Raw genomic sequence first — 55,688 nt, 5'->3', positions numbered from 1 at the left:
CGCTCCCTCCCCGGCGGAACGCCCGGCCTGTACGGCGGCACCGAGCGGACCGGCAGCTGTGACATCGGCCGGCAGGTCGGCCACCTCGTCCGCGACCCCGCCAGGGGCCGCGCCTTCGCCGAGGTCGTGGGCATCTCCCCGGCGGCGCTCCCCGACCACGTGCGCGCGCTGACCCCGGTCGTGCTGCGCGCCGACACCCGCGTCACCGGCCACGGCTTCCGGGCCGGGCGGATCACCCGCTACCAGTCCGTCCTCCAGGCCGGCACCGCCGTCCTCGTCGACGACCGGGGCCTGCCGCGCGTCCGGTGCGCCTGCGGCAACCCGCTCGGGCCGCCGGCCGCGTCGCACGGCACCCCGGTCACCAGAGGCGCTCCCTGGCCCGGCTACCGGCCCGGCGGGGTGATCGCCGTGACACCGGCCTCGCAGGCCGTCGCCGGCTTCACGATCGTCGACGTCACCGCCCGGACCTGGATCGAGCGCCGTACCGGCCACGACGTACGCCACGACCGGGCCCTGCCGCCCCCCGCCCGGGTGACGGATCCCCCGGACCCGTCCCGGCCGGCACCGTCGCCGCCGCAGATCCACGTCCCGCCGGAAACGGAGCCGTCCCCGGAGCCGGATCCCGACGCGGGCGGCGCATCTCCCGGGGACACCCCGGCCGGGGTGAGTCTCCCGGACGCGGAAACGCCTCTTCCGACGTCCGGCGAAACCGTCCCGCTTCCCGACCCGCCGGCCGAGCCGGAGTACCCCGCAGGACCCGACGAGGTCGGCCCCGACGCCGTCCCGGACAACCCCGATCCGCCCGACGGAGCCGGGCTCATCCCCGACGACTAGGCCCGCCGAACGCATCCCCGGCGGCCCCACAGTCGTCTTCATCAACAGAGGTCCGATCCGGCGGCGCGGCTCGTAGACTCAGCACATCCAGTCGAAGAATCGGACGAATCCTGGCAAGGTGGGCCCATGGCTGATCGGGGAGCGAGCGCCCTGTCCCTTCCGGACGACTGGCCCGCCCACCCGGACCCGATCCTCGTACTCAACCGGATGGGCAGCTTCGACTGGGATCTGGACACCGGCCTGATGCAGATGGACGCCCAGGCCCACGAGGTCTTCGACGTGCGCCCCGACGAGTACGACGACCACCCCGAGACCCTCGCCAAGCGCGTCCCGCCCGACGAGTCCCGCCGCCTGGACACCGCGGTCTCCCGGGCCCTGAAGGACGGCAGCGAGAACTACGGCGCCTACTTCCGCATCCGCCGCCGCGACGGCTCCCTGCGCTGGACCCACACCCAGGGCTACATCCGGCGCGACGACACGGGACGGCCCCGTCGCATCATCGGCATCATCCGGGACGCCACCCGGGAACTCGGCGAGAGCGACGCCCGTCTCGACCAGGCCGCCCGGGACGAGGCCCGCCGCGAGCAGACCAGCGTCGTCGAACTGACCACGGCCGCCCTCGCCCACGCCCGCACCGTCCAGGACGTCATCGACGTCCTCAAGGACACCCACGGCCTCGTCCATCTGGGCGCCACCAGCCTCGTCATGGGCCTGGTCGAGGCCGGCCGCATCCGCCTGGTCGCCGAGGGCCCCGCGGGCAGCTTCGTGCCCGGTACCCGCGTCACCCGGATCGACGAGCCCTACCCGATGAGCGAGGCCGTACGGACTCTCGGCCCGTGCTTCATCGAGTCACCGCAGGAGTTCGCCGAGCGCTACCCGATCCTGTGGCCGCACATCACCGACCTCGACATCACCTCGGCCGCCTACCTGCCGCTCATCGTCCAGGCCCGGCCGATCGGCGTGATGGGCCTGCTCTACAGCGACCGGTACGGCTTCACGTCCGAGGAGCGCAACATCCTCGTCGCCCTCGGCAGCAGCATCGCGCAGAGCCTGCAGCGGGCCATGTTCTACGAGCAGGAGATGGACCTCGCGCAGGGCCTCCAGCAGGCCATGCTGCCCCGGACCATCCCGAGCGTGCCCGGCGCCGACGTCGCTGTCCGCTACCGCGCCGCCACCATCGGCGGCTCCGTCGGCCGGGACATCGGCGGCGACTGGTACGACCTGATCCCGCTGCCCGGCGGACGGGTCGGCGCGGTCATCGGCGACGTTCAGGGCCACGACACCCACGCGGCCGCCGTCATGGGCCAGTTGCGCATCGTGCTGCGCGCCTACGCCGCAGAGGGGCACCCCCCGGCCACCGTCATGGCCCGCGCCTCCGTCTTCCTGCACGAACTCGACACCGACCGCTCCGCGACCTGCCTCTACGCGGAGGCCGACCTGTCCACGGGCGTGCTCCAGATGGTCCGGGCCGGCCACATCGATCCGCTGGTGCGCCACACCGACGGCTCCTGCCGCCGCGTCACCGTCCCCGGCGGGCTGCCGCTCGGCCTGTCCGCCGAGTTCGGCCGCCTCGAATACCCCGTGGGCACCATAGAGCTCGACCCCGGCGACACCCTGCTGCTGTGCACCGACGGTCTGGTGGAGCAGCCCGGCGCCGACCTCGACGACGGCATGCGCACCCTGGGCGCGCTCGTCGCCACCGGCCCCGACGACGTGCGGGACCTCGCCGAGCGGCTGATCGACGTGGCCGCCGAGCGCGGCGGGGACGACGACGTGGCGCTGCTCCTGCTGCGCCGGCGCGGCCCCGAGCACCCCCAGTCCGGCCGTCGGCTCCAGCGGCACGTGGCCCCCGGCGACCCCGGGGCCCTCGCCGACGCCCGGCACATGATCCGCACCGCGGTCGCCGGCTGGGGAGCGGGTGAGCGCGCCGACGAGATCGAACTGGTCGCCGACGAGCTGATCACCAACGCCCTGATGCACACCGAAGGCTCCGCCGTCGTCACCCTACGGGCCTTCACCGGCTCCGAGCGCCGCCTGCGCGTCGAGGTGGAGGACTCCTCCAGCGCACTGCCGCGCCGCCGCGAGGCGGGCGAGTCGGGCGTCTCCGGGCGGGGCCTGCTCCTGGTCGAGCTGCTCACCGACGTGTGGGGCGTGGAGGCCCGGGGCGGCGGCAAGGCCGTGTGGTGCGAGTTCGTGGTGCCCGACTCCGGCTGACCCGGCGTGGCACTCTGGACTCATGCCGGAACTCCCCGAGGTCGAGGCGCTCAAGGACTTCCTGACCGAGCACCTCGTCGGCCACGAGATCGTACGGGTGCTGCCCGTCGCGATCAGCGTCCTGAAGACGTACGAACCGCCCCTGTCCGCGCTGGAGGGCCAGGAGGTCACCGCCGTACGCAGGTACGGCAAGTTCCTCGACCTGCGGACCGCGGACGGCCCGCACCTCGTGACGCACCTGGCGCGCGCCGGCTGGCTGCACTGGAAGGACCGCCTGCCCGACGGGCCGCCCCGCCCCGGCAAGGGCCCCCTCGCGCTGCGCGTGGCCCTGGAGACGGGTGCCGGGTTCGACCTCACCGAGGCCGGCACCCAGAAGCGCCTCGCGGTGTACGTCGTGGCCGACCCGCAGGAGGTCCCGGGCGTGGCCCGGCTCGGTCCGGACCCGCTCGCCGGCGACTTCGACGAGCGGCGCCTGGCGGAGCTCCTGGCCGGTGAACGGCGGCAGCTCAAGGGCGCGTTGCGGGACCAGAGCCTCATCGCGGGTGTGGGCAACGCCTACAGCGACGAGATCCTGCACGCGGCGAAGATGTCGCCCTTCAAACTGGCCGCGTCGCTGAGCGAGGAGGAGACCGGGCGGCTGTACGCGGCCCTGCGCGACACGCTCACCGGCGCGGTCGAACGCTCCCGGGGCGTGGCGGCCGGGCGGCTGAAGGCCGAGAAGAAGAGCGGACTGCGTGTCCACGGCCGCACCGGCGAGCCCTGCCCGGTGTGCGGCGACACCGTCCGCGAGGTGTCCTTCGCCGACTCCTCGCTCCAGTACTGCCCGACCTGCCAGACGGGCGGCAAGCCGCTCGCGGACCGCAGGATGTCCCGCCTGCTGAAGTGACCCGGGCCCGGGTCATCGGGCCGGCGGTGTCCACTCGAACATCAGGATGGTCGCGTCGTCCCGCAGCCGGCTGGTGGGCGAGTCGAGGATGGCGTGGATGAGCCGACGCAGCGTCTCGGGTGCCAGCTCGCCCGCGGCCGTCGCCCCGATGATGTAGTCGGCGAACTGTTCGAGCCCGAACTCCGCGCCGTCGACGGCCCGGGCCTCGGTGACCCCGTCGGTGTACATCAGGACCCGGTCGCCGGGCTTCAGCGCGATCTCGTGTGTCTCCCGCCTGCCCCCGGTCAGCAGGGACGGCATCCCCATCGGCGGGTCCGCCTCGCGCCGCATGGCGTCGACGAGCGGCCGCCGGTCACGGATCAGCAGCGGGGTGGGGTGCCCGCAGTTGACCCACCGCAGCATCCCCGACGCCAGGTCCAGTTGGGCGAGGACACCCGTGCAGAACTGGTCCGGGAGCCACTGCGACAGCGCGTCGTCGACGCTCTCCACCAGCTCGGGCAGGTCCGCCCCGGTCCGCCGGGCGTTGCGGCACGCGGCCAGCGACACCGCCGTGGTCAGCCCGGACGCCAGGTTGTGCCCCATGGCGTCGAGGACCGCGACGTGCAGCGTCGTCTCCGTCAGGGAGTGGTCGAAGGCGTCGCCGCCGAGCTCGTAGGCGGGCTCCAGCACGGCCGTCGACACGACGTGCGAGGTGCCGATGGTGCGGGGCGGCAGGAAGGCCCGCAGCATCTCGGCGGGCAGCCGCATCGGCCGGGCGCGCAGACGCCGTACGAAGGAGTCCTGGTACGCCCGCGCGGACGTGATCATCATGGCGAGCAGCTTGGCCAGGGCCCGGCCGCGCAGCAGCACGGACGGGGTCAGCGAGGGGCAGTTCACCGCGAGGACGCCGAGGCGTTCGGCGCCGTCCACGAGCGGGATCCAGGCCGTCATACCGCCGGCCTCGGATTCCTCCACGCGCAGCGACTGGGTGCGGTAGGTCCAGCCCGCCAGCGAGCCGTCGACGAGCAGGGAGGAGGTCACGTCGGTGAGCGGTACCAGCCGGCGCTGCTGGATGTCGGCGAGGTACACCACGGAGTTCTGGATCCCGAGGGCCCTGGTGCAGCGGGCCGCCGCCGTGGGCAGGTCCAGTGCGGCGTTCTCCGGATCGGCGAGGAACTCCTCCAGGTGACCGTCCCCGGTCTCTGCCGTCGTCACCTCGTCTCCCCTCAGCGGGACCGCGGGCACCCGGCGCTCTCCCGGGTGCGTCGTCCAGCAGTCTCACACCGGGGCGCGGGCGGCGCCCGGTGACAGGGGCGGACGGATGGTCAGCTCGGCTGGAGTCTCCACAGGACCTCGCCGGCCGCCGAGCGGATCTCGTAGCGGGCGATGTCCTCCGGATGCATGGAGGAGCTGGCCATCATCGTGTTGGGGTGGTCGTGGCCGGGCCCGTGCCAGCTGGTCGCGGTCTCCTCGGTGCCGTCGTGTCCGACGATCACCAGGTGGCAGGGGCGCGGACCCGAGGCGTCCTTCACCTTCAGCTCGACCTGGCTGCCCGAGGCCTCGTCCTCGGTGGTGACCTGTGCCCACACGCCCGTGCGCGCATCGGTCGCCGCCACCGTCCGGGACTCCTCGGCGCTGCCCTCGGCCATCATCGCGATGCCGGGGACCGACGCCGCGAAAACGACCGAGGCGGCCAAGGCGAAGAGCAGACGCCTGCGTCCGGTCCGGCGCCGGGTCGCCACCTCGGCCAGCAGCCCGTCCAGCATGCGCGGGCCGGGCTGCGCCATCGGGTGCACGAACCGTGGCGTCGCCCGCCGGTACAGCATCAACTGCCGTGTGGTCGCGCCGAATTCCGTCACCTCTGCAGCGCACCGAGGGCACTCCATGAGGTGGTCCTCGAAGCGGAATGCCTCCGCCTCGTCCAGCACGCCGAGCGCGTAGGCCGCGACGTCGTGATGCCTTTCCAGGGACCTCATGCCGAATCCTCGTGCCGTTGGGTGCGGGTGGGGTTACTCCTTGCTCCCACCGGTACGGACCAGGCAGCGGAATCACTCAAGCCGGTGACACAATCGCAACCAAAGGATTCGGAGCCCTCCGGCCCCCGGATTGGTCCGGGGCCGCAGAAATCTAAAAAAGATGGATCGCGAGGTGTCCCAGCGGCAGTCCGAGCTGCCAGGCGGGCGTCCAGACCTTCGGCCCGTCGTCCTCCCCGACCACCGGAGCGCCCCCCGGCACCGCGTTCAGATCGGGCGCGAGCAGCTCCGTCTCCTGCAGCCAGCGCCAGGCCTCCTCGGCGAGAGCCAGGTCCGGCGCGGGCCGCCCCGACCGCGCCGCGCCCACGGCGAGCTCGACCAGCCGTTCACGCACCCACTCCTGCCACGGCTGGTCGTACGCGGTCAGCGACAGCCACGTCTCCAGCTGGGTGACGACCCGGATGCCGGACAGCTCCCCGTCGGTGTCGGACAGGAAGATGGTCAGCGCCAGGGCATCGCGCCCGGCGCGGAACTCGAAGGACGTCGGCGGCATCAGATCGCCGGTCCGCAGCAGCTCGTCGGCGATGTACTCGGCGTACAACCACGCCATGGGGACGGTCAGTTCGCCGTCGGCGCCGTCCGTACTCCCCTGCTCTCTGTCCAGCATCCCTTCCTGCCTTCCTCCGGTCCGTGCGCGTCACCCGACACCGGGCCCCGGGGACGCTGACCGCCCCCTCCGGAACACGGATGAGAACAGCCGATTACTCAACCGGGGTCATCGGCAAGGCGCTTTACGGAGGCTTGACCCACCCATTGGTTTCATCGCAGGTCGGCGGCGTATCCCGGTAGCACCCTGCGCAGGGCGCGCAGCGCGTAGTACGCGCGGGACTTCACGGTACCGGGCGGGATGCCGAGGGTCGCCGCGGCTTCCGCCACACTCGCCCCCTGGAAGTACACGAGCACCAGGACTTCACGGTGCTGCGGAGTGAGTGTCTTCACAGCCTCGCGGACGTCGAGCGTCGCCGCGGCCCGCTCGGCGTGGTCGGAGATGACCCGCGCGTTCTCCAGCGCCGCGTCGCCGACCTCGGGCGGACGGGCCTGGCGGGCCCGCCGGGCGTCGATCGCGAGGCGCCGTGCGACGGTCATCAGCCAGGGCCGCACGGAGTCGAAGTCGTCGGCGCGCAGGGCCTCGGGATGCTGCCAGGCGCGCACCAGCGTCTCCTGGGCCAGGTCCTCCGCGCGCTGCCGGTCGCCGTCGCAGAGCCGCAGCAGCAGCGCGAAGAGGGGCCGGCCGTGCTCCCGCTGCAGTGCGGCGAGCTCGTGCTCGGCGGTCGTTCCGTTCGTGAGAGTGGATCCGGCCGTCATGGCCGTATGCCACCGCAGGGCGCGGCCCGGGCACAGGGCACGTACCCGGCTGTGCGGCGGACGGTCGATCGCGTCGACGAACGGTTCGACGAACGGTCAGGGCGCCCGGCCATGTGGGTGCCGGAGGGGCTGATGGGCGTGTCGGAGCCGCGTGGGGCGCCACGTGCCTTCTTTCCTGATTGTGCGTAAATACGACCACAACGCCCACAGTGGGGTGAATGCATGCTCGCACGCAGTCGACAGATCGCCCTGGCCCTGACCGTCGTCCTCGCCACAGGCGCCGCCTGCCAGGCCCGCGGACACGACAAGCCCGGCCCCGGACGGCCGGCACCCGCCGCCGGGCCCCGCGGCTTCACACTGGTCGCCTCCGGTGACGTCCTCCCGCACAGCACGATCATCGACCGGGCCCGCTTCGACGCCGGCGGCACCGGCTACGACTTCCGGCCGATGCTCGCCGGGATCCGCCCCGTCGTCTCCCACGCCGACATCGCCCTGTGCCACATGGAGACCGTCTACGGCGCGGACGGCGCCTACACCGGCTACCCCACCTTCAAATCCCCACCCGAGGTGGCCCCGGCCCTCGCCGCCACCGGCTACGACGGCTGCTCCACCGCCTCCAACCACACCCTGGACGACGGCGCCGACGGCATCCGCCGCACCCTCGACGCCCTCGACCGCGCGGGCGTCCGGCACGCCGGCTCGGCACGCACCGAGGAGGAGGCGCGCACCGCGACCGTCCTCGAGCCGGGACCGGCCAAGGTCGCCCACCTCGCCTACACCTACGACACCAACGGCCTCCCCTTCCCCGAGGGGCAGCCCTGGGCCGTCAACCTCATCGACGAGGCCAGGATCGTCGAGGACGCCCGCGCCGCGCGCCGGGCGGGCGCCGACGTGGTCGTGGTCTCCCTGCACTGGGGCACCGAGTGGCAGGACGCCCCCGACGACCGGCAGCTGACCCTGGCCCGGAACCTCACCGCCGCGCGCACCGGGAACCGCCCCGACATCGACCTGATCCTCGGCACCCACGCGCACGTCCCGCAGGCCTACGAGAAGGTCAACGGCACCTGGGTCATCTACGGCATGGGCGACCAGATCGCCGGCGAGATGACCAACCACGAGGGCGCCAAGGACCCGCGCGGCAACCAGTCCACCCTCGGCCGCTTCACCTTCGCCCCGCCCGCACGGCCGGGCGAGCGCTGGAAGGTGACCAAGGCGGAGTTCGTCCCGCAGCTGTTCGACGTCGACGCCGGCCGGGTCGTGAACCTCAACCGGGCGCTCGCCCAGGGCGCCGACGTCCGGGCCGTCCGCGACCGCATCCGCGACATCGTGCTCAGCCGCGGCGCGGCCGGGGACGGACTGGTGATGGGGGAGTAGCACCTGCTTCGGCCGCCTCGCCGATCGGCGGGAACCCGGTGATGGCGGCCGAACACCGAGAGGTCCCCTACGGCACCACCGTCACCGGCCAGCGCCCCGCCTTCACCAGACGGACCGCCACCGAGCCGACGATGCGGTGGCCCGACTGCTCCGAGGCGCCCACGACGACCGCGTCGGCCTTCAGTTCGTCGGCCGCCGTCACCAGGCCGTTGTACGGGTCACCCCGGAACGTGTGGAACTCCCAGCGGACCTCGAATATCCCCTTGAGCCGCTCGGCCGACTCCCGGATCTGCGCCACCAGGTCCTCGGCGATCTCGTCCGTGGTCCCGGCCACCGGCACCCCCAGCGCGGCGCCCGCCGCCAGCACCGGCTGCACGTACACCACGGCGAGCAGCGCGTGCTGCCGCCGGGCCAGGCCGGCGGCGTAGGCCGCGGCGCGCAGGGAGGAATCGGAGCCGTCCACCCCGACCACGATCACCTTCGGACCGTCCGTGCCCCGCTCGAACCGATGGGAGTGCTGTTCCGTCACGCCGCGAGGCTATCGGAACCCCCCGGTCCGCCCGCCGGGCGGGAGGCCCGGGTCCGCGCACCCGGTTGCGGCCGGGATCCCCGGGCCTCCTGGGCCCCGCGGGGCGGGAGCGCTCGACGGGCGAGGAGGCGCGGGTGTTCCTAGAGTCGAAAGCATGAGCGTCATCGCGGACACCGGGACGGCCGACGACACCTCAGGCCTGATACGGCCGCCCCACCGGGCGCACGGCTTCCTGAGCCGGGTACCGCAGGGCTTCGCCATCTTCTTCGGGGCCCTCGGTCTGCTCTGCGCCCTGCTCGCGCTGATCCCCCCGCTGCGCACCGGGCTGCGCCCCCTCGTCCGCTTCCTGGACCTGCTGCTCGTCCCGGTCAGCGCCAACCTCGCCTACGCGGTCTTCCTGTTCCTGCTCGCCGCAGCGACCGGTGCCCGCAAGAAGATCGCCTGGTGGCTGGTCGTCGTCTATCTGGGGCTGCTGGTCCTCACCGACATCCTCGGCATGGCCGTCGGCGAGTTCGCCGAGTCCGTCCCCTCCCTCGTGGTGTGCGGCCTCGCCCTGATCCTGCTGATCTACGCCCGCAAGGAGTTCTACGCCGCCTCCCGCCGCGCCGCCGTACGCCGGGCCCTGGCCGTCCTGGTGGGGGGCCTGGTCGTGGCGATCCTGGTCGGCTGGGCCCTGGTCGAGGCGTTCCCGGGCACTCTGCCGCGCGGCGAGCGCCTGGCCTGGGCCGCGAACCGGGTCTGCGGCGGACTGGTGCCCGCGGGCTCCTTCGACGGCCGCCCGCCGCACGCCCTGTACTTCCTGCTCGGCCTGTTCGGCGCGCTCGCCCTGCTGAACGCCGCCACCACCCTGTTCCGCTCCCAGCGCCTGGAAGCCGCCCTGCACGACGACGAGGAGGCCCGCATCCGCGCCCTCCTCGGCCGCTACGGCGACCAGGACTCCCTCGGCTACTTCGCCACCCGCCGCGACAAGGCCGCCGTCTTCTCACCCAGCGGCAAGGCCGCCGTCACCTACCGCGTCGAGGCCGGGGTGTGCCTGGCCAGCGGCGACCCGGTGGGCGACCGGGAGGCCTGGCCGCACGCGATCGCCGCCTGGCAGGCCGTGGCCCGCCGCTACGCCTGGGTCCCGGCCGTGATGGGCGCCTCCGAGGAGGGCGCCCGGGCCTTCGTCCGCGCCGGGCTCGGCGCGCTCCAGCTCGGCGACGAGGCGATCCTTCACGTCCTCGACTTCGACCTCGACGGCCGCGACATGCGCGTCACCCGCCAGGCCGTCAACCGGGTCCGCCGCACCGGCGTCACCTGCCGCGTCCGCCGCCACTCCACCCTCGGCGAGGACGAGATGGGCCAGCTCGTCGAACGCGCCGACGCCTGGCGCGACACCGAGACCGAACGCGGCTTCTCCATGGCCCTGGACCGCCTCGGCGACCCGGCCGACGGCGACTGCCTCCTCGCCGAGGCCCTCGACCAGGACGGCCGGCTCCTCGCCATTCAGTCCTTCGTGCCCTGGGGCAAGGACGGCGTCTCCCTGGACCTGATGCGCCGTGACCGCACCGCCCCCAACGGCGTCATGGAGTTCATGGTCGCCGAACTGTGCGCCGTGGCCCCGAAGCTGGGCGTGCGCAAGGTCTCGCTGAACTTCGCCGTGTTCCGCTCCGTGTTCGAGGAGGGCGCCCGCATCGGCGCGGGACCGGTGCTCCGCCTCTGGCGCCGCCTGCTTCTGTTCTTCTCCAAGTGGTGGCAACTGGAGGCCCTGTACCGCTCCAACGCCAAGTACCACCCCGAGTGGTACCCCCGCTTCCTCTGCTACGCGGAGGCCGCCTCCCTCGCCCGGGTCGGTCTCGCCTCCGGCATCGCCGAGGGCTTCGTCTCCGTACCGTCGATGCGCACGTTGTGGGGAAAGGGAAAGGGGCACCCGAAGGGCGGACAGCGGCCCGCCACCACGGAGGGGCTGCCGTCGTTGGCGGCGCTCGGCCTCGCCGGAGGGGACGGGACCGAGCCCGCCGACCCCCTCTCCCGCCTGTCCGACCAGGTCCGCGTCCGGCATCACAAGCTCGCCCGGCTGCGCGCCGACGGCATCGACCCCTACCCGGTGGGCATCCCGGCCCGCACCCACACCCTCGCCGAGGTCCGGCCGGGCGAGCAGGTCACCGTCGCCGGCCGGATCATGCTGGTCCGCGACTTCGGCGGCATCGTCTTCACCGTCCTGCGCGACTGGTCCGGCGACCACCAACTCGCCTTCACCCGCGACCGCTCCGGCCCCGCCCTGGACCGCTTCACCGCCGACACCGACATCGGCGACCACATCACCGTCACCGGCGAGGCGGGCGTCAGCGACAAGGGCGAGCCGACCGTGTTCGTCACCTCCTGGCAGCTCACCGGCAAGTGCCTGCGCCCGCTGCCGGACAAGCGACGGGGCCTGGCCGACCCGGAGGCCAAGGTCCGCATGCGCTACCTCGACCTCGCCGCCAGCCCCGCCGCCCGCGACGTGGTCCGCGCCCGCTCCACCGCCGTCCAGGCCGTACGCCAGGGCCTGCTGGCACGCGGCTACCTGGAGGTCGAGACGCCGGTGCTCCAGCAGATCCACGGCGGCGCCAACGCCCGGCCCTTCACCACCCACATCAACGCCTACGACCTCGACCTCTACCTGCGCATCGCCCCCGAGCTGTACCTCAAGCGGTTGTGCGTGGGCGGAATGGAGAAGGTCTTCGAGATGGGCCGCACCTTCCGCAACGAGGGCACGGACTACAAGCACAACCCCGAGTTCACCATCCTGGAGGCCTACCAGGCGTACGCCGACTACGACGTGATGCTCGACCTCGTCCGCGAGCTGATCCAGGGCGCCGCCACCGCCGCGTTCGGCAAGCCCGTCGCCCACAAGGACGGCGAGGAGCACGACATCTCGGGGCAGTGGCCCGTCAAGACCGTCTACGGCGCCGTCAGCGAGACCATCGGGGAGGAGATCCACCCCGGCACCGAGCTGCCCGAACTGCTGCGGCTCTGCGACCGCGTCGGTGTGCCGTACACCGCCGACGACGGCCACGGCGACGTCGTCCTGGAGATGTACGAGCGGCTCGTCGAGGAGAAGACCCAGCTGCCCACCTTCTACAAGGACTTCCCGACCGACGTCTCCCCGCTCACCCGGCAGCACCGCACCGACCCGCGCCTCGCCGAACGCTGGGACCTCGTCGCGTTCGGCACCGAACTCGGCACCGCCTACTCGGAGCTCACCGACCCCGTCGAGCAGCGCCGCCGCCTCACCGCCCAGTCCCTGCTGGCCGCCGGGGGCGATCCCGAGGCGATGGAACTCGACGAGGACTTCCTCGACGCCCTCGAATACGCCATGCCGCCCACCGGCGGCCTCGGTATCGGCGTCGACCGGCTGGTCATGTTCCTCACCGGACTGACCATCCGGGAGACCCTGCCCTTCCCCCTGGTGCGCCGCCGCTGACCCGTCCGCGTGGGCCGAACGGGTGAATGTGCGCCGCCACACCGGTGTTGCTCGCGAGCGTCGGCCTTCGGCCGGGCGACTGATGAGTCATGAAGAAGGATCAGTTGCTCACCCGGCTGCTCACCCGGCGCCGGGCGTTGATCGCTGCCACCGGCGCCGTGGGAGCGGCCGCGACGGCCGGAGTGATCACGACTGTCACCGGGGACGGACCCGTCACCTCCGCCCCGGCCGCGGGACCCCCGGCCCGGCCCGTCAAGTCCTCCGCGTACCGGCTGCAGCCGGTGACCGGCTACGGCCCGCCGCGCGCCGCGCCCCGGCGGACCCTGGTACGCCGCGAAGCGCCGCTGAAGGTGTCCGGCCGCGGCCGCACCATGGTGCTGACCTTCGACGACGGCCCCGATCCCCGCTTCACCCCGGACATCCTCGACACCCTGGCCGAGTACGACGTGCGCGCGATGTTCTTCGTGTGCGGCGAGATGGTCGCCGGCGGCAGGAAGCTGCTGGCCCGGATGGCCGACGAGGGCCATGTCGTCGGAAACCACACCTGGTCCCACCCGTTGCTGACCCGCCTCACCCGTCGCCAGATCCGCTCCGAGATGGAACGCACCAGCGACGTCATCGAGGACGCCTACGGGGAGCGCCCCGAGTGGTTCCGCGCGCCCTACGGCGCCTGGAACCGCGCCGCCTTGCAGCTCGGCGCCGAACTCGGCATGGAACCGCTCGGCTGGACGGTCGACACCCTCGACTGGACCACCCCGGGAGTCCGGTCCATCGCGAACCGGGTCGAACGCGGCGCCGCCCCCGGCGTCGTGGTGCTCTCGCACGACGCCGGGGGCGACCGCTCGCAGAGCGTGCGGGCCCTGCGGCGCTACCTGCCCGAACTGCTGGACTCCGGCTACCACGTCACCGTGCCCCGGCGGCACTACGCGTGAAGGACGCCCTCGGGCCTATCGCCCGCCCGGCCGGGAACGCTCAGCGCACCTCGACCAGGCGGGCGAAGGCGACGACGTTCCCCGCATAGCCTTCCTGCTTGGAGAACCCCCCGCCGCAGGTGATGACCCGCAGTTCGGGCGCGCCCTTGGACGCGTAGACGCGGTCACCGGGGAAGTTGTTCTTCTCGAACACCTCGACGCCGTAGATCTCGAACATCGCGGTCTTTCCGTCCTGCCGGGCGACCTCGACGCGATGGCCCTTCTTCAGGGCCCCGAGTCCGTAGAACACGGCGGGGCCCTGCTGGTTGTCGACATGGCCGACCACGACCGCGGTGCCCTTCTCGCCGGGGGTGACGGCACCGGTGAACCAGCCGGCCAGGTTGGGGTCTTCCGGCGGCGGTGCGCCGACCCAGCCGTCCGCGTCCAGGCCCACGGGGATGATCGGCGCGTCGACCTGGATCGCCGGGATCCTGACCCGGTCCGGGAGGGAGTAGGGCAGGGGGCGTACGGTCCCGGCGAAGGTGCCTCCGGGCACCCGGTTGTCCGCGGCGGCCGCCGTCGCCGGCTGCGGCGGGCCCTCGTCGAACTCCCCCGAACCGTTCCGGATGAGGGCGAGGCCGGTCAGCAGAACCAGCGCTATCACGCCCCACGGGGCGCGCTTCCTCGGCCGCGCCTCCTCTTCCGCCTGGGCCAGCTCGGACGCAGACATTCGCCATCCCCTCTCGACATGGCCGTCGCCCTGTCAGTCGCGCATATCCGAACGCTAAGTGGCACGCGGGAAACCGGCGACGGGGCGGGGGCGAACGGGTGGCCCCGGGACGGAAGGGGTGGCTCGGGGGCCAGGAGGTGCGCCATCCGAGTTGCCGCCGCGAGGAAATTTCTGACGACCCGTGACCTGCGGCGATGTCCAGTTGTGCGGTTTTCCGGCACCGTCTTCTCTCACCAGGACGGACCATTCCCGAAATGCGGCTCGCGGCACGGCAACTGACTGTCTCTCTGGGAGGCGCTTTCTCGCCGATCGACCGGGGACGGGTCCCGGGGCGTCTTCCGCGGAGGTTCACATGCGTAACACTCGTGCCCTGGCGGTCGCCGGCGCGGCGGTCGCCGCCCTAGGCCTCTCGGCCCCCGCGGCCGTCGCGTGGGAGACGCCCAGCAACATCACCGCCCTGCCCAGCGTGATCGCCCCCGGCGGCCAGCTGACCATCACGGTCGACGGCTGCCGGGGCGGCGGCATGGCGACGTCCAACGCCTTTTCGCCTACGCGGCTCTCGCCGGTCGGCGGCGGCAAGGGCAACGAGGGCGACCGGGGCGGCGCCGGCAACGGGACCGCGCGGGGCACCGCCGTCATCAACAGCGACGCCCGTCCGGGGCCGTACGACATCACGGTCGACTGCGGCGGCAGGCGGATGACCAAGCCGCAGGCCTTCACCGTCATCGGCGGTGTCCGCGGCGGTATCGGCGGCAGCACCACCACCGGTGCGACCCCGACCGACGTGGCCATCGGCGGCGGTCTCGTGGCCGCGGCCGTCGTCGGCGGTGGCGTCTTCTGGATGCGCCGCCGGGCCGAGCGGCGCATCTGACGCCTCGCTGCGCACCTTCGACGAGTCACCGCCTCGCACGTGAACGGTCTTCGCCCCGCTTCCCCTCTTGTCGTCTTCAGGGGAGCCGGGGCGAAGGCCTGCGGTCGTGGCGTCCGTCGGCCGGCGTCCTCGCCGGGGCTAGCCGGCGTCCTCGTCGGTGCGGCGGCGCGAGAAGTGGTAGGCGACGCCGAGGGATCCGGCGATCAGCGCGGCGCCGAGGCCGATCTCCTTGAGGTCGAATCCGGCGAGGGTGCCGCCCTCACCGGCGTGCACACCCTTGTGGGGGTGGCGCGTCGGGTGATGGGTGGGGTGGTGCGTGGGGTGGTGTGTCGGACGGCCGCCCGCGATCGTCAGGCGCGCGGTGCCGCTCGACTCGTCGCACTCGAACTCCACGTCGTACACGGCTCCGGGCTTGGCGTCCCAGTCGACGACGGCTGTCGCCCAGGACTCCTCCGGCGGGATGGTGACGATGTCGAAGACCGCTGAGTTGACCGCCGCCTCCCCCTGGCACGCCTCGTTGCGTTCCACCCACAGGGTGATCTCACGGCCCGCCGCCACGGTGGAGGGCATGACGCTGAAGCCGAAGTCGGTCTGGATCGCCGCGTCGGCGGCGGGCACGCAGGAGGTGAGGGCGCCGGCGCCCAGCAGTACGGCCGAAGCGAGGCCTATCGCGCGCATGGTGAATCCTCCGGGTCCCCGAGGAGCAATCGCGGACCTGTTCCGCTCGCGTCACAAATGCACCTCGATGCCCGAAACGCTAAGAAGACGAGCATGGTGGCGCGATCGCAGTAGCGCGAATGGGGCAAGGGTGTGGGCCGCCCGGGGGAACGCCGCCCACGCGACCGGGGGACGGCGGCGGTGTGTCGCGCGCCCCCCGGCCGGGATGCGTGGTGCGCGGCGCCGTCAGTCCCCGACGCCCGGGAAGAGATTCAGGAACGGGTCCGCCGAGGCGGTCACGCCCCTGCTGTAGGGCGAGTCGAAGTCCCAGATCAGGAACAGCAGGAAGGCGATCAGCGCCGAGAACAGCCCGGCGAGGACCAGTTCGCGGGTCGTTCTGCGGATCTGCAGGGCGAAGATCATCCCGATGGTGATGACGGCCCCGGCGATCAGCCCGAACCACACCACCCCCGGCATGGTCTCCCCGGTCGACTCCGCCCGGGCGATCCGGGCCTGGTTCGCCGCGGTCACCTGGTCCAGCAGCGGCTGGTAGGCCTGGGCCTCGAAGTCCGTCGCCGGCTCGTAGTCGGTGACGTCCTGGCGGATCCGCTCGAAGAGCTCGGCGCCGCGCGGGGTGACCTCGCCCTTGTCGGCCATCGTGTCCCACTCGGTGGTCACGACATGGCTGACATACGTCCGGATGTCGTCCCGGATGCGGTCGCGTTCCTCGACCGGATACACCCGTACCCGTTCCGAGATCTCGTGCAGCGCGGTCGCCTCGGCCTGTACGTGGTCCTGTGCGGCGCTGCGCCCTTCCCAGACACCGGCGATCGCCAGGCCCAGGACGATGGCGTAGACCACGCCGATCCACATCGTCATGTACTCGATGACGTCCGGGGTCTCACTGGGGTCCTCGTCCTCGGGCGCCGCGCGGTGGCGTACGAAGGTGATGATGACCACCACGGCACAGGCGGCCAGCATCGCGAGGGTGAGAACAAGCCATTCCGGCAAGAGGTACCTCCAGGGCTTCAGGGATCAGCGCGCGCGCAGCGCGGCCACGGCCACCACCGCGGGCACCGTGACGAGCAGGACGAAGGTGAGCGGCGACAGCGTGCCGTCGGCCCTCCGTGGCCGCGGGGGCGTGGCGCGGTAGCGCGGGTAGTGCACGGGTGTCGCGGACGGACGCGGCGCGGGGGTGGCCGACGGGGCCGGTGCCGGCGCCGGTGGAGCGGGTGCCGGCGGCACGGGCCGGGGGACCGGCCGGGGCGTGGGCGGTACGGGGCGTGGCGCGGGCGGCGGTGGAGGCGGCGGCTCGGGCCTGGCCGTGGGGGGCGGCTCTGAAAGCGGTGGCTTCGGTGGGGGCGGCGGGTCCGGCGTCGGCTTCGGCGGGGGCGTCGGCTTCGGTGGTGGCTTCGGTGGCGGGGTCGGTGGCGGGGTCGGGGTCGGCGTGGGGGAGGGGCTCGGCGTGGGTGTGGGGCACGGCCAGGTCTTCTTGCTTCCGGCGTACGCCACCGCCTCGGTGCCGTCCGGCCCCGTGGAGGCGTACGCGCAGGCGTCGGCCACCGCGACCCCGGCCGGTGCGCCGACGAGCGCCCAGGTCAGCGTCGCCGCCGCCAAGGCCCGTGCCGCAAGGGCGGGTTGAGTCGAGAGGGGTCCATGCACGACGAAGATCATGAGCCCTGTGCCGCCTGCGTGGGCCGGGGTGCAAGGGGATTGCCCCGAAAGGGGGATCTCTGGGGGGTGCCGGTTTGATCGGCGGTCACCCGCAGGGTGCTTCGTGCGTACGCGTGTGCGACGGCGCGAGGGGCTCGTCACAGGTTCCGGAAAGAAATTTGGCCGACCGTTGAACACAAGCGCAGCCGCCGTGCGTATTCATGGCCGTGCGGCGGCGCAGCAGGGCGCTGCAACACCCTTGCGATTATGGGGAGTTGACGATGAAGACCTCCTGGCGGAGCGCCTCACTCGTGGCGAGCGCCGCGGCGGTCCTGGCGCTGACGACGGCGTGCGGTCAGGACAGCCCACCGGCGGCCAGCCAGAACGTGGGCGCCACGGCCGCGCCCGGGGACTACGGAAGCATCGGCTCGGGCACCGCGGGCGCGGCGGGCGGCGCCGCGACCGCTCAGCCGCCCGCGCCGAGCGCCTCCAGCCCGTCCAACCCCGCCGGCAAGCTGTCCGTCTCCACCGCCGAGAAGGTCGGCAAGGTGGTCACCGACAGTCTCGGTCTCACCCTGTATCGGTTCGACCAGGACACCGAGCAGCCGCCCAAGTCGAATTGCGACGGCGACTGCGCCAAGACCTGGCCGCCGGTTCCGGCCGACGACGCCGAGGCGGGCGAGGGCATCGACAAGGCGCTGCTCGGTTCGGTCACCCGGGCCGACGGCACCAAGCAGCTCACGGTGGGCGGCTGGCCCGCCTATCGCTACGCCAAGGACGTCAACGCCGGTGACGTCAAGGGCCAGGGCGTGGGCGGCAAGTGGTACGCGCTCGCCCCCGACGGCAAGAAGGCGCAGGGGGGTGCGGGCGGCGGCGAGGCGGTCGAGGCCGGGCTGTCCACGCGCAACGACGCCAAGCTCGGCGAGATCGTCGTCGACAAGAACGGCATGACCGTCTACCGGTTCAAGAAGGACGAGGCCTGGCCCAAGCCGGTCTCCAACTGCGCCGGTGCGTGCCTGGAGAAGTGGCCGCTCGTGGAGCCCGTCGACTTCGCCGACACCAAGGGCATCCAGAAGAAGGGCTACATGATCTTCGACCGGACCGACGGCAAGGGCAAGCAGCAGACGATCAACTGCTCGCCCATCTACACCTTCGCCGGCGACAAGGCTCCGGGCGACACCAACGGCCAGGGCGTCGGCGGTACCTGGTACGCCGTGCGGCCCGACGGGAAGCTGGTCGGCGCGTCGGAGAAGTAGAGAAACCTCCCCAGGGTTGATCGTTTCGTCCACCCGAAGCGCAGGCCCGGCCCACCCCTCCGTGCTCCACGGAGGGGTGGGCCGTTTTGCCGTGCTTCACCTGAACTCATCGAATTCCGCATACTCTTCCCCTTCCGGACCGGAACTCTCCGGAATGCCTCGGGTGCTGTTCGTCATATGTTCGAAGGGCATGCGCAGGGGTATCAATGCGGCACGTGCCGCAGGCAGTGACCGGGAACGGATGGTCAATTTCCGTTTCGGGTCGCTCCATTGGCGGGCGATCAGTAGCCTCTGCTCGAACACCGGATCGCCTAACGCCTTGGAGAGATAGATGGAGCGTCCCGCCTGGGCCCCACGGAGCATCGACATCTCGGTGCCCAGCGTCTCCCGGATGTACGACTACTACCTGGGCGGATCGCACAACTTCGAGGTCGACCGGGAAGCGGCCCGCAGGGCCATGGAGTTCATGCCGGGACTCCCCAAAGTCATGCAGGCGAACCGCGCTTTCATGCGCCGCGCCGTGCGCTACGCGGCAGGCCAGGGCATCTCCCAGTTCCTGGACATCGGCTCCGGCATCCCCACCTTCGGCAATGTGCACGAGGTGGCGCAGGCCGCCCGCCCCGGTGCGCGCGTGGTGTACGTCGACCACGACCCGGTGGCGGTGGCGCACAGCCAGGCGGTCCTGGAGGGCAACGACGACGCGGGCGTCGTCGCGGCGGACCTGCGCAAGCCCCAGGAGATCCTGCGCAGCCCCGAGGTGGAGCGGCTGATCGACTTGAATCAGCCAGTGGCGCTGCTCCTCGTTGCCATACTGCACTTCGTGGAAGACGAGGACGACCCGTACGGGGCCGTGGCCGAACTGCGCGAGGCGCTCGCGCCCGGCAGCCTGCTCGTGCTCACCCACGCCTCCTACGAGGGGATCCCGCTGCCGCCGGAGCGGGCCGGGGGTGCGGTGGACGTGTACGAGGACATCCGCAACCCGCTGATCATGCGCTCGCGCGAGGACATCGCGCGGTTCTTCGAGGGGTACGACATGGTGGAACCCGGACTGGTGGCGATGCCGCACTGGCGCCCCGACACCGCACCGGAGGACGAGGATCCGTACGCGTTCTCCGGGTTCGCGGGCGTGGGGCGTACGGCGTGACCGCGGAACCGGACGGGCCGGAGGACAGACTGCGCCGGTTCGCGACGATCTGGAGCCGGGCCGTCTTCCCGGTGACCTCGACGTCGTCGACCCGCCCCGAGTTCGAGGCACACCTGCTGCCCCTGGCCCGGCGGCTGAGCGAGGCCCTGCTGGCCCGGACCTTCGACTCCGACGCGGGCCGGGCGGTCGGCGCCGCCCTCGTGGACGCGCACTGCACCGACCCGGAGGCACTCAGCCGCACCCTGGACTGCGTCGACGCCTACCTGGTCCTGTACTGCGGCGGCGACGGCGACCAGGAGGACCTGCGGGCCCGGTGTGCGCGGTTGCAGCACGCGATGGCCGCCGGTTTCGCCCGGACGCTGCGCGAGCGGACCCTGGCCGAGCAGGAGGCCATCGCCCAGGCCGCCCTCCAGGCGCAAGGCGTGGTGGCGCAGGCCCTGCACGCGAGCGAGGCGCGGTTCCGCGCCGTCTTCGAGGGCGCGGCCATAGGCATCGGCATGGCCGACCTCGAGGGCAACATACTGCAGGTCAACGGCGCGCTGCTGCGCATGTTCGGGGTCTCCGAGCCGACGCTGCGCAGCCGCAACGTCCGGGACTGGACCCACCCCGACGACGCCCCGCAGACCTGGCGGCTCTACGACGAACTGGTACGGGGCGAGCGGGAGCACTACCACCTGGAGAAGGCGTTCTACCGGCCTGACGGAACCGTCCTGTGGACCAACCTGACGGTGTCCCTGCTGCGTGACGCCGACGGCGATCCGCAGTACCAGCTCGCCCTCATGGAGGACACCACCGAGCGGCGGCTGCTCAACCTGCGGCTGCGCTACGAGGCCACGCACGACGCGCTGACCGGGCTGCCCAACCGCACCTTCTTCTTCGAGCGGCTGGAGAAGGCGCTGGGCGCCGGGGAAGGCCAGCGGTTCGGGCTGTGCTACCTCGACCTCGACGGCTTCAAGACCATCAACGACAGCCTCGGCCACGCGGCCGGCGACCGGCTGCTGGTGGAGGTCGCCGACCGGCTGCAGTCGTGCGCCACCGCGCCCGGCGAAATGGTCGCGCGGCTCGGCGGCGACGAGTTCGTCGCGCTGACCACCGGACCCGACACCCAGCACGCGGTCGACGAACTCGCCGGACGCATCATGAACGCGCTGCTCGCGCCGATCAGCGTCGACGGCCGGGAACTGACCGTGCGCGGCAGCATCGGCATCGTGGAGGGCCCGGCCGGGGAACGCAGCCCGGCGGAGGTGCTGCGCAGCGCGGACATCACCATGTACCGGGCCAAGTCGGCGGGCGGCAACCGCTTCGAACTCGCCGACGCGGAGGCGGACGCCCGGGCCATCACGCGGCACGGCCTGACCACGGCGCTGCCGACGGCGCTGGATCGGGGCGAGTTCTTCATCGAGTACCAGCCGCTGGTGCACCTCGGCGACGGCAGCGTCCGGGGAGCCGAGGCCCTGGTGCGCTGGCTGCACCCGCAGCACGGCGTGCTCGGGCCGGACCGGTTCATCCCGCTCGCGGAGCACACCGGGCTGATCGTGCCCCTCGGGCGGTGGGTGCTGGAGCAGTCGGTGCGCCAGGCCCGCGAGTGGCGGGAACTGCAGGGCGGCGTCGAGGCGGCGGGGCCGCTGCGGATCAACGTGAACCTGTCGCCGTGTCAGCTGACGCACCCCGGTCTGGTCCAGGACACGGTGGACATCCTGGAGCGCACGGGCGTCGCGCCGGACGCGCTGTGCCTGGAGGTCACGGAGTCGGCGCTGATCGGAGCGGACGACGATCTGCTGAAGCCGCTGCGGCGCCTGGCGGAGATGGGTGTCGACATCGCCCTGGACGACTTCGGCACGGGCTACTCCAACCTCGCCAACCTGCGCCGGCTGCCGGTCAGCGTCCTGAAGCTGGACCGCTCCTTCACCCAGAGCATGCAGCAGTTCCCGGCGGACCCCGTCGACCTGAAGATCGTCGAGGGGATCGTCTCCCTGGCCCACAGCCTGAACCTGGCGGTGACGGTGGAGGGTGTGGAGACGGGAGCCCAGGCCGAACAACTGCGCATACTCGGCTGCGACACGGCGCAGGGCTGGTACTACGCGAGGCCGGGCCCACCGGAGCGCCTCCACCAGCTGGCCCTGGTGGACGCAACGGGCTAGGTGTGCTGTCCGGGGACGTTGGTGACGGGCGACACGCCTTCGAGGGGTGCGGGGCTGTATTCGAGATGCGGGTCCGCCGCGTGGGCGCGACCAGCCACGGTCGACCCGCACCCTCGAACGGCGTTCACACCCAACGGCGCTTGAGAAACCCCCTCACCGCTCCAGCAGCATCCGCTGCAACTCCCGAGCGGCCCGGGGCGGCGCCACATCACTGCGATGTGCCAGCGCGATCGTGCGGTACAGGCCGGGTCTGGCCAACGGCGTCACCCGTAGGCCACGACCCGACCTCGCCGCCACCATCCGCGGCACCACGGCGACCCCCAGCCCGGCCCGCACGAACCCCAGCACCGCATCCATCTCCCCGCCCTCCACGGCGAAGTCGGGTTCGAACCCCTCCGCACGGCACGCGGCCACGGTCAGCTCCCGCAGGTCGTACCCGTGCCGGAACATCACCAGCCGCTCACCCTCGAGGTCGGAGACCCGCACGGTGCGGCGCCCCCGGCCCGGACGCGGGGCATCCGGCGAGGAGACCACGACAAGATCCTCCCTCAGCAGCTCCACCGTGGTCAGCGCCGGTGACGGAGTCGGCAGCGGCAGCACCACCAGCGCCAGATCCAGCGCCCCCCGCGCCAGCTCCCGTACCAGATCGTGCGAGCCGCCCTCCTCGATCAGCAGCCGCACCCCGGGGTAGCGGTCGTGGAACGCCCGCAGCACATCCGGCAGCAGACCCGTGCACAGACTCGGCGTCGCGCCCAGCCGCACCCGGCCGCTGCGCAGCTGCACCAGTTCCTGCACCTCGTGCCGGGCCGTGTCGGCGTCGGCCAGGATGCGCCGGGCCAGCGGGAGGAGCGCCTCCCCGGCGTCCGTGAGCGTGATGTTGCCCCGGGCGCGCAGGAACAGGTCCGCGCCCAGCTCCCGCTCCAGCGCCTTGATCTGCTGCGACAACGACGGCTGGGCGACATGGACCAGATCGGCGGCCCGGGTGAAGTGCCGGGTCTCGGCGACGGCCACGAAGTACTGGAGCTGCTGGAACTGCATGCTCCCACGATAGCTCCAGCCTATGGATTCAAGCCGGAGCATGTCTTGGACCGATCAGCCGCGGATCCGTAACGTGCTGTTCCATGGCTCTGGCAACGCGGACGGACCGACGGCCGTCTCTCGCACGCACCGTGTGGGACTCCACCGTCGGCAAGAAGACCGTGATGGCGGTCAGTGGTCTGATCATGCTGCTGTACCTGGTCGTCCACATGATCGGAAACCTGAAGATCTTCTTCGGGGCGGGAGAGTTCAACCACTACGCGCACTGGCTGCGCGTCGTCGGCGAGCCGTTCATGCACTACGAGTGGACGCTCTGGCTCGTCCGGATCGTGCTGGTCGTCGCCGTCGTCGCCCACGCCACCTCGGCGTACCAGCTCAGCCGCCGCGACATCAGGGCACGGCCCAGCAAGTACGTGCACAAGAAGGCACGGGCGAGCTACGCGACGCGGACCATGCGCTGGGGCGGCGTCATCCTCGGCCTGTTCATCGTGTGGCACATCCTCGACCTGACGACCGGCACCGTGCACTCCGGCGGCTTCCAGGAGGGCCACCCGTACCAGAACGTCGTGGACACCTTCTCCACCTGGTACGGCAACGTCGTCTACATCGTCGCGATGCTCGCGCTCGGCCTGCACGTCCGGCACGGCTTCTGGAGCGCGGCCCAGACCCTCGGCGCGGGCAGCCGCACCCGCGACCGCGCCCTGAAGACCACGGCCAACGTCCTCGCGCTGCTGCTCACGGCCGGCTTCATCGCCGTACCCGTGGGCGTCATGACCGGAGTGGTGAGCTGAAGATGACTTCGTACGCCGACTACACGACCGGCGAGCCGGTCGTCGACACCAAGGCCCCCACCGGGCCGGTCAACGAGCGGTGGGACACGCGCCGCTTCGAGGCCAAGCTGGTCAACCCCGCCAACCGGCGCAAGCACACCGTGATCGTCGTCGGTACCGGCCTCGCCGGCGGCTCCGCCGGCGCCACCCTCGCCGAACAGGGCTACCACGTCGTCCAGTTCTGCTACCAGGACTCGCCCCGCCGCGCCCATTCCATCGCCGCGCAGGGTGGCATCAACGCCGCGAAGAACTACCGCAACGACGGCGACTCCGTCCACCGCCTGTTCTACGACACCGTCAAGGGCGGCGACTTCCGCGCCCGCGAGTCCAACGTCCACCGGCTCGCGCAGATCTCCGTCGAGATCATCGACCAGTGCGTGGCCCAGGGCGTGCCCTTCGCCCGGGAGTACGGCGGACTGCTCGACACCCGGTCGTTCGGCGGCGTGCAGGTGTCACGCACGTTCTACGCCCGGGGCCAGACGGGCCAGCAGCTTCTCCTCGGCGCCTACCAGGCCCTCAGCCGGCAGATCGCCGCCGGGAACATCGAGATGCACCCGCGCACCGAGATGCTCGACCTGATCGTCGTCGACGGACGGGCGCGCGGGATCGTCGCCCGGGACCTGGTCACGGGCACGATCGACACGTACTTCGCGGACGCCGTCGTCCTCGCCTCCGGCGGCTACGGCAACGTCTTCTACCTGTCGACGAACGCCATGAACTCCAACGCCACCGCCATCTGGCGGGCCCACCGGCGCGGCGCCCACTTCGCCAACCCCTGCTTCACCCAGATCCACCCCACCTGCATCCCGCGCACCGGCGACCACCAGTCCAAGCTCACGCTGATGAGCGAGTCGCTGCGCAACGACGGGCGCATCTGGGTTCCGAAGGCGAAGGGCGACCAGCGGCCCCCGAACGAGATCCCCGAGGACGAGCGCGACTACTACCTGGAGCGCATCTACCCGTCGTTCGGCAACCTCGTCCCGCGCGACATCGCCTCCCGCGCCGCGAAGAACGTCTGCGACGAGGGCAGGGGAGTGGGCCCCGGCGGGCAGGGCGTCTACCTCGACTTCGCCGACGCCATCGCCCGTATGGGACGCAAGGCGGTCGAGGCCAAGTACGGCAACCTCTTCGACATGTACCAGCGGATCACCGACGAGGATCCGTACGAGGTGCCGATGCGGATCTACCCCGCCGTGCACTACACGATGGGCGGCCTGTGGGTCGACTACGACCTCCAGACCACCGTCCCCGGGCTGTTCGCGATCGGCGAGGCCAACTTCTCCGACCACGGCGCCAACCGGCTCGGCGCCTCCGCGCTGATGCAGGGACTCGCGGACGGCTACTTCGTCCTCCCCTCGACCATCAACGACTACCTGGCCCGCAACCCGCACCACGACGCGGTGACCGACGAACACCCCGCCGTGCAGGAGGTGCTGGCCGACACCCAGGACCGGCTCAACCTGCTGCTGTCCGTCGACGGCGACCGCACCCCCGACTCCTTCCACCGCGAGGTCGGCGAACTCATGTGGGAGTTCTGCGGCATGGCCCGCACCGACTCCGGCCTGCGCAAGGCGCTGGAGCGCATCCCGCAGATCCGCGAGGAGTTCTGGCGGCGCATCAAGGTGCCCGGCACCGGCGAGGAGTTCAATCAGTCGCTGGAGAAGGCCAACCGCATCGTCGACTACCTGGAGCTCGCCGAGCTGATGTGCCTCGACGCGCTGCACCGCGAGGAGTCGTGCGGCGGCCACTTCCGCGAGGAGTCCCAGACGCCCGACGGCGAGGCCGCCCGCAAGGACGAGGAGTTCGGGTACGCGGCCGCCTGGGAGTTCACCGGCACCGGCGAGGCTCCCGTCCTGCACAAGGAAGACCTGGTCTTCGAGTACGTCCACCCCACCCAGCGGAGCTACGCATGAAGCTCACCCTGCGCGTCTGGCGGCAGCGCAACGCCGACGCCGACGGCACGATGTCCACGTACGAGGTGGACGGGATCTCACCCGACATGTCGTTCCTGGAGATGCTCGACACGCTCAACGAGGAGCTCATCGTCAAGGGCGAGGACCCCGTCGCCTTCGACCACGACTGCCGCGAGGGCATCTGCGGGGCGTGCTCGCTCGTCATCAACGGCGACGCGCACGGGCCCGAGCGGACCACCACCTGTCAGCTGCACATGCGGTCGTTCGAGGACGGCGACACCATCGACGTCGAGCCGTGGCGGGCCTCCGCGTTCCCGGTGATCAAGGACCTGGTCGTGGACCGGTCGGCGTTCGACCGGATCATCCAGGCCGGCGGGTACATCACCGCGCCGACCGGGGCGGCCCCCGAGGCGCACGCCACGCCGGTGCCGAAGCCGGACGCCGACCTCGCCTTCGAGCACGCCGAGTGCATCGGGTGCGGGGCGTGCGTGGCGGCCTGTCCGAACGGGGCGGCGATGCTGTTCACGTCCGCCAAGATCAACCATCTCAACGTGCTGCCCCAGGGAGCGCCCGAGCGGGAGACGCGGGTGCTGGACATGGTGGAGCAGATGGACGAGGAGGGGTTCGGGGGCTGCACCCTCGCCGGGGAGTGCGCCACCGCCTGCCCCAAGGGGATTCCGCTCATGTCCATCACCAGCATGAACAAGGAGTGGTTGCGGGCCGCGCGGAAGGTGAAGCGGTAGCGCCGTAGGGGCTTCGGTGCTTCGGCGGCTGCGGGTGCGTCGGGGTTGATCGCGCAGTGCCCCGCGCCCCCCAGGGGGTTGCAGTGAACGTTCGCCGGTAGGTGCGGACGGGCGGGGCCGGGAGCGGTGCTCATCCCCGGCCCCGTCTCGCGACGCGCGCGTCACGGGCGGGGGTCGGCCAGCAAGGGGCCCAGCGGGCCGAGGTCCAGGTTGAGGTCGCTGCGCCGCAGCCCGTGCTGTGCGCACAGTTCGTCCATGCGCTCGTCCAGCAGCATCAGCGCGGTACCCAGCCGGTCCTCCTGCTCGGCGCTGAGCGTGCCCTCGTCGAAACGGCGGACCGCCTGGCGTTCCATGAGCTGCCGCAGGAGTTCCACCACGGTCAGCACCAGGGCCGCCAGATCGTTCGTGACGCGCTCGGGATCGAGGTCCAGCGCGTGGGTGCGCGGCGCGGTCACAGCGGCCCGCTGTCCGACCAGGGCGAGGGGACCCGGTCGCTGACCGACGCCAGCAGGGCGTGCAGGGAGATCCGCACCAACGGCACGTCGGCGATGGCCAGCACCAGATCACCGCTGACCACGACGCCCGTCGCCAGCACCCGGTCGAGCAGGTCCACGAGCGGCACCCCGACGGGCGCGTACGGCTCCGGGCCGTCCCAGGGCACCGCCGTGCGGTCGGCACCGCCGGGCACCGGTACCGTCATGCGCCGGCCTCCTCGTGCGCGTCGCGCTCCGTCTCGTCCGAGCGGGCGAAGGAGTACGGGATCCAGGGCCCCGACATGGTGACCTCCACGGCCGACCGCTGGGCGTCGCAGGCCAGTTCGCCGACGGCCCGGACGAACTCGGCGCGCCGTGCGTCGTCGACCAGGTAGGCCGCGTTGAGCAGCTGCGGGACGCTCCTGCCGGTCAACTGCTCGCTCTGCGGCCGGTGCCGCGTCGCCGCGACGGCGTGGCGCCGCAGCTCCCGGTCGACGGCGTGGGCCTGCGCCAGGGCCCGCTCGCGCTCCTCGCGTTCGGTGCGCCGCCGCTCGCTCACCCGGCGCAGGTACGACCGCCCGTCGGCCGGCCCGTCCCCGGCGGCGCCGGACGCGTGCCCGAGTCCGGGGCCGTGCACCTTCACCGCCCACTCGGTGCGGTGGCGCAGCCGGTCCAGCAGGCTGCGCAGGGACGCCGCCCGGGCGGTGACGGCCCGCACCGCGTTGTCGTCGTCCAGGTACAGCGTCGCCATCGGCAGGGGAACGACGGGGCCCGCGCTCGCGGCCGTCTCCACGCCCCGGTGGTGGGCGCGGGCGCAGCGTTCCAACTCGTCCGGCCGGTTCAGCCGCTCCGCGAGCGCCTCCTCGCCGAAGGCCGCCGCGGGAACGTCCTGCACGATCAGGTGCAGCGGCCCCGCGGCCAGGACGCGCAGCGGACCGCCGCCGTCATGGCCCGGTGTCACCGACACCGCCTCATGCGGCGGAGTCGTGTCCGTCACGGCGAACACGCAGGTGACGGTGGGGCACGGCATCTCCGGTGCGGTCGCGGACACCCGGTCGGCCGGCAGCGTGCTCATCGGGTCACCTCGGAGGTGTCGGCGTCGGCGTCCTCCAGGGCCGCGAGACGCGCGCGCAGACGCGCGTTCTCCTCGGTGAGCGCGTCACGCGCGGCGCGCGAGGACAGCGCCGGGTCCGTCTCCCACCAGTCGATGCCCGCCTTCTTGGCGGTCTCGACCGAGGCGATGAACAGGCGCAGACGGATGGTGAGCAGTTCGATGTCGAGCAGGTCGATCTTGATGTCGCCCGCGATGACGATGCCCTTGTCCAGGACGCGTTCGAGCAGGTCCGCGAGGCTTCCGGAGGGCGGCCCGGCCGGCTGTACTCCGGGGCCCGCGGGCCAAGTGCCGAGGTCGGTCACGAAGCGCCCCCGCGATGTCCTGTGTACCGGACCGGACTGTCGAGGCGGGCGAGCAACCGCTCCTCCTCCGCCTCGAAGGCCGCCTCGTCGATGGCGCCCTCCTCCAGGGCCCGGTTGAGTGCCGCCAGGCGCGCCTGCACCGCACGCGGATCGCCGGCCTGGCGTTCGGCCTCCTGGAGCAGGTGGTCGGCGACCCAGAGCGTGCCGCGCACCGGGGCGAGCGGCAGCAGCAGGAGCCCGGTCACGAGTCCCACCGCGTCACCGGCCTGCCGTGGCGGACGGCGCGTCGACGAAGCTGTAGCACGGCAGCGGACCGGTCACGCTGAGCGCCAGCCGGTCCCCGACGTCGCGCGCCTGCGCGGCCACGGCCTGCCGGAAGCGCTGCTCGTCGGCGGAACGCACCAGGAACGACGTGCTCAGCACCTGCTCGTCGTCGACCGGACCCGACGCCGTGCGCACGGCGAGCGGAGCCAGGCGGGCCAGCACCTCCCGTGCCGCGCCCCGGGCCTCGCGCGTGACACCCTTGGCGAGCGCCTCGCCCAGCCGCACGTTCGCCTCGTAGCCGGGGCGGTGCCGGGTCTGGCGGGCGAGCGTGCGCAGGGCGTCGTCCCGGCGTACGAGGTCGGCGAAGTACCCGTGCACGACGGCACCCTTCACGTTCATCTCGACGCAGCCTCGTACCACGTCGAGCTGTGCCGCCAAGCGGGCTCGGTCGGTGCGCAGTTGCCCGCGCAGCGACTTTGCGTCGGGAGTCAGGACGGCGAACCGCATGGGCAGGACGGGGCCCTGCGCGGCGAGTTCGCCCAGCACCGCCTGATGGGCCATCAGGTCGCGTCGCCGCGCCCGGACGGACGCCGGGGCGTCCGAGACGGCCGCGCACAGCCCGTCCTCGGTCAGCAGCCGCACCGCCGCGCCGTCCACCCCGGGCGCCCGCGGGGACCGGACGCCCGCGGGGGCGATGCCGTACACGTACAGGGTGCCGAGCGTGCCGGCGGTGGTGAGGGCTGCGGTGGCCGTCACGGTCATTCCTCCTCGGCCTTGCGGCGCCGGGGCCGCGGGCGGTCGTCGTCACTGCGGCGCTTGCGCGCGGGCCGCTGGGCGCGCTCGGTGCGGGCGTCGGCCTCGTCGTCGTCCACGTCGTCCTCGGTGTCGTCGTCCGGGGTGAGGACGTCGCGCACCTTGTCGGTCAGGGAACCGGCGGCACGCTTGGCGCCCGCCTTGCCGACGGCCTTGGAGACCGGTCCGCCGAACAGTTCGGGCACGGTCTTGGAACGCGTGTCGTGCTCGAGGTCCAGGCGGTTGCACGCCTCCGCGAAGCGCAGGTAGGTGTCGACGCTGGCGACCACGATGCGCGCGTCGATCTTGATGATCTCGATCCCGACCAGCGAGACGCGCACGAAGACGTCGATCACCATGCCGCGGTCGAGAATCAGCTCCAGCACGTCGTAGAGCGTTCCGGCGCGAGGCGAACAGACGATCTCGTCGCTGTAGACGGTCATGCGGCGGTCCTTCCGGTCAGCGGTTGCGGCGGTCCGGTCACTGGTCCTGGGCGCCGCGCCGGAAGCGCGCGGTCCGGCGGTACCGCACCAGTTCGCCCGACGAGTCCAGTTCCACCTGATACGTCGCGAGCAGGCTGGTGGTGTCGGGGATGCGGGCCAGTTCGAGCACGTCGACGTCGACGACCCAGCCGTCGTCCTCGCCCGGGCACACCGCGGACACCCCTTCGAGGCGGTGGCTGATCAGCTCCGTCAGCGCCTCCGCGGCGCGCCGCGCGGCCTCACCGGCACCACGTACGGTGCGCCGGCGCTTGGTGGACGGGGCCGAGCCTCCGCGTCGCCCGTCGGCTCCGGGTTCTGTCATGCAGCCCACTCTCGCCGCAGGAGCCGGGGTACGCGTGCGCAGCTGGGCCATCCGGGCCGCGCCGGCGGGCGCGAGCCGTTCAGCAACCTCACACCCGTTCTCTCTGCACATGACACGCGCAGGTCAGTCGGCATCGGGAGAACAGAGGCGGAGGTTCGCACGCCACCGCTCAGCGCCCCGCCCCGCCTCACCGAACCGGCCCGTGACCAGGAGAGTGCCATGACCGGCGTACTGACCGTCGACCGCCCCGCGCAGCCCACGGCCCCCACCCGCTACACCGTCGCCCTCGCCCGGAACGAGGAGGACGTGCGGGCCGCCCAGCGGCTGCGGCACGATGTCTTCGCCGGGGAGATGGGCGCCCTGCTGGCCGGCCCGCAGCCGGGCCTCGACGTCGACTCCTTCGACGCGTACTGCGACCACCTGCTCGTCCGGGAGGGGACGACCGGCCAGGTCGTCGGCACCTACCGGCTGCTGCCGCCCGAGCGCGCGGCGGTCGCCGGGCGGCTGTACTCCGAGGGCGAGTTCGACCTCACCGCACTCGACGGGATCCGGCCGCAGCTCGTCGAGGTCGGCCGCTCCTGTGTGCACCCCGACCACCGCGACGGGGCCGTCATCAGCCTCATCTGGGCCGGCATCGCCCGCTACATGGTCGACCGCGGCCACGAGTGGCTCGCCGGCTGCTGCTCCGTCCCGCTCGCCGACGGCGGCACCCTCGCCTCCGCCACCTGGGACCGGGTCGGCGACAAGCACCTCGCGCCGCAGGAGTTCCGGGTGCGGCCGCTGCTGCCGTGGACGCCCGGCCCCGCGCCCGCCGACCGCGTCGAACTGCCCGCCCTGCTGCGCGGCTACCTGCGCCTCGGCGCCTGGGTGTGCGGCGCACCGGCCCACGACCCGGACTTCGGCGTCGCCGACCTGTACGTGCTGCTGCCGATGAGCCGCGTCAACGCGCGCTACCTGCGCCACTTCCTCTCTCTCGCCCCGGCCGGATGAGCGCCTGGCTGCCCACCGCGCCCTGCACGCCGCGCGCCTGTGTCGAGGCGTCGGCGGCCGTGCGGGCGCGGGCCGTGCCGCGTGCCGTGCTGCGGCTCGGCGCGGTCCTGCTGCTCCTCCTCGCGGGGATCGCGCTGACGCCCTTCGGCGCCCGGATCCCGCCGTCCCTGATCCGGCGCTGGTGCCGGTGGATCGTGCGGGCCGCCGGTGTCCGCGTCCGTATCACCGGGGCCGCCGCTCCCACCGGCGGACTGCTGCTGGTCGCCAACCACATCTCCTGGCTGGACGTCCCGCTGCTCGCCGCCGTCCGCCCCGCCCGGATGCTGGCCAAGACGGAGGTACGGCACTGGCCGGTCGCGGGTGCGCTGGCCGCGCGCGGCGGCACCCTGTTCATCGACCGGGACCGGCTGCGGGCCCTCCCGGACACGGTCGCCCGGATCGCCGGGGCGCTGCGCGAGGGCGCCGCGGTCGCGGCCTTCCCCGAGGGCAGCACCTGGTGCGGCCGGGCCCAGGGCACCTTCCGCCGGGCCGTCTTCCAGGCCGCGCTGGACGCCGGGGTGCCGGTCCAGCCGGTGCGCATCGGCTACCGGCTCAGCGGCGGCACGGCCACCACGGCCCCCGCGTACGTCGGCGAGGACACGCTGCTCGCCTCCCTGTGGCGGGTGGCGAGCACCCGCGGCCTGATCGCGGAGGTCGAGGTCCGCGACCCCGTCCCCCCGGGCGGCAGCCCCGACCGCCGCGCCCTCGCCCGCGCGGCACAGCAGCCGGAGACGGCCGCGCCGGCCTGGACGCACACGGTGCTCGTCGCGTAGGGGCTCAGCGGGAGCCGGTGAGGGTGCGCGCCAGATACGGCGCCGTCCGGCTCTCCGCCGAGCGCGCGACGTCCCCCGGCGGTCCCGCCGCCACGATGCGTCCGCCCGCGTCGCCGCCGCCCGGGCCCAGGTCGATCACCCAGTCCGCGCGGGCGACGACGGACATGTCGTGCTCGACGACGATCACGGTGTGCCCGGCGTCGACGAGGCCGTGCAACTGGCGCAACAGGACGTCCACGTCGGCCGGGTGGAGACCGGTCGTGGGCTCGTCGAGGAGGTACAGCGTGTGGCCGCGCCGGCCGCGCTGCAGTTCGCTCGCCAGCTTGATGCGCTGCGCTTCGCCGCCGGACAGCTCCGTCGCGGGCTGGCCCAGCCGGAGGTAGCCCAGGCCCACGTCGAGCAGTGCGGAGAGGCTGCGGGCCACGGCCGGCGTGTCCGCGAAGAACTCCGCCGCGCCCTCCACCGTCAGATCCAGCACCTGCGCGACGTTCCGCCCCCGGTACGTCACCTCCAGCGTCTCCGGGTTGTAGCGGGCCCCGCCGCAGTCCGGGCAGGGCGCGTACGTGCTCGGCAGGAACAGCAGCTCCACGCTGACGAATCCCTCGCCCTGGCAGGTCTCGCAGCGCCCGCCCGCCACGTTGAAGGAGAACCGCCCGACGCCGAAACCGCGTTCGCGGGCCCCGTCGGTGGCCGCGAACACCTTGCGCACGACGTCGAAGAGGCCCGTGTAGGTGGCGAGGTTGGAGCGCGGCGTGCGGCCGATCGGCCTCTGGTCGACCGAGACCAGCCGGCCCACCCCCGTCGAGTCCTCCGTGATCTCGCCGATGAGCGTGGATTTGCCGGAGCCCGACACGCCGGTCACCGCGGTGAACACGCCGAGCGGGAACTGCGCCGTCACCCCGCGCAGGTTGTGCCGCGAGATCGGGCCGGTCTTGAGCCACCCGGTCGCCTCGCGCACATCCCGGGCCGGGGCGGGGGAGCGGTCGAACAGGTAGCGGGCCGTCGCCGACTCCTCGACACGGGCCAGCTCGGCCACCGGGCCGCTGTGCAGCACCCGCCCGCCGTGCTCGCCGGCGTCCGGACCCACGTCGACCAGCCAGTCGGCGCCCCGCATGACGTCGAGGTGGTGCTCCACCACGAACACCGAGTTCCCGGACGTCTTCAGCCGCTCCAGCACCGTGAGCAGCGCCTCGGTGTCCGCCGGGTGCAGTCCGGCCGACGGCTCGTCGAGGACGTAGACGACGCCGAAGAGGCCGGAGCGCAGCTGGGTGGCGAGGCGCAGGCGCTGCAGTTCGCCCGCGGAGAGGGTGGGGGTGGGCCGGTTGAGACTGAGGTAGCCGAGCCCCAGCTCCAGGACCGGCGCGATACGGGACCGCAGGTCGTCGGTGAGGACCCGGGCCGCCTCCGAGGTCCCGTCGAGACCGTCGGCCAGCTCCACCAGCGGCAGTGCCGCCAGCTCGGCGATGGTCCGGCCGCCGAACGTCACCGCCAGGGCCTCGGGGCGCAGCCGGCTGCCGCCGCACGCCGGGCAGGGCGCACTGGTGAGGAACCGCTCGGCCTTGGCCCGCAGGGTCGGGCTCTTGGAGTCCGAGAACGTCTTCATCACGTACCGGTGGGCGCTCATGTACGTGCCCTGGTAGGGCCGTTGGATGCGGTCGGCGTCCCGCACCGGGTGCACCGTCACCACCGGCTGCTCGGCCGTGAACAGGATCCACTCCCGCTCGTCGGCGGGCAGGTCCCGCCACGGCCGGTCCACGTCGTGGCCGAGCGCGTCGAGGATGTCCCGCAGGTTCTTGCCCTGCCAGGCTCCCGGCCACGCCGCGATCGCCCCGTCGCGGATCGACAGCGACGGGTCGGGGACCATGAGCTCCTCGCTCGTACGGTGCACCTGCCCCAGCCCGTGGCACTCCGGACACGCCCCGACCGCCGTGTTCGGCGAGAAGGCGTCGGAGTCGAGCCGCTCGGCGCCGGGCGGGTAGGTGCCGGCCCGGGAGAACAGCATCCGCAGGGAGTTCGAGAGGTTGGTGACGGTGCCGACGGAGGAGCGGGAGGTCGGCGCCGCCCGGCGCTGCTGGAGCGAGACGGCCGGGGGCAGGCCGGTGATCTCCCCGACCTTCGGCGCGCCGACCTGGTGGATCAGCCGGCGCGCGTACGGCGCGACCGACTCGAAGTAGCGCCGCTGCGCCTCCGCGTAGATCGTGCCGAACGCCAGCGACGACTTCCCCGAGCCGGACACGCCGGTGAACACGGCCAGCACGTCCCGGGGGATGTCGACGTCGACGCCCCGGAGGTTGTGCTCACGGGCTCCGCGGACACGGACGTACGGGTCATGGGGGTCGCGGTCGTGCATGGAAGACGACTCTAACCGGATCTAACCGGAGGTGATCGCGGCCAGCCGCCGGTAGGAGTCCAGCAGCGCCTCGCGGTCGTACGTGCTGGTCGTGACGAGGACCTCCTGGGCGCCCGTCTCCTTCAGCACCGTCTCCAGCTCGTGCGCGACCTGCTCCTCGGTGCCGGCGATGTGGCCGGTCAGGCCGGACTCGTAGAAGTCGCGTTCCTTGCCGGTCATCGTGAGTGCCTCCACGCGCTCGGCGGGCGGCAGCGGCGGGAAGGTGCCGCGGGTGCGGGAGTGCGCCATGGACCAGGCCTCGGGGATCAGCAGCCGCCGGGCCTCCTCGGGGGTGCCGGCCACGGCGATGGTGCCCGAGATGACGACGTAGGGCTCCGAGGCCCAGACGGAGGGGCGGAACCGGTCGCGGTAGTGGTCGATGCCGCGCCGCATCTTCTCGCGGTTCCTGAGGTCGCCGATCACCATGGGCAGGCCCGCGCGGGCGGCGATGCCGGCGCCCTCGCCCATGGCCAGGACGAACGGCGGCACGGTCAGGCCCTCGGCGGGGCGGGCGTGCACGCCGGCGGGGGAGGTGCCCCGGAACCAGCCGAGCAGCTCCGCGAGCTGGCCTTCGAAGTCCTCGGCGTCGCCCTTGTCGCGGCCCAGGGCCCGGCGCACCCCGTCCGTGAAGCCGACGGACCGGCCCAGACCCATGTCGATCCGCCCGGGGAACAGCGACTCCAGGACGCCGAACTGCTCGGCCACGACCAGCGGCCGGTGGTTGGGCAGCATCACCCCGCCGGTCCCGACCCGGATCGTCCGGGTCGCGCCCGCGACGGCGGCGGCCAGCACGGTCGGCGCGGAACCGGCGACCCCGGGCACGCCGTGGTGCTCGGAGACCCAGACGCGGTGGTAGCCGAGCCGCTCCAGCTCCCGCGCCAGCCGCACGGTGCCGCGCAGCGCCTCGGGGTGGGTGTGCCCCTCGCGGGTGCGGGAGCGGTCGAGGACGGACAGGCGCACGGGATCCATACCAGGTTCTACGCCGGACGGGGCCGCCGGTATTCCGCCGCGGCGGCAGCGGGACCACCGCGCGGGAAAACCGGGTGACCGCGTCCCTGCACGTCAGGACAATGGTCCGGTCTCCACAAGCGAAAGGCGGCCGACCGTGACCGTCCCCAACGTCCTGCTCTCCGGCATCGTCGGATCGACCGCCTACGGTCTCGCCCGCCCGGGCTCGGACATCGACCGCCTCGGCCTGTTCGCCGCGCCCACCGAGGAACTGCACGGTCTGCGCCGCCCGAAGGAGTCCCACGTCAGCACGGCGCCGGACCGCACCCTGCACGAGGCGGCCAAGTGGTGCCGACTGGCGCTGGGCGGCAACCCGACCGCGATGGAGCTGGTGTGGCTCCCGGACGACCTGTACGAGGTGCGCACCCCGCTCGGCGACGAGCTCATCGGCATCCGTACGGCGTTCCTGTGCGCCAAGCGGGTCAGGGACGCCTACCTCGGGTACGCCACCCAGCAGTTCCGGCGACTGGAGGCACGCGGCGACGGTTCGTTCTCCGCCGACACCCGCAAGCGGACCGCGAAGCACGCCCGGCATCTCAAACGGCTGTGCGGGCAGGGCCTGGAGCTGTACACCACCGGGCGGTTGACGATCCGCGTCGAGGACCCGGAGGAGTACCACGCCTTCGGCGAGCGCGTCGCCGCCGATCCGTCGGTCGCCCTGCCCCTGCTCAGGCACTACGAGGCCGCCTTCGACGAAGGCCCCACGGTGCTGCCGGACGAACCCGACGAGGCGCCGGTCGAGGCCTGGCTGCGCCGGGTCCGGGCGCACTTCCTCGCCGATGCGGCCAACTCAGCCGCCGGGGCGGCGCACTCAGCCGTCGGGGCGTAGCAGGCCGCGCTCGTAGGCCCTGACCAGGTTCTGCGGGACGAGGTGGGTGACGCCGTCGACGGTGACGGGGACCAGCGTCGGGGTGGCCGCCTTCCACTGGGCGCGGCGGTGGCGGGTGTTGCTGCGGGACATCTTCCGCTTCGGGACAGCCATGGGACTCCTCCTCGGTGGTCGGGCACCGAGGACGCTACATGAAAATGGATCCCATTAACAATGAGCGTCCCGTGCCCGGCCGCCGCGGTCCCTCGAAGGTGTCTCAGTCGTCGGCTCCCACCAGCATCCGCACCTCGAACTCCTCGTGGGCGGCCGGCTCTTCGGCCGGGCCCTTGTCCAGCACCGTGCCGAGCCAGCCCAGCAGAAAGCCCGCGGGGATCGAGACGATGCCGGGGTTCTGGAGCGGGAACCAGGCGAAGTCGACCTCGGGGTAGAACGAGCCCGGGGCGGAGGAGACGACGGGGGAGAAGGCCGCCAGCAGGACGGAGCAGAGCAGCCCGCCGTAGAGGCTGAGCAGGGCGCCCTTCGCGCTGAAGCGCCGCCAGAACAGGGTGTAGATGATCGTCGGCAGGATCGCCGAAGCCGCGATGGCGAAGGCCAGGAACGCGAGCGTCGCGGTGTTCGCGCCCCAGGCGATCAGGGCCAGGAGGATGCCGAGGATGCCGATGACGGCCCCGGACAGCCGGGCGACGGTCAGTTCCTCCGTCTCGCTCGCCCGGCCCTTGCGGATCACCTCGCTGTACAGGTCGTGCGCGAGAGAGGAGGCCGCGGCCAGGGTGAGACCGACCGCCACGGCGAGCAGCGTCAGATACGCCAGACAGGTCAGCAGCGCGGTGAGGACGCTGCCGCCCAATTCGTGGGCGAGCAGCAGCACGGAGGCGTTGCCGGTGCGGTCGGTGCTCTCGATGGTGTCCCGGCCGAGCAGCGCGGTGGCGCCGAGGCCCATGATGCCGGCCCCGAAGCAGACCGCGCCGACCAGGCCGACGGCCCACAGCACCGAAGAGCGCAGGACGCCGCTGTTGCGTGGGGTGAGCAGCCGCATCAGCACGTGCGGGAGTGCGGCGAGGCCGAGGACGATGGCCAGTTCGAGGCTGAGGAAGTCCAGCTTGTTGCTGACGGTGCCGCCGTAGCGCAACCCGGGCTGGAGGAAGCTCAGGCCGGAACCGCTGCGTTCGGAGGCCCGCTCCAGCAGCAGGTCGGGGTTCCAGTCGAAATGGTGCAGCACCCAGCCCGCGGTGAACAGCACACCCACCACCAGCATCACGGCCTTGATGATCTGGATGACCGTCGCGCCGGGCATGCCGCCGAGAGAGGCGTACAGGATCACGAAGACGCCGATCACGACCACGCACAGGGTGCGGGTGGTGCCGCTCGGCACACCGGTGAACTGCGTCAGCAGGGCCACGCTGCCCACGAGTTGGGCCACCAGGTACAGCGTGGCGATGGCCAGGATGCAGACCGCCAGCGCGACCCGCACCGGCCGCTGCTGCCGGGGCAGCCGCAGCGCCACCGTGTCGCCCAGCGTGAACTTGCCCGTACGGTGCAGGGGTTCGGCGATCAGCAGCAGCACCATCATCCAGGCGACGGTGGTGCCGCCGAGATACATCAGCCCGTCGTAGCCGGTCAGCGCGACCAGCCCGGTGCTGCCCAGCAGGGTGGCGGCCGACAGGTAGTCGCCGCACATGGCGAGGCCGTTGCGCAGCGGCGACATGGCGCGGTTGCCGAGGTAGAACTCGCTGATCTCGTCGCGCTGAGGAGCCGTCAGCAGTGCCATGAACAGGGTGATCACGACCACGGTCAGAAACAGGACGAACGTCAGCTGCAGGCTGCTGTCGTCGATGGCGGCGGCGCTCACCACGTGCGGAACCCCCTCGTCCCGTGCCGGAGCGGCTGCCCGGCCCCCTGTGCGGGAGCCGCCGCCCGGGCCCGGCGGCTCTCGGTCTCGTACAGCCGGGACCTCAGGCCGCGGGCGAGCGGATCGACCCGGGTGCGCATGTGCCGGACGTAGCACCACGCGGTCACGCCCATGACGACGAACTGCCCGAGACCGAGGGTCAGTCCGAGCGTGAGGCGGCCGAACAGCGGCTGGTTCATCACCGCGGGCACAAAACTCGACAGCAGCACATACAGCAGGAATCCACCGACGGACAGGATGGTCGCCCGGATGCCGAACCGGCGCTGCGCGCGACGCAGAGAGTGAAATTCGGGATGGTCGGATATGCGAGACGGCGGAGTTTGTTCGATGTGCGGCAGCGGGAATGGGGGAGTGTCTTCCCGCCGCGGTGAATATTCGGGCACAGGCGCACCTTCTTCGCTGCATCGTGCCCCGCACTCGACCCCGTCGGGTCAGTGGACGCGTCCGGTTTTCGGGCAGGGGGAAGGGGTGCCGGACGCGCGGTGGGGGTGCGGGCTCTGTGGGGGGTCGTGAATCCGGATAACCAGCTGTCCGGAATCACGCGGACGGCCTCGGGGTTCTTTGTGGGGACCCCCGACGAGCCCCGGCCACGGGTGGCGGCGAGGCTGAGAGCGGAGTATGTCAGTGCTGTCCTTGAGCCATCAACTGTGAACGTGAATTGACCCGCTTACATGGCTTGTTCACGCGCGCTGTCTCAAATGCGCTTAGGCTGTGCGGCGTGAGTGACGACCGCAGCAAGGCCCCGCTGGCCGTGTTCGACCTGGACAACACCCTCGCCGACACCACGCACCGGCAGGAGTTCCTCCAGCGCACACCGAAGGACTGGAACGGATTCTTCTCGGCGGCGCCGCAGGACCCGCCCGTCCCGGAGGGCATCGCGCTGGTCCGGGAGCGCGCGCAGGAGTGCGAGATCGTCTACCTCACCGGGCGGCCCGAGCGCTGCCGACGCGACACGCTGGAGTGGCTCGCCACCCAAGGGCTGCCCGAGGGGCGCGTGTACATGCGGCGGGACGCCGACCGGCGGCCCGCCCGGTTCACCAAGCTGGAGATCCTGCGGCGGCTCGCCCGCACCCGCGAGGTCCGCGTCCTCGTGGACGACGACGAACTGGTCTGCGCGGACGCCCGGCGCGCGGGCTTCACCGTCGTACGGGCCGACTGGGTGACCCGGTCCGCCGAGATGAAGGCCGCGCAGGAGCGCGAGGGGCGGACCTGAGGACTACTCCGACTCGTCGAGACGGAAGCCGACCTTGAGCCCCACCTGCCAGTGGGCGATCTGTCCGTCCTCGAGCTGGCCGCGCACCTGCGTCACCTCGAACCAGTCCAGGTTGTGCAGCGTCTGAGAGGCCCGCTCGATGCCGTTGCGGACGGCCTGGTCGACGCCGTCCGGTGAGGTGCCGACGATCTCCGTGACCCGGTAGGTGTGGTTCGACATGCCGCTGCTCCTCTTCCCCTGACGTTCCTGTGACGGGAGTGTCACGCGTTATTCCACCGTGCCCCAAGCGGCGGCGAAGCGCGAGACGTCGTCTCCCGCCGTCGCCGCCGCCCTCGGGTTCCCCGATGTCAGCGCGCCACGCTCAGCGACAGCGCGAACCGGCCCGGGCCGTCCGTCCACCAGTGGGCCAGCTCCAGCCCCGCCACGGACAGTTCGGCGCGCACGCCCTCCTGCCGGAACTTCGCCGACACCTCGGTCCGCATCTCCTCACCCGCGGTGAAGTCGACGGCGAGATCGAGCGCCGGCACCTTCACCGTCTGCGCCCTACGGGAGCGCAGCCGCATCTCGATCCATTCACGTTCCGCGTTCCACAGCGCCACATGGTCGAACGCGTCAGGCTCGAAGTCGGCGCCCAGCTCACGGTTGATCACGGTCAGGACGTTCTTGTTGAACGCGGCCGTCACCCCGGCCGCGTCGTCGTACGCCCGGACCAGCACCTCCTCGTCCTTGACCAGGTCCGTGCCCAGCAGCAGGGCGTCGCCCGGGGTGAGCAGGGCACGCACCGAGGTGAGGAACGCGGCGCGTTCGGCGGGCAGCAGATTGCCGATCGTGCCGCCCAGGAACGCCACCAGCCGTGGCCCCGGCGTGTCCGGCAGGGTCAGTTCCGCCGTGAAGTCGGCGATCAGCGCGTGCACGTCCAGCCCAGGCCGTTCGGCGGCGAGCGCCTGCCCGGCCTGGGTGAGGGCGCTCCCGCTGACGTCGACCGGGACGTAGGTGTGCAGGTCGGTGAGGGCGTCGAGCAGATGCCGCGTCTTCTCCGAGGATCCGGAGCCGAGCTCGACCAGGGTGCGCGCCCCGGTCGCCGCGGCGATGTCGCCGGAGCGCGCCAGGAGGATCCCCCGCTCCGCGCGCGTGGGGTAGTACTCGGGGAGTTCCGTGATCTTCTCGAACAGGTCGCTGCCGTGCGCGTCGTAGAACCACTTCGGCGGCAGGGTCTTGGGGCGGCCGGTCAGGCCCCGGTGGACGTCGGCGCGCAGCGCGGCGCCCGTGGTGTCCTCGGGCAGGGTGCGGGTGAGGTGGAACGGGCTCACGTACGGGGCTCCTTGAAGGGTGCGGGCACGGCGGCGTCGGTCGGCTCCTTCAGCGGCGTCAGCAGCACGTCGGTGCGGCTCGCCGCGAGCAGGGTCCGGTCGGGGACCTCCTGCCAGTGCGGATCGTCGTCGTAGGGCTCGGAGGCCACGACGGTGCCGCCGCCGGGCCGGGTGAGGTACCACAGGGCGTCGCCCCAGGCGGTCGCGGTGATGGTGTCGCCGTTGGTGAGCAGCAGGTTGAGCCGCGAACCGGGGGCCGCCGCGGCGACCTCCAGGACGGTGTCGGCCATCGCCTGGCCCTCCTCGTCGCCGCCCCGCAGCCGTGCCAGCACCAGCGCCCACACGAGCGCCGAGTCGTTGCGGGCCTCCAGCGACAGCAGGTCCTCGTGCGGCAGCGTCCGGGACAGCGAGGCCAGCGAACCGGGCCAGCCCTTCACCGCCCCGTTGTGGCTGAACAGCCAGGTCCCCGCGGTGAACGGGGCCGCCGCGGCCTCCGCGTCCGCGCCCGACAGGGTCGCGTCCCGCACCGCCGCCAGCAGCGCGGGGGAGCGGACGACCCGGGCGAGATCGGCGAACGACAGGTCCGCCCAGATCGGCCCGGCCCGTCGGTAGCGGGCCGGCACCGGGTCGCCCTCGGCGTACCAGCCCACGCCGAACCCGTCGGCGTTGACCGTTCCGTACCGCTGGTGCCGGGGCGCCCACGACTGCCGGTACAACCCGTGCGGGGGCTGCACGAGGATCCGGCCCAGCGCCTCCTCCGGTCCCACGTACGCCACATGCCGGCACATCAGACGTCCTCCGACCGGGCCGTGCGGAACCCGGAGAAGATCTGCCGCCGGATCGGGTAGTCCCAGTTGCGGAACGTGCCCCGGCACGCCACCGCGTCCACGGCGAACGAACCGCCGCGCAGCACCTTGCACTCGGGCCCGAAGAAGACCTCCGAGTACTCCTTGTACGGGAACGCCTTGAACCCCGGGTACGGCAGGAAGTCGCTCGCCGTCCACTCCCACACGTCGCCGATCAGCTGCCGTACGCCGAGCGGCGACTCGCCGGCCGGGTAGCTCCCGGCGGGTGCCGGGCGCAGGTGCCGCTGGCCGAGGTTGGCGTGCTCGGGCCCCGGGTCGGCGTCGCCCCACGGGTAGCGCATCGAGCGGTCGCCGGCCGGGTCGTGCCGGGCTGCCTTCTCCCACTCGGCCTCCGTGGGCAGCCGGCGTCCCGCCCAGCGGGCGTAGGCGTCCGCCTCGTACCAGCTCACGTGGAGCACGGGCTCGTCCGGCGGGACGACCTCGGTGACGCCGAAGCGCCGCCTGAGGAACTGCTGTCCGTCGCGCCGCCAGAACAGCGGGGCGTCGATGCCGTGCTTCCGGATGTGCGCCCAGCCGTCGGCCGTCCACCACCGCGGGTTGTCGTAGCCGCCGTCCTCGATGAACGCCCGGTAGGCGCCGTTGGTCACCGGGGTGGTGTCGATGTGGAAGGCCGCGACCTCGCGCCGGTGCGCGGGGCGTTCGTTGTCCAGGGCCCAGGGCTCGCCGGAGGTGCCCATCGTGAACGGGCCGCCCGGGACGAGGACTTCGGACGGGCCCGTGGACAGCGGCGCCGGCTCCGGGTCGGGTGCCGTCAGGGCCGGTGGGCCCGTACGCAGCTGATGGGTGATCAGCATCGTCTCGTCGTGCTGCTGCTCGTGCTGCGCGATCATCCCGAAGGCGAAGCCGGCCTCCGTCAGCCGCGTCCCGTGGAACGCGTGCCGCTCCAGCACGTCCAGTGCCCTTCCGCGGACGTCGGCCGCGTAGGTGCGGGCCTCGGCGGGCGACAGCAGGGGCAGCTTCGGCCGCTCGGCGCGCGGGTGCTCGAAGGCGTCGTAGAGGCCGTCTATCTCGGGCCGTATCGCCTCGTGCCCGGCGACGGCCCGCAGCAGCCACTGCTCCTCCTGGTTGCCGATGTGCGCGAGGTCCCACACCAGCGGCGACATCAGCGGCGAGTGCTGCGCGGTCAGGTCGGGATCCTCCACGCAACTCGTCAGCAGGGTGGTGCGGTCGCGGGCCACGACGAGTGAGGCGACCGCCCGCTCACGGAGGACCTCGGGGTCGACGGCCTGGGCGTCGACGGCGGGATCGGTGTCGGTCATGGGCGGAAGTCCTTCCCGTGGGCGCGGCCGTCCGTGCCGCGCTGTCGGTCGAGCAGGTCGTCGGCGGGGCAGCGGCCCAGGACGACGTAGCGGTCCAGATAGGCCGTGACGGCCTCGATGACCTCGGGGGCGGCCCCGAGCCGGGGCAGGGCGTCCAGCGCGGTCGTGAAGCACGTGATGGCCACCTCGCGCAGTTCCGCGTCGGCCAGGCCGCCGCGGGCCGCGTCGAGCCACAGCGGGTTGTGCGGCGCGGGCAGTCCCAGCGTCCGCTCGGCCAGTGGCTTCACGGCCCGGTAGGCGGTCTCGGTGGCCTCCGGGTCGTCGAACAGCGCCGCCGTCACGGCGAGCGGCACGATCCAGCCGTCGTCGCCGGGCTGCGCGTCGATCATGCGCAGTTCGAGATGGCCGCGCGGCCTGACCGGCGGGAACAGCGTCGTGACGTGGTAGTCGAGATCCTCCCGGGTGGGCGGCCGGGGCGTGCCCGTGCGGATCCAGTCCCGGAAGGTGAGGCCCTCGGGGACGTCCCAGGGCCCGCCGTCCCGCCGTACGCACATCACGGGGGAGTCCAGCACGTGCCGGGCCCAGGCGCCGCGCGGGTCGGTGTCCAGCCGCGGTCCGCCCGCCCGGCCCGCGCCGATCCGGGTCCACGTCAGCTGCCGGGTGGACAGCCAGCCGGTCGGCTGGTGCGCGGCGAGCGGGGAGTTGGCGAACGCGGCCACCAGGACCGCGCCCATGTGGTGGGCCAGCCACCAGCGCCGCACCAGGCCGAGCGGCCCGGGCTCCTCGTGGCCGGCGTCCAGGCACACCTGCACGGAGGCGGACGTGCACATCATGGCGCGGCCGGCGGGGCCCGTGCGGTCCAGGCACGCCTCCATGGCGTCGTAGCGCGGTTGACGCAGGAACCGGCGGGGTTCGTGCCAGGGGTCCTGGCCGAGGCCGACGAGGGCGAGGCCGCCTTGGCGCAGAACCGCGCGGACGGCGTCGAGGTCGGCGGAGACGGTGGTGATGACTTCCGTCAGGGAGTCGGCGGGGGGCGAGCTCAGCTCCAGCTGGCCGCCGGGTTCCACGGTGAGCGCCGACCTCAGAGGCACGGTCCGCAGCGCGGCGTAGGCCGCTTCGAGTCGTTCGGGTGTGACGGGGAGCTGCGGTGCGCGCAACTCGTGCACGAGCCATTCCACCTCGACACCGAGGCGTCGTGGCGGGCCGGTCTTGAAGCAGATGCCGCGGACGAGAGCCTCGACCTCGGCTTCGGACAGTGAGGTGCGTGGCCGGGTACAGCCACTTACCGAATCGGACATGTCGGGATCCTCCTGAGATTCCACCATGCCACCGGTCCGGGCTCTTCGGCGGCCCGGGCCGGGATCATCTGTCCCACCCAAGACGCTCACGCCGCTCGGCACAAGGGGGCGAAGCGGGGCGTTCCCGGGCGGTCATCCGGCCCGACCCGGTGTTTCCAGGCACTTTCCCGGGCGTTCTCCCACGGCGAAAACTCTGTTGCACCGGGGATCCGGCATCACTCAGGATGCCTGCGTGAGCACGACAAGAACGGCCGCGCGGCGCGCGGTCACGGCGCGCACGGGGGTCGCGCCGTGAGCGCGCGCCTGCGCGGCATCGCGCAGCAGACCGAGCAGATCGTCGCGGCCGGCGCCTATCGCGCCCCGGACGGGCGCGAGGTCTCGATCGCGGCGGAACTGCGGGCGGCGCGCGAGGGCACGCGCCTGCACGGGCCGGAACCGGTGCCGGTACCCGCCGATCGGGTGACGGGGGCACGGGCGACGCTGATCGAGGTCACGGGCGAGAGCAGCCTGGAGGCCGCCCGCCGGCTGCACGGCCTTGGAGCGCCTCGCCGCCCAGCGGCACCTGTGGGACTGGGCGGGCACGTGGCCGTGCTGAACTTCGCCTCGGCCCGAAACCCCGGCGGCGGTTATCTCAACGGCGCCCAGGCCCAGGAGGAGGCCCTGTGCCGGGCTTCCGCGCTGTACACCTGCCTCCTCGAGGCCCGCCCCTTCTACGACCACCACCGGGCCCACCGCGATCCGTTCTACACGCACCGTGTCATCCACTCACCGGCCGTGCCCGTCTTCCGCGACGACCGGGGCGGCCTGCTGGCCGAGCCGTACACCGCCGGCTTCCTGACCTCTCCCGCGCCCAATGCGGGCGTGGTGCACCGCACGGCGCCCGAACGGGCCGCCGAACTGCCGCAGGCCCTCGCGGCCCGGTCCGAACGCGTCCTGGAGACCGCCGCGGCCCACGGCTACCGCCGGCTCGTCCTGGGGGCCTGGGGCTGCGGGGTGTTCCGCAACGACCCCGCGCAGGTGGCGGAGGCGTTCCGGGCGCTGCTGGGGCCCGGCGGCCGGTTCGCGCAGGCCTTCGAGCACGTGGTGTTCGGGGTCCTGGACCGGACGCGGGACCGTCAGGTGCTGGGCGCCTTCGAGGAGACGTTCAGCTCCAGCCGTAGCGCTCCTGCAGGCGGCGCCTGACCAGGTTGAACCGCATGCGGTCCAGCGCGCAGGCCTCCCGGCGCATGCCGTCCTCGTGCAGCCGCAGCACCCGGTCCACATCGACCCACGAGTCCCGGCCCGTCCGGTCCCACGGCCCGCTGCCGATCGGCACCCACTCGGAGTCACCGTCGTGCCGCTTGCTGGACAACTGCACGGCCAGGAACGTCCCGCCCGGCTCGCGGGCGACGACCAACACCGGGCGGTCCTTGCCCCGGCCGTCGTTCTCCTCGAAGGGCACCCACGTCCAGACGATCTCCCCGGGATCCGGGTCCCCGTCGTGCGCGGGGGAGTACTCCGTCCGTACGCGGCCCACCTCGCGCGGGTCGGCCTGGACGGTGGCGGAGGGGCCGTGACGGCCGGGGACGTTCTCGTCGGCAAACGTGCTCACGGGGGCACCTTAGAGGCTGCCCCCGCGAGCACGCCGCCCGGGTCACTTGTCGTCCACCGGCACCTTCTGGGCCTGCCCGTTCAGGGACGAGGCGCCCTGCGACGCCTGCCCGTCGCGGTCCATCGACGCGAGCAACTGGCGGGCGAGGCCCAGCCCCGTGCCGCCCATGGTCAGCGCCTTGGCGAACATGTCGGCCATGCCGTCGGCGCCGTTGAGCAGCACCATGTTGTCCACGTTGCCGAAGGCGGACGCGCCGGCCTTCACGATCTCCGGCCAGTTCTCGGCGAGTTGCTGGGCGACGACGGCCTCCTGGTTCTCCGCCAGGGCGGCGGCGCGGGCCTTGATGGCCTCGGCCTCCGCGAGGCCCTTGGCCTTGGCCGCCTCGGCCTCCGCCATGCCCCTGGCCTGCGCCGCTGCCGCCTCGGCCGCACCGGTGGCCCGGGTGGCCTGCGCGGCCGCCTCGCCCCGCGCCTTGGTCGCCTCGGCCTCGGCACCCGCGGCCGTCTTGACCCGGGTCGCCTCGGCGGCGGCCGCCAGCTCCGTCTCCTTCGCCTGCGCCTGCGCCGACGAGATCCGCGCGTCGCGGTCGGCCTCGGCCAGGGTGCGGGTCTCGTAGGCCGCCGCGTCGGCGGGCTTGCGGACGTCCGCCTGGAGTTGCTGCTCGCGCCGGTGCGCCTCCAGCTCCGCGACCCGCGTCTCCTGGACGACGACCTCCTGCCGGGCACCGGCCTCGGCGAGCGGCCCGGCCTGCCGGGCCTTGGCGGCCGCCTTGTCGCGCTCGGCCTGGTACCCGGCCTGGAGGATCTCGCTGTCCCGGGTCGCCTCCGCCATCCGGGCGAACGACTGCTGCTCGGCCTCGGTGGCCAGCCGGTTCGCCTCCGCCTGCGCGATGCGCGCGTCGCGCTGCACGGCCGCCGCGTGCGGCATGGCGAGGTTCTGGATGTACCCCGTCGGGTCCTCGATCTCGTGGATCTGCAGCGAGTCCACGATCAGGCCCAGCTTCTCCATCTCGGTGCCGCACGCGGCACGTGTCTGCCCGGTGAGCTTCTCCCGGTCCCGGATCATGTCCTCGACCGTCAACCCGCCCACGATGGAGCGCAGATGACCGGCGAAGACGTTGTGCACCCGCTCCGACATCAGCTTCTGCTGGTCCAGGAACCGGCGGGCCGCGTTCGCGATCGACACGAAGTCGTCGCCCACCTTGAAGATGACCACGCCCCGCACCTTCAGCGGGATGCCCTGGTGGGTCACGCAGTCCACCTGGAGTTCCGTCTCGTTCAGGTCGAGCGAGAGCTTGCGCACCGCCTGCACCCCGGGCATCACGAGCGTGCCGCGACCGGTGACGATGCGGAACCCCATGCCCTCCTCGATGCCCTCCGTGCGGTGCTTGGACCCCGAGATGATCAGTGCCTCGTTGGGTTCGGCGACCCGCCACATGAGCTTGAACAGACCGATCAGCACGAGGACGGCGGCAACCGCCACCCCTGCTACGACGCCGACGACCATCGGCATTCGCCCCCTTTGCATGGTGCCCTCTCGGCACCGAACGAAGGGGAGTGTGCTCCTCGGGGGAGCCGGGGTACAGCCACCGGCGCATCCTTGGCCGAAGTTTGACGCGTACGGCTCTCACCTGCGTCGCAGCGGGCTCAACTGTCGTACGCCGCCGTGACGTAGACGGTTCTCGGGGGCAGGTACTCGACCACCATCACGACCGTGCCCGTCTCGATGCGGTCCGTCGCGGAAGCCGGGTGGGCGAGGAAGTGCTCGGCGCCGCCCCGCACTCGGACGATCACCTCGCCGACCAGCCCGGGCCCGATCGTCCCGGTCACCCGCCCCATGAGCCCGACCATCGACGCGTCCGCCATGAGGACAGCCTACGGTCGCTCAGGCGGCGGCGGAACGTGCCGTGACCGGCGGCGACGGCCACTTCTCGGCCCAGCGCAGCTCCGCCTCCAACTGCGCGGCCACCTGCACGAGAAGCGGCTCGCTGTTCGCCGGGCCCAGCAACTGCGCGCCGACCGGCAGTCCGTCCGGCGTGAACCCGGCGGGCACGTTGACCCCGGGCCAGCCCAGCACGTTCCACGGCCAGGCGTACGGGCAGGCCGCGATCATCGCCCGGTCGGTGGCGAACCCGCTGAGTTCGAGCAGGGCACCGATGCGCGGCGGCGGAGCGGCGGTCGTGGGCGCGAGGACGACGTCGTAGGAGGTGAAGAACCCGCCGATACGCCGGTGGAGCGCCGTTTCCGCGCGCCGGGCGGCCCGCAGCGGGGCACCGCCGAGGAGCCGGCCCAGCCGGGCCGCGTCCCTGGTGCGCCGGTCGAGCAGCGCCGGGAAGGGCGCCTCGCCCACGCGCTCGGCGATCCCGGCCGTGGCGCGCGGCACGAAGGTCAGTCCGATCTGCCCGTACGGTGGGTCCGCCTCCTCGACGAAGTGCCCCGACGCGGCGAGCCGCTCGGCCAGTTCGACGACCCGGGTCCGCACCTCGGGCAGGAGCCGGGCGGGCACCGCCGTGAACGGCGGCTTGAGGGAGAGCGCGATGCGCAGCCGGCCCGGATCGCGGCCGACGGCCCCGGACACGTCGAGGTGCGGGGGCTGGTGCGGGTCCTGGGCGTGGTTGCCGCTCGCCGCGTCCAGCAGCAGGGCCGCGTCGGCGACCGTGCGGGCCAGGGTGCCGTTGACGGTGATGCCCTGGAAGGACTCGCCGCGCGGCCAGGTCGAGACACGGCCGCGCTGCGGCTTGATGCCGACCAGATGCGTCCACGCGGCCGGGATCCGCACCGAACCCGCGCCGTCCGAGCCGAGCGCGGCGGGCACCAGACCGGCGGCGACCGCGGCGGCCGACCCTCCCGAGGAACCGCCGGGCGTGTGCTCCGTGCTCCACGGGTTGCGGGTGGCGCCGAAGGCGGGCCCCTCGGTGAAGGGCCACTGCCCGAACTCGCAGGTGTTCGTCTTGCCGATGATCACGGCCCCGGCCGCGCGCAGCCGCCGCACCGCCTCGCCGTCCTCCGCGACCGGCGGGAACTCCCCGCAGCAGCCGAACGCGGTCGGCTCACCGGCCACGTCCATGTCGTCCTTCACCGCGACGGGGACGCCGAGCAGCGGCCGGTGCGCGCGCTCGGAGGGCAATTCCCGGCCGGAGGCCGCTGCCAGCTCCCGGTCCGCGGCGTCGGCCTCGGCGAGCGCGGCCTCGGCCCGGACGATCCGGAAGGCGTTGAGGCTGCCCTGCGTCGCCTCGATCCGTGCCAGCGTCCGCTCGACCAGCGCCCGCGACGTCACCTCCCCCGCGGCCAGCGCACGGGCGGTCTCCGCCAGGCCTTCGGAACGGTCGAGCGTCATACGGACACCTCCGGAAGCGGCTTCTCTACCGAACGGTAACGTCCGGTGGCCGGTGGCGGAACGGCGACGACAGGAGTGGAAGTTCACCATCGGCCGCATCCTCCTCACTGGGCGCATCGGCACCTGCTCAAACCATTGACGCACTTCCGGCTCACCCTTACCTTTCGAGCCCCACCCTCCCGATCGAGTCGCCGAACTCTGTTCGGTATATCGAATCCTGGTCTCCCAGGGAGCCGCCGTGACCCCACACCAAGCCGCCCCGTCCCGCCGCACCCTGCTGCGCGCCCTGGCCGCCGTGCCCGCCTCGGCGGTCCTGCTCGGCGAAGCCCCCGGGCTGCTCGGCAGCGCCCTGGCCGCCGCACCCCCGAACGGCTCGGCCACCCGCTACACCATCGTGCCCTTCCTCAACAGCAACGACGGCACGGTCAACGTCTACCAGTCGGACGACGCCACCGACTTCAGGCTGCTGCGCTCCTCCGCGTACACACCGCCCGCGAACCGGATCCGGGACGCCGGCGTCATCCGGCACACCGACGGCTACTACTACGTCACCTACACCACGCACACCTGGCAGGACCCCAGCACGACCATCGGCTTCGCCCGCAGCTCCGACCGCGTCAACTGGACGTTCCTGTACGACTACACGGTCCCGATCGCGGGCCTCTCCCGCGCCTGGGCGCCGGAGTGGTTCGTCGACAGCGACGGCAGCGTGCACATCATCGTGTCGTGCTCCACCACGAACGACGAGTGGATCTTCACGCCGTACCTGCTGAGGGCCGCCAACTCGTCCCTGACGGCGTGGAGTTCACCGATCGCCCTCTCGGGCATCGGCGCCAACCACATCGACACGTTCATCGTGAAGATCGGCTCGACGTACCACGCCTTCCCCAAGAACGAGACGACGAAGTACATCGAGTACGCCACCGCCTCCAACCTCGCGGGCCCCTACACGATCCGCCGGACCGGCAACTGGGCCGGCTGGGGCAGCTATCGCGAGGGTCCGGCACTCGTGCAGCTCGACAACGGCGGCTGGCGGATGTTCTTCGACGGCTACGGCGACGGGAACTACTACTACAGCGACAGCCACGACACCTTCGCGACCTGGACGGCACCGGCCGCACTGCCCGCGATCTCCGGCACGGCCCGGCACTTCACGGTGGTCAAGGAGACGGTCACGGGCGGCCCCAGCCTGGCCCGGAACAGTACGCGCTCCTTCCGCTCCGCCAACTACACCACCCGTTACTGGCAGCAGCAGTCCTCGCTGCTCAACCTGCCCGTGGTCGGCACCGCCGGCACCACCGCCGAGAAGCAGGCCGCCACTTTCACGGTCGTCGCCGGCCTCGCCGACGGCAGCGGCTACTCCTTCCGGGACGCAGCCGGCAACTACCTGCGCCACTGGGACTTCCGCGCCCGCTTCGACGCCGACAACGGCACGAGCACCTTCGCCAAGGACGCCACGTTCTTCCTCCGTGCCGGCGCGTCCTCGGGCTCCGTCCGCTTCGAGTCGTACAACTACCCGGGGCACTACCTGCGCCACTACGCCTACCAGCTCCGCGTGGAGCGCTCCGACGGGACGGACCTGTTCCGGCAGGACAGCTCGTTCGTGCCGGTGACGGCCTGGGCGTAGGCCCGGCACGGAGAAGCCGGGCCGCCACGGTCGCCCGTGGGGCCCGGCCGGAGGGGGGTCAGCGGGTGAAGGTGACCCGGTGCTCCTTCAGGGAACCGCAGTTGGAGCCGTACACCTGCACGTACGTGTTGGCGATGCTGCCGCCCCAGTCCACGCAGTGGCCCTTGCCGTAGGCGTACGTCGGACCGGCGTACGACGTGAACAGGCCCTCGTCGTAGTCGCTCTGCTCGGTGTCCGGGACGGAGACCCAGGCGGACATGTCGACGGCCTTGCCCGGGTTGTTGCGGATGGTCGTGACGCAGTTCTGGCCGTTGGAGGCGTTGTAGGTCAGGTAGACGGTCCCCAGCGAGCCGACGGTCGCCGAGTTGACCGTCTTGTAGCCACTGCCGCAGACCTTCTGCGGAGTGGTGTTGGGCGCGGCCGACGCCGGCGACGCCAGGGCGGTCATGGTCCCCACGGACAGTGCCGCCACGGCGGACGCGGCCAGGACGGAACGCGTGAATCGCATATTTCCCCCTTGCAACTCTTCGAGGTGGTTGCTCCTGCATGGTGTGACCCGCGGGCCATCCAAAGGGTTGTGCGTCAGTTCGCAGGAAAATTGGGGGAGTTGAGAGTGAGTGGGTGCCCGGGCCCTGGTGTGGTGGTTGCGGGGCCCGATCGTTCCCAGGCTCCGGTTCCTTTACTCATGGGTCACGCATGGCACACGCGAGATCCAGAGGATCTGTGCAGGGGTGTCACACAGGCTGCACACCGTCCTTTCAAAGTCTCGTTAGCGTTACGGCTCGATCCCACGTGCGAACGTGACCAGGCGCGGCCGGCGAGCCGCCGGAACAGCCAGATCGGGAAAACCACACATGGACTACTGCTCCTCGTGCCGTCGGCACCTCAACGGCGCCTTGGTCTGCCCGGGGTGCGGCGCCTACGCCCCGGACATCGACCCCTCCACCATCGGCGGCCGCAGCGGCACAGCCCCCGTGCCCGCCATGGCCCCCGCGCCCGTCGCGGCCCCCGGCGGACCGGCCGCCTGGGAGTACCCGGCCGCCACCGGCACCTGGCACGACGGGACCGTGTGGGACGAGACCCCCGCGCGCACGCCGGAGGGCCCCGGCTCCGGCTCGTCCGACGCGTACGACGCCCCGGACACCGACACGGCCGAGGGCTACGAAGCCCGGCCGCAGGGCCGGGCGGCCCGGCGCCGCCAGATGGCGCGCTGGAAGAAGAACCAGCGCCGGGCCGTGGTGGCGACGGCGGTCGCGCTCGTGGGAGGCGGTCTGACCGTCGCCGCGATGAACGGCAACGCGAAGCCCGGCGTGCAGGCGGCCGCGACGCCGGAGGACACGACCATGGGCGGCGCCGCGGGAGAGGCACCGACGTACGCCGAACCGACGTCGAGCCAGAAGGACACCCCGCGCTCGGCGGCCACCCCCACGACTCCGTCGCACGCCGACCGCGCCTCGCGCCACGAGCGGTCCCGGGCCGCCGACCCCCGCACCACGCCGGCGGACACCCACACGGACGCGGCCGCCGCGCCCCGCGAACTGCCGCTGACGACCGCGCCCCGCAAGACCGTCACCGACACGGTCGACACGGCCACCGGCACCGCCGGTTCGTCCGCGTCGAAGGTCACCGAGCCGACGACACCACCGGCCGCCGGGTCCGGATCCGACGCCCAGCAGCCGTCGTCCCCCTCGACGCCCCCGCCCGCGGCGACCACTGCGCCCGAGACGTCTCCCGCCGACTCGAAGCCGAAGGAACTCTGCCTGCTCGTCATCTGCCTCGGCTGACCGGCATCTCCCGCGGCCGAGCGAACGCGGCCACCGACGCGGCCACCGACGCGAGGCGCCCACGCGGCCGCCGCAAACCGGTGGCCGCGCGCAGCCGCCCTTCGTACCGTCGGGCACATGGCTGACGAGTGCTTCCGGCATCCGCGCCTCGCCGCGGTGTACGACCGACTCGACCCCGACCGGCGCGACCTCGCCCCGTACCTGCGCACGACGGAGGAGACCGGGGCGCGGCACGTCCTCGACATCGGCTGCGGGACAGGGGTGTTCGCGCTGCTGCTGGCCGGACGCGGCATCGACGTCACCGGCGTCGATCCCGCCCGGGCCTCCCTGGACGTGGCGCGCGGCAAGCCGGGTGGCGAGCGGGTGCGGTGGCTCCACGGCGACGCGACGACCCTGCCGCCCCTGACCGCCGACCTCGCGACGATGACGGGCAACGCCGCCCAGGAGATCACCGGCCCGGAGGACTGGCAGCGGACCCTGCAAGGAATGTGGGCGGCGCTGCGGCCCGGCGGGCGGCTGGTGTTCGAGACGCGGATACCGGCCCGTCGCGCCTGGGAGGAGTGGAACCGCGAGGCCACGTACGGCGTGACAGAGATTGCCGGTGTCGGCGCCGTCGAGTCCTGGGTCGACCTGCTCGACGTGAGCGGACCGCTGGTGACGTTCCGGTGGACCTATGTGTTCGCCGAGGACGGGCAGACGCTGACGTCGGACTCGACGCTGCGCTTTCGCGAGCGCCAGGAGGTCGAGGCGGCACTCGCAGCGCAGGGCTATGTGGTGGAGGACGTACGTGACGCACCGGACCGGCCGGGCCGGGAGTTCGTGTTCGTCGCGCGGCGCCCGGAAACCGCCCGCTGAGGCGGCCCCGCCGACTCCGCGGCACTTGGAGGCCGACCGTACAATCCTCGCGACCAAATCGGGGGCGACATCAGCGGGGGAGTCCGCGTGGAAACGATCATCGTGCAGTTGCCCGGTACCGCCCAGTGGGGCGTGGACGAGACGGGCAGTCCCGAACTGATCCATCTGGGGCCGGGGGACATCGCGGACTTCGGACGTGGCGGGGCGGGGGTCCGCATCGTCCTGGCCGACCCGGGGATCTCCCGTCGGGCCGGGCAGCTGGAAGCCGCGGGGGACTACTGGCGGCTGTCCAACTTCGGCCGCAGCGTGTCGTACGTGGTGGAGAACCTGGAGGGGGCCGGCGAGTACCTCACCGTCGCGCCCGGGCGGCTCGGGGCGCCCGTGCCCTTCGAGTTCTCCCGCGTGGTGCTGCCCGCCCTGTCCGGCACCGCCACGTTCAAGGTGTTCGCGCCCCAGCACGCCTATCTCGGCGAGCAGTCCGTGCCGGGCGGCGGCGAACAGACCGTCCACCCCTTCGCCCTGGACCCCACGTCGAAGTACTTCCTCGTCCTGGTGGCCCTGTGCGAACCGCGGTTGCGCGACCCCTCCGACTCGGCCCTGCCCGGTGTCGGGCAGATCGTGGAGCGGCTGCGGCCGCTGGAGTCCTGCCGGGACCTGACGCGCTCCGCGGTCAACTACCACATCGACTACCTCGCCTTCGCCAAGTTGCGCCTGGACCTCGGTGAGGAGGCCACGACCGCGACCGACGGCGGCCGCACCGGCGCCAAGCGCACCCGGCTCGCCTCCGTCGCCCTGCGCTTCGGCCTGGTCCGCGAGGAACACCTCGGCCTGCTGCCGCCCCGCGGCGCCGCACGCCTCACCGACCCGCAGGAGGCCGGCGCATGACGACGCCCGAGGAGCGGGACGACGAGCTGGAGGCGCCTCGCCCGCCCGGCCTCCCGGAGGGCTTCCGCATCGAGGGCTGGGAGGTCGGAGCGGTCATCGGCTCCGGCGGCTGGGGAACCGTGTACGAAGCCCGTGCGGTCGCCGACGGCACACCCGCCGCGGTGAAGGTGCTCCCGACCGGCTCCCTCGGGCCCGGGCAGCGCGCCGCGCTCGGTGAACTCGTGGCGCGCGAAGTCCGGTTCAGCGCGGAGGCCGACCACCCCCACCTCGTCCGCACCCACGCCGTGTGCACCGTCGAGGCACCGGAACTGCCCGCCCTGGACGGCGCGATCGCGCTGGTCATGGACCGGGCCGAGGCCAGTCTGAGGGACGTACTGGACGCCGCCGAGGCGGGTGGCCCGATCGCCGACGCCGACCGTGTCCTGCGCGGGGTCGCCGCCGGACTCGCCCACATGCACGGCGCCGGGTGGGTGCACGGCGACCTCAAACCCGCCAACGTCCTGCTGGGCCCGGGCGGTGAGGTGTGGCTGGCGGACTTCGGCCTGGCCGCCGAACTCGACGGCACCCACGCCCACTTGCCGCCGCTCGGCACCCTCGACCACCTGCCGCCCGAGTGGTGGTCCCAGCGCACCGGCACCCAGGGCGCCGTCGTCCGGCCCACCGCCGACATCTGGGCCTTCGGCGTCCTCGCCCACCAGGTCCTCACGGGCGGGCTCCACCCCTTTCCGGGCGCGACGGCCCGGTCCCGCTCGCTCGCCGCCCAGACCTACGCCCGCGGTACCGCGCCCCTGCGGCTCGACGCCGGCCTCGACGAGGACATGCGGCGGCTGATCGCCGACTGTCTGGCCCCGGACCACGCCGCCCGGCTCCCGCACACGGCCGGCGGCGTCGCCGCCCGGATCGACGCCGCCACCACCGGCCCGCACCGCCGCCGAAGACGTTGGGTGCCCGCCGTCGCGGCCGGCATCGTCGTCCTCACCGCCGGCGCGGTCGCCGGGGCGGCGCTCCTCGGCGGAGGCGGCGGCACCCAGGACGACGAACGCGACCACGCCACCCCCACCCCCGCCGTCACCGGCCCGTCCACCCCGCCGGCCGGTGAGATCCCCGAGGACTCCGACGTACCCGAGGCGCTGCGCCCCGTCATCGCCCGCGCGGCCCACCGCTGCACCGACGAGGAGATCACGCCCGCCCTGCTCGCCGCGCTCATCAAGGCGGAGAGCAACTTCGACCCGAAGGCCTCCCGACCACAGAGCGAGGAGTACGGCATCGCCATGTGGACGCCGTCGGTGTTCCGGGCCTGGGCGATCGACGGGGACGGTGACGGCGACAAGGACCACATGTCGCCGCCGGACGCCATTTCCACCATGAGCCTGTACGTGTGCTGGCTCGACCAGCGCTTCAAACAGGCCGGGCTGCCGAAGAAGGACCTGCCCGCGCTCGTGGCGGCCGGCTATCGCACCAGCGACCGTACGGTCATCGAGGAACGCGGCGT

At 72.6% G+C, this 55,688-nt stretch carries 57 protein-coding genes (2 of these 57 cut by a window edge); 24 read left to right on the top strand and 33 right to left on the bottom strand.

Annotated features, from left to right (window positions below):
- The 3 genes from IE153_RS01630 to IE153_RS01620 form a co-directional block, all read left to right on the top strand.
- A protein-coding gene (locus IE153_RS01630; RefSeq protein ID WP_189587752.1) for a DUF6777 domain-containing protein crosses the window boundary here: on the top strand, window positions 1-834 show its 3' portion. Its footprint begins 246 nt before the window's first position; the window shows 834 of its 1,080 coding nt (coding positions 247-1,080); its start codon lies beyond the left edge, outside the window; its stop codon occupies window positions 832-834.
- A gap of 126 nt (window positions 835-960) precedes the next feature.
- On the top strand, window positions 961-3,048 hold the full coding sequence (locus tag IE153_RS01625; protein WP_189587750.1) for a SpoIIE family protein phosphatase: 2,088 nt from the start codon (window positions 961-963) through the stop codon (window positions 3,046-3,048).
- Between the two features lie 22 nt (window positions 3,049-3,070).
- Window positions 3,071-3,934 (top strand): Fpg/Nei family DNA glycosylase, encoded by an 864-nt coding sequence (locus IE153_RS01620; protein WP_189587748.1) that lies wholly within the window; start codon window positions 3,071-3,073, stop codon window positions 3,932-3,934.
- Window positions 3,935-3,946: 12 nt separating this feature from the next.
- Here the strand turns inward: IE153_RS01620 and IE153_RS01615 are convergent, their stop codons facing one another.
- From IE153_RS01615 to IE153_RS01600, 4 genes are all read right to left on the bottom strand, one after another.
- The gene (locus IE153_RS01615) at window positions 3,947-5,128 is read right to left on the bottom strand and encodes a PP2C family protein-serine/threonine phosphatase (RefSeq protein ID WP_189587746.1); all 1,182 of its coding nucleotides are present in this window, start codon (window positions 5,126-5,128) and stop codon (window positions 3,947-3,949) included.
- A 110-nt stretch (window positions 5,129-5,238) separates the two neighbouring features.
- Window positions 5,239-5,889, bottom strand: a complete 651-nt coding sequence (locus IE153_RS01610; protein ID WP_189587744.1) for a zf-HC2 domain-containing protein — start codon at window positions 5,887-5,889, stop codon at window positions 5,239-5,241.
- 151 nt (window positions 5,890-6,040) lie between these two features.
- Entirely contained in the window at window positions 6,041-6,553 is a 513-nt protein-coding gene (locus tag IE153_RS01605) for a hypothetical protein (protein WP_189587743.1), read from the bottom strand.
- A 152-nt stretch (window positions 6,554-6,705) separates the two neighbouring features.
- A complete protein-coding gene (locus IE153_RS01600; RefSeq protein WP_189587742.1) occupies window positions 6,706-7,251 on the bottom strand; it encodes a sigma-70 family RNA polymerase sigma factor in 546 nt (181 codons plus the stop codon).
- A 222-nt stretch (window positions 7,252-7,473) separates the two neighbouring features.
- On the opposite strand from IE153_RS01600, the gene IE153_RS01595 reads away from it, so the two are divergent.
- Entirely contained in the window at window positions 7,474-8,625 is a 1,152-nt protein-coding gene (locus tag IE153_RS01595; protein ID WP_189587741.1) for a CapA family protein, read from the top strand.
- Window positions 8,626-8,692: 67 nt separating this feature from the next.
- Here the strand turns inward: IE153_RS01595 and IE153_RS01590 are convergent, their stop codons facing one another.
- Window positions 8,693-9,154 carry a universal stress protein gene (locus tag IE153_RS01590; protein WP_189587740.1) on the bottom strand — a complete coding sequence of 154 codons (462 nt, stop codon included), beginning with the start codon at window positions 9,152-9,154 and terminating at the stop codon, window positions 8,693-8,695.
- A 154-nt stretch (window positions 9,155-9,308) separates the two neighbouring features.
- On the opposite strand from IE153_RS01590, the gene lysX reads away from it, so the two are divergent.
- Both lysX and IE153_RS01580 read left to right on the top strand, forming a co-directional pair.
- On the top strand, window positions 9,309-12,599 hold the full coding sequence (lysX, locus tag IE153_RS01585; protein ID WP_189587739.1) for a bifunctional lysylphosphatidylglycerol synthetase/lysine--tRNA ligase LysX: 3,291 nt from the start codon (window positions 9,309-9,311) through the stop codon (window positions 12,597-12,599).
- A gap of 89 nt (window positions 12,600-12,688) precedes the next feature.
- Window positions 12,689-13,531 carry a polysaccharide deacetylase family protein gene (locus IE153_RS01580; RefSeq protein WP_189587738.1) on the top strand — a complete coding sequence of 281 codons (843 nt, stop codon included), beginning with the start codon at window positions 12,689-12,691 and terminating at the stop codon, window positions 13,529-13,531.
- A gap of 40 nt (window positions 13,532-13,571) precedes the next feature.
- Here IE153_RS01580 and IE153_RS01575 read toward each other — a convergent pair whose 3' ends face one another.
- Window positions 13,572-14,240, bottom strand: coding sequence for a class F sortase (locus IE153_RS01575; RefSeq protein ID WP_189587737.1), 669 nt, complete (start codon window positions 14,238-14,240; stop codon window positions 13,572-13,574).
- A gap of 352 nt (window positions 14,241-14,592) precedes the next feature.
- On the opposite strand from IE153_RS01575, the gene IE153_RS01570 reads away from it, so the two are divergent.
- Complete coding sequence (locus IE153_RS01570) at window positions 14,593-15,111, top strand: hypothetical protein (protein ID WP_189587736.1); 519 nt, start codon at window positions 14,593-14,595, stop codon at window positions 15,109-15,111.
- A gap of 138 nt (window positions 15,112-15,249) precedes the next feature.
- Here the strand turns inward: IE153_RS01570 and IE153_RS01565 are convergent, their stop codons facing one another.
- The 3 genes from IE153_RS01565 to IE153_RS42260 all read right to left on the bottom strand — a co-directional run bounded on the left by IE153_RS01565 (window position 15,250) and on the right by IE153_RS42260 (window position 16,935).
- Window positions 15,250-15,789, bottom strand: a complete 540-nt coding sequence (locus IE153_RS01565; RefSeq protein ID WP_189587735.1) for a hypothetical protein — start codon at window positions 15,787-15,789, stop codon at window positions 15,250-15,252.
- Window positions 15,790-16,014: 225 nt separating this feature from the next.
- Entirely contained in the window at window positions 16,015-16,779 is a 765-nt protein-coding gene (locus IE153_RS01560; RefSeq protein ID WP_229828627.1) for a bestrophin-like domain, read from the bottom strand.
- A 24-nt stretch (window positions 16,780-16,803) separates the two neighbouring features.
- A complete protein-coding gene (locus IE153_RS42260) occupies window positions 16,804-16,935 on the bottom strand; it encodes a hypothetical protein (RefSeq protein ID WP_268251694.1) in 132 nt (43 codons plus the stop codon).
- Between the two features lie 28 nt (window positions 16,936-16,963).
- Here IE153_RS42260 and IE153_RS41375 point away from each other — a divergent pair, with 28 nt between their 5' ends.
- From IE153_RS41375 to IE153_RS01540, 4 genes are all read left to right on the top strand, one after another.
- Entirely contained in the window at window positions 16,964-17,410 is a 447-nt protein-coding gene (locus tag IE153_RS41375) for a hypothetical protein (protein ID WP_229828625.1), read from the top strand.
- A 292-nt stretch (window positions 17,411-17,702) separates the two neighbouring features.
- Complete coding sequence (locus IE153_RS01550; RefSeq protein WP_189587733.1) at window positions 17,703-18,677, top strand: SCO0930 family lipoprotein; 975 nt, start codon at window positions 17,703-17,705, stop codon at window positions 18,675-18,677.
- 331 nt (window positions 18,678-19,008) lie between these two features.
- Window positions 19,009-19,821 (top strand): SAM-dependent methyltransferase, encoded by an 813-nt coding sequence (locus tag IE153_RS01545; RefSeq protein WP_189587732.1) that lies wholly within the window; start codon window positions 19,009-19,011, stop codon window positions 19,819-19,821.
- The gene (locus IE153_RS01540; RefSeq protein ID WP_189587731.1) at window positions 19,818-21,962 is read left to right on the top strand and encodes a putative bifunctional diguanylate cyclase/phosphodiesterase; all 2,145 of its coding nucleotides are present in this window, start codon (window positions 19,818-19,820) and stop codon (window positions 21,960-21,962) included. The genes IE153_RS01545 and IE153_RS01540 overlap by 4 nt, the downstream gene beginning before the upstream one ends.
- A 153-nt stretch (window positions 21,963-22,115) precedes the next feature.
- Here IE153_RS01540 and IE153_RS01535 read toward each other — a convergent pair whose 3' ends face one another.
- The gene (locus tag IE153_RS01535) at window positions 22,116-23,000 is read right to left on the bottom strand and encodes a LysR family transcriptional regulator (RefSeq protein WP_189587730.1); all 885 of its coding nucleotides are present in this window, start codon (window positions 22,998-23,000) and stop codon (window positions 22,116-22,118) included.
- A gap of 83 nt (window positions 23,001-23,083) precedes the next feature.
- Between IE153_RS01535 and IE153_RS01530 the strand changes: the two genes are divergently transcribed.
- From IE153_RS01530 to IE153_RS01520, 3 genes are read left to right on the top strand one after another with little or no spacing between them, the layout of a single operon-like run.
- Window positions 23,084-23,791, top strand: coding sequence for a succinate dehydrogenase (locus IE153_RS01530; RefSeq protein WP_189587729.1), 708 nt, complete (start codon window positions 23,084-23,086; stop codon window positions 23,789-23,791).
- A gap of 2 nt (window positions 23,792-23,793) precedes the next feature.
- Window positions 23,794-25,743: a fumarate reductase/succinate dehydrogenase flavoprotein subunit gene (locus IE153_RS01525; protein WP_189587728.1), complete on the top strand. Its 1,950-nt coding sequence runs from the start codon at window positions 23,794-23,796 to the stop codon at window positions 25,741-25,743.
- Window positions 25,740-26,486 (top strand): succinate dehydrogenase/fumarate reductase iron-sulfur subunit, encoded by a 747-nt coding sequence (locus IE153_RS01520; protein WP_030851268.1) that lies wholly within the window; start codon window positions 25,740-25,742, stop codon window positions 26,484-26,486. Before IE153_RS01525 ends, IE153_RS01520 begins: the two co-directional genes overlap by 4 nt.
- 161 nt (window positions 26,487-26,647) lie before the next feature.
- On the opposite strand, the gene IE153_RS01515 is transcribed toward IE153_RS01520, so the two are convergent.
- Genes IE153_RS01515 through gvpO form a run of 8 tightly spaced genes read right to left on the bottom strand, consistent with a single transcriptional unit; the run spans window position 26,648 to window position 30,235 of the window.
- Window positions 26,648-26,941 carry a gas vesicle protein K gene (locus IE153_RS01515; RefSeq protein WP_097222262.1) on the bottom strand — a complete coding sequence of 98 codons (294 nt, stop codon included), beginning with the start codon at window positions 26,939-26,941 and terminating at the stop codon, window positions 26,648-26,650.
- On the bottom strand, window positions 26,938-27,186 hold the full coding sequence (locus IE153_RS01510) for a gas vesicle protein (protein WP_189587727.1): 249 nt from the start codon (window positions 27,184-27,186) through the stop codon (window positions 26,938-26,940). Before IE153_RS01510 ends, IE153_RS01515 begins: the two co-directional genes overlap by 4 nt.
- Entirely contained in the window at window positions 27,183-28,034 is an 852-nt protein-coding gene (locus IE153_RS01505) for a GvpL/GvpF family gas vesicle protein (RefSeq protein ID WP_189587726.1), read from the bottom strand. The genes IE153_RS01510 and IE153_RS01505 overlap by 4 nt, the downstream gene beginning before the upstream one ends.
- Window positions 28,031-28,375 (bottom strand): gas vesicle protein, encoded by a 345-nt coding sequence (locus tag IE153_RS01500; RefSeq protein ID WP_062930529.1) that lies wholly within the window; start codon window positions 28,373-28,375, stop codon window positions 28,031-28,033. Before IE153_RS01500 ends, IE153_RS01505 begins: the two co-directional genes overlap by 4 nt.
- Window positions 28,372-28,629, bottom strand: a complete 258-nt coding sequence (locus IE153_RS01495; RefSeq protein ID WP_189587725.1) for a gas vesicle protein GvpG — start codon at window positions 28,627-28,629, stop codon at window positions 28,372-28,374. Before IE153_RS01495 ends, IE153_RS01500 begins: the two co-directional genes overlap by 4 nt.
- A 4-nt stretch (window positions 28,630-28,633) precedes the next feature.
- A complete protein-coding gene (locus IE153_RS01490) occupies window positions 28,634-29,401 on the bottom strand; it encodes a GvpL/GvpF family gas vesicle protein (protein WP_189587724.1) in 768 nt (255 codons plus the stop codon).
- Window positions 29,398-29,874, bottom strand: a complete 477-nt coding sequence (locus IE153_RS01485; protein WP_189587723.1) for a gas vesicle structural protein GvpA — start codon at window positions 29,872-29,874, stop codon at window positions 29,398-29,400. Before IE153_RS01485 ends, IE153_RS01490 begins: the two co-directional genes overlap by 4 nt.
- 37 nt (window positions 29,875-29,911) lie before the next feature.
- Entirely contained in the window at window positions 29,912-30,235 is a 324-nt protein-coding gene (gvpO, locus tag IE153_RS01480) for a gas vesicle protein GvpO (RefSeq protein ID WP_189587722.1), read from the bottom strand.
- Window positions 30,236-30,454: 219 nt separating this feature from the next.
- On the opposite strand from gvpO, the gene IE153_RS01475 reads away from it, so the two are divergent.
- Together IE153_RS01475 and IE153_RS01470 are read left to right on the top strand one after the other, a co-directional pair.
- The gene (locus IE153_RS01475; protein ID WP_189587721.1) at window positions 30,455-31,225 is read left to right on the top strand and encodes a GNAT family N-acetyltransferase; all 771 of its coding nucleotides are present in this window, start codon (window positions 30,455-30,457) and stop codon (window positions 31,223-31,225) included.
- Window positions 31,222-32,037, top strand: a complete 816-nt coding sequence (locus IE153_RS01470; RefSeq protein WP_189587720.1) for a lysophospholipid acyltransferase family protein — start codon at window positions 31,222-31,224, stop codon at window positions 32,035-32,037. The genes IE153_RS01475 and IE153_RS01470 overlap by 4 nt, the downstream gene beginning before the upstream one ends.
- Before the next feature lie 4 nt (window positions 32,038-32,041).
- On the opposite strand, the gene IE153_RS01465 is transcribed toward IE153_RS01470, so the two are convergent.
- The gene (locus IE153_RS01465) at window positions 32,042-34,387 is read right to left on the bottom strand and encodes an ATP-binding cassette domain-containing protein (RefSeq protein WP_189587719.1); all 2,346 of its coding nucleotides are present in this window, start codon (window positions 34,385-34,387) and stop codon (window positions 32,042-32,044) included.
- Window positions 34,388-34,408: 21 nt separating this feature from the next.
- On the bottom strand, window positions 34,409-35,395 hold the full coding sequence (locus tag IE153_RS01460; protein WP_189587718.1) for an LLM class flavin-dependent oxidoreductase: 987 nt from the start codon (window positions 35,393-35,395) through the stop codon (window positions 34,409-34,411).
- A 31-nt stretch (window positions 35,396-35,426) separates the two neighbouring features.
- Here IE153_RS01460 and IE153_RS01455 point away from each other — a divergent pair, with 31 nt between their 5' ends.
- Window positions 35,427-36,263 (top strand): nucleotidyltransferase domain-containing protein, encoded by an 837-nt coding sequence (locus tag IE153_RS01455; RefSeq protein WP_189588521.1) that lies wholly within the window; start codon window positions 35,427-35,429, stop codon window positions 36,261-36,263.
- On the opposite strand, the gene rpmF is transcribed toward IE153_RS01455, so the two are convergent.
- From rpmF to IE153_RS01440, 3 genes are all read right to left on the bottom strand, one after another.
- Window positions 36,246-36,416 carry a 50S ribosomal protein L32 gene (rpmF, locus tag IE153_RS01450; RefSeq protein ID WP_189587717.1) on the bottom strand — a complete coding sequence of 57 codons (171 nt, stop codon included), beginning with the start codon at window positions 36,414-36,416 and terminating at the stop codon, window positions 36,246-36,248. The genes IE153_RS01455 and rpmF overlap by 18 nt on opposite strands.
- Before the next feature lie 103 nt (window positions 36,417-36,519).
- Complete coding sequence (locus IE153_RS01445) at window positions 36,520-38,115, bottom strand: sodium/solute symporter (protein ID WP_189587716.1); 1,596 nt, start codon at window positions 38,113-38,115, stop codon at window positions 36,520-36,522.
- Window positions 38,109-38,555: a DUF485 domain-containing protein gene (locus IE153_RS01440; protein WP_189587715.1), complete on the bottom strand. Its 447-nt coding sequence runs from the start codon at window positions 38,553-38,555 to the stop codon at window positions 38,109-38,111. The genes IE153_RS01445 and IE153_RS01440 overlap by 7 nt, the downstream gene beginning before the upstream one ends.
- A gap of 335 nt (window positions 38,556-38,890) precedes the next feature.
- Here IE153_RS01440 and IE153_RS01435 point away from each other — a divergent pair, with 335 nt between their 5' ends.
- Entirely contained in the window at window positions 38,891-39,385 is a 495-nt protein-coding gene (locus IE153_RS01435; protein WP_189587714.1) for a phosphatase domain-containing protein, read from the top strand.
- A gap of 3 nt (window positions 39,386-39,388) precedes the next feature.
- Here IE153_RS01435 and IE153_RS01430 read toward each other — a convergent pair whose 3' ends face one another.
- The 5 genes from IE153_RS01430 to egtA all read right to left on the bottom strand — a co-directional run bounded on the left by IE153_RS01430 (window position 39,389) and on the right by egtA (window position 44,118).
- Window positions 39,389-39,604: a dodecin gene (locus tag IE153_RS01430; protein WP_031108789.1), complete on the bottom strand. Its 216-nt coding sequence runs from the start codon at window positions 39,602-39,604 to the stop codon at window positions 39,389-39,391.
- Window positions 39,605-39,732: 128 nt separating this feature from the next.
- On the bottom strand, window positions 39,733-40,695 hold the full coding sequence (egtD, locus tag IE153_RS01425) for an L-histidine N(alpha)-methyltransferase (RefSeq protein ID WP_189587713.1): 963 nt from the start codon (window positions 40,693-40,695) through the stop codon (window positions 39,733-39,735).
- Entirely contained in the window at window positions 40,692-41,483 is a 792-nt protein-coding gene (gene egtC / locus IE153_RS01420; RefSeq protein ID WP_189587712.1) for an ergothioneine biosynthesis protein EgtC, read from the bottom strand. The genes egtD and egtC overlap by 4 nt, the downstream gene beginning before the upstream one ends.
- Window positions 41,483-42,820, bottom strand: coding sequence for an ergothioneine biosynthesis protein EgtB (gene egtB, locus IE153_RS01415; protein ID WP_189587711.1), 1,338 nt, complete (start codon window positions 42,818-42,820; stop codon window positions 41,483-41,485). Before egtB ends, egtC begins: the two co-directional genes overlap by 1 nt.
- A complete protein-coding gene (gene egtA / locus IE153_RS01410) occupies window positions 42,817-44,118 on the bottom strand; it encodes an ergothioneine biosynthesis glutamate--cysteine ligase EgtA (protein WP_189587710.1) in 1,302 nt (433 codons plus the stop codon). Before egtA ends, egtB begins: the two co-directional genes overlap by 4 nt.
- A 291-nt stretch (window positions 44,119-44,409) precedes the next feature.
- Between egtA and IE153_RS01405 the strand changes: the two genes are divergently transcribed.
- Window positions 44,410-45,300, top strand: a complete 891-nt coding sequence (locus IE153_RS01405; protein ID WP_189587709.1) for a TIGR02452 family protein — start codon at window positions 44,410-44,412, stop codon at window positions 45,298-45,300.
- Here IE153_RS01405 and IE153_RS01400 read toward each other — a convergent pair.
- The 4 genes from IE153_RS01400 to IE153_RS01385 form a co-directional block, all read right to left on the bottom strand.
- The gene (locus tag IE153_RS01400; RefSeq protein ID WP_189587708.1) at window positions 45,263-45,709 is read right to left on the bottom strand and encodes a type II toxin-antitoxin system PemK/MazF family toxin; all 447 of its coding nucleotides are present in this window, start codon (window positions 45,707-45,709) and stop codon (window positions 45,263-45,265) included. The two genes, IE153_RS01405 and IE153_RS01400, sit on opposite strands and share 38 nt — an antisense overlap.
- 42 nt (window positions 45,710-45,751) lie before the next feature.
- The gene (locus IE153_RS01395; RefSeq protein WP_189587707.1) at window positions 45,752-47,221 is read right to left on the bottom strand and encodes an SPFH domain-containing protein; all 1,470 of its coding nucleotides are present in this window, start codon (window positions 47,219-47,221) and stop codon (window positions 45,752-45,754) included.
- A gap of 134 nt (window positions 47,222-47,355) precedes the next feature.
- Complete coding sequence (locus IE153_RS01390; protein ID WP_031111877.1) at window positions 47,356-47,574, bottom strand: NfeD C-terminal domain-containing protein; 219 nt, start codon at window positions 47,572-47,574, stop codon at window positions 47,356-47,358.
- A gap of 19 nt (window positions 47,575-47,593) precedes the next feature.
- The gene (locus IE153_RS01385) at window positions 47,594-49,045 is read right to left on the bottom strand and encodes an amidase (RefSeq protein WP_189587706.1); all 1,452 of its coding nucleotides are present in this window, start codon (window positions 49,043-49,045) and stop codon (window positions 47,594-47,596) included.
- A gap of 238 nt (window positions 49,046-49,283) precedes the next feature.
- Between IE153_RS01385 and IE153_RS01380 the strand changes: the two genes are divergently transcribed.
- Entirely contained in the window at window positions 49,284-50,672 is a 1,389-nt protein-coding gene (locus IE153_RS01380) for a glycoside hydrolase family 43 protein (RefSeq protein WP_189587705.1), read from the top strand.
- A gap of 58 nt (window positions 50,673-50,730) precedes the next feature.
- Here IE153_RS01380 and IE153_RS01375 read toward each other — a convergent pair whose 3' ends face one another.
- Window positions 50,731-51,180, bottom strand: coding sequence for a spore-associated protein (locus tag IE153_RS01375; RefSeq protein ID WP_189587704.1), 450 nt, complete (start codon window positions 51,178-51,180; stop codon window positions 50,731-50,733).
- Window positions 51,181-51,526: 346 nt separating this feature from the next.
- Here IE153_RS01375 and IE153_RS01370 point away from each other — a divergent pair, with 346 nt between their 5' ends.
- The 4 genes from IE153_RS01370 to IE153_RS01355 all read left to right on the top strand — a co-directional run.
- Window positions 51,527-52,456 carry an SCO2400 family protein gene (locus IE153_RS01370; RefSeq protein WP_189587703.1) on the top strand — a complete coding sequence of 310 codons (930 nt, stop codon included), beginning with the start codon at window positions 51,527-51,529 and terminating at the stop codon, window positions 52,454-52,456.
- 117 nt (window positions 52,457-52,573) lie between these two features.
- Window positions 52,574-53,311 (top strand): class I SAM-dependent methyltransferase, encoded by a 738-nt coding sequence (locus tag IE153_RS01365; protein WP_189587702.1) that lies wholly within the window; start codon window positions 52,574-52,576, stop codon window positions 53,309-53,311.
- Between the two features lie 87 nt (window positions 53,312-53,398).
- On the top strand, window positions 53,399-54,196 hold the full coding sequence (locus IE153_RS01360) for a serine/threonine protein kinase (protein WP_189587701.1): 798 nt from the start codon (window positions 53,399-53,401) through the stop codon (window positions 54,194-54,196).
- Window positions 54,193-55,688 carry the 5' portion of a serine/threonine-protein kinase gene (locus IE153_RS01355; RefSeq protein WP_189587700.1) on the top strand. It continues 64 nt past the right edge of the window, so the window shows 1,496 of its 1,560 coding nt (coding positions 1-1,496); its start codon is at window positions 54,193-54,195; its stop codon lies beyond the right edge, outside the window. The genes IE153_RS01360 and IE153_RS01355 overlap by 4 nt, the downstream gene beginning before the upstream one ends.

The organism is Streptomyces massasporeus (genome assembly GCF_014648995.1).
Lineage (GTDB): Bacteria > Actinomycetota > Actinomycetes > Streptomycetales > Streptomycetaceae > Streptomyces > Streptomyces massasporeus.
This window is presented reverse-complemented; position numbering and strand designations above follow the sequence as displayed.

Bases quoted from the DNA above. Each gene is read 5' to 3' on its own strand.
- IE153_RS01465 (WP_189587719.1), bottom strand. From the start codon at position 34,387: ATGCACGACCGCGACCCCCATGACCCGTACGTCCGTGTCCGCGGAGCC.
- gvpO (WP_189587722.1), bottom strand. From the start codon at position 30,235: ATGACAGAACCCGGAGCCGACGGGCGACGCGGAGGCTCGGCCCCGTCC.
- IE153_RS01370 (WP_189587703.1), top strand. From the start codon at position 51,527: ATGGACTACTGCTCCTCGTGCCGTCGGCACCTCAACGGCGCCTTGGTC.
- IE153_RS01620 (WP_189587748.1), top strand. From the start codon at position 3,071: ATGCCGGAACTCCCCGAGGTCGAGGCGCTCAAGGACTTCCTGACCGAG.
- IE153_RS01505 (WP_189587726.1), bottom strand. From the start codon at position 28,034: ATGAGCACGCTGCCGGCCGACCGGGTGTCCGCGACCGCACCGGAGATG.
- IE153_RS01550 (WP_189587733.1), top strand. From the start codon at position 17,703: ATGAAGACCTCCTGGCGGAGCGCCTCACTCGTGGCGAGCGCCGCGGCG.
- IE153_RS01470 (WP_189587720.1), top strand. From the start codon at position 31,222: ATGAGCGCCTGGCTGCCCACCGCGCCCTGCACGCCGCGCGCCTGTGTC.
- IE153_RS01390 (WP_031111877.1), bottom strand. From the start codon at position 47,574: ATGGCGGACGCGTCGATGGTCGGGCTCATGGGGCGGGTGACCGGGACG.
- IE153_RS01430 (WP_031108789.1), bottom strand. From the start codon at position 39,604: ATGTCGAACCACACCTACCGGGTCACGGAGATCGTCGGCACCTCACCG.
- egtB (WP_189587711.1), bottom strand. From the start codon at position 42,820: ATGACCGACACCGATCCCGCCGTCGACGCCCAGGCCGTCGACCCCGAG.
- IE153_RS01575 (WP_189587737.1), bottom strand. From the start codon at position 14,240: ATGTCTGCGTCCGAGCTGGCCCAGGCGGAAGAGGAGGCGCGGCCGAGG.
- IE153_RS01395 (WP_189587707.1), bottom strand. From the start codon at position 47,221: ATGCCGATGGTCGTCGGCGTCGTAGCAGGGGTGGCGGTTGCCGCCGTC.
- IE153_RS01530 (WP_189587729.1), top strand. From the start codon at position 23,084: ATGGCTCTGGCAACGCGGACGGACCGACGGCCGTCTCTCGCACGCACC.
- IE153_RS01610 (WP_189587744.1), bottom strand. From the start codon at position 5,889: ATGAGGTCCCTGGAAAGGCATCACGACGTCGCGGCCTACGCGCTCGGC.
- IE153_RS01525 (WP_189587728.1), top strand. From the start codon at position 23,794: ATGACTTCGTACGCCGACTACACGACCGGCGAGCCGGTCGTCGACACC.
- lysX (WP_189587739.1), top strand. From the start codon at position 9,309: ATGAGCGTCATCGCGGACACCGGGACGGCCGACGACACCTCAGGCCTG.
- IE153_RS01485 (WP_189587723.1), bottom strand. From the start codon at position 29,874: ATGACCGTCTACAGCGACGAGATCGTCTGTTCGCCTCGCGCCGGAACG.
- IE153_RS01580 (WP_189587738.1), top strand. From the start codon at position 12,689: ATGAAGAAGGATCAGTTGCTCACCCGGCTGCTCACCCGGCGCCGGGCG.
- IE153_RS01510 (WP_189587727.1), bottom strand. From the start codon at position 27,186: ATGACGGTACCGGTGCCCGGCGGTGCCGACCGCACGGCGGTGCCCTGG.
- egtA (WP_189587710.1), bottom strand. From the start codon at position 44,118: ATGTCCGATTCGGTAAGTGGCTGTACCCGGCCACGCACCTCACTGTCC.
- IE153_RS01605 (WP_189587743.1), bottom strand. From the start codon at position 6,553: ATGCTGGACAGAGAGCAGGGGAGTACGGACGGCGCCGACGGCGAACTG.
- IE153_RS01600 (WP_189587742.1), bottom strand. From the start codon at position 7,251: ATGACGGCCGGATCCACTCTCACGAACGGAACGACCGCCGAGCACGAG.
- IE153_RS01385 (WP_189587706.1), bottom strand. From the start codon at position 49,045: ATGACGCTCGACCGTTCCGAAGGCCTGGCGGAGACCGCCCGTGCGCTG.
- IE153_RS01365 (WP_189587702.1), top strand. From the start codon at position 52,574: ATGGCTGACGAGTGCTTCCGGCATCCGCGCCTCGCCGCGGTGTACGAC.
- IE153_RS01520 (WP_030851268.1), top strand. From the start codon at position 25,740: ATGAAGCTCACCCTGCGCGTCTGGCGGCAGCGCAACGCCGACGCCGAC.
- IE153_RS01475 (WP_189587721.1), top strand. From the start codon at position 30,455: ATGACCGGCGTACTGACCGTCGACCGCCCCGCGCAGCCCACGGCCCCC.
- IE153_RS01490 (WP_189587724.1), bottom strand. From the start codon at position 29,401: ATGACCGTGACGGCCACCGCAGCCCTCACCACCGCCGGCACGCTCGGC.
- IE153_RS01535 (WP_189587730.1), bottom strand. From the start codon at position 23,000: ATGCAGTTCCAGCAGCTCCAGTACTTCGTGGCCGTCGCCGAGACCCGG.
- IE153_RS01460 (WP_189587718.1), bottom strand. From the start codon at position 35,395: ATGGATCCCGTGCGCCTGTCCGTCCTCGACCGCTCCCGCACCCGCGAG.
- IE153_RS01565 (WP_189587735.1), bottom strand. From the start codon at position 15,789: ATGCGCGCGATAGGCCTCGCTTCGGCCGTACTGCTGGGCGCCGGCGCC.
- rpmF (WP_189587717.1), bottom strand. From the start codon at position 36,416: ATGGCTGTCCCGAAGCGGAAGATGTCCCGCAGCAACACCCGCCACCGC.
- IE153_RS01545 (WP_189587732.1), top strand. From the start codon at position 19,009: ATGGAGCGTCCCGCCTGGGCCCCACGGAGCATCGACATCTCGGTGCCC.
- egtC (WP_189587712.1), bottom strand. From the start codon at position 41,483: ATGTGCCGGCATGTGGCGTACGTGGGACCGGAGGAGGCGCTGGGCCGG.
- IE153_RS01570 (WP_189587736.1), top strand. From the start codon at position 14,593: ATGCGTAACACTCGTGCCCTGGCGGTCGCCGGCGCGGCGGTCGCCGCC.
- IE153_RS01625 (WP_189587750.1), top strand. From the start codon at position 961: ATGGCTGATCGGGGAGCGAGCGCCCTGTCCCTTCCGGACGACTGGCCC.
- IE153_RS01375 (WP_189587704.1), bottom strand. From the start codon at position 51,180: ATGCGATTCACGCGTTCCGTCCTGGCCGCGTCCGCCGTGGCGGCACTG.
- IE153_RS01595 (WP_189587741.1), top strand. From the start codon at position 7,474: ATGCTCGCACGCAGTCGACAGATCGCCCTGGCCCTGACCGTCGTCCTC.